This is a genomic window from uncultured Ralstonia sp. (genome assembly GCA_913056305.1).
Taxonomy (GTDB): Bacteria; Pseudomonadota; Gammaproteobacteria; order Burkholderiales; family Burkholderiaceae; genus Ralstonia.
Window position 1 is genome coordinate 1 of record CAJXMR010000017.1, and the last position, 45,223, is coordinate 45,223.

Genomic DNA, 45,223 nt, shown 5'->3' on the forward strand with positions numbered 1-45,223 from the left:
GGCGGTCATGTCCGCCGGCTTCTGGCTGTCGTTCGGCGCGGTGGCGATCATCTTCCTGGCCGCGCAGATGGCGGCCGATGCACGCCACGATCGCGAGCGGCCAAGCGTGCTCGCGCGGGTGCAGCGCGGTCTGCGTGGTGCCACGCGCATTCAACTGGCGGTCACCTTCGGCCTGCTGCCGCTGACGCTGATCCTGTTCCAGCAAACGTCGGTGGTGTCGGCGGCGGCGAACGGGCTGGCGATTCCCGTGGTCAGCTTCGTCACCACGCCGCTGGCGCTGATCGGCGCGGCGCTGCCCGATCTGTTTGCGCAACCGGTGCTGGCGCTGTCCGAGGCGAGCTTTGGCTGGCTGGCGGTGTGGCTGGAGTGGGTGGGGCGGCCGAGTTGGTCGGTGTGGGTGGCGCCGTCGGCGCCGGTGTGGGCGTTGCTACTGGCCGTCGGCGGGGTCGTGCTGATGCTGGTGCCGGGCGGCCATCGCGCGTGGGCGTGGCGCGCGCAGGGGGCCATCCTGCTGCTGCCCATGCTGCTCGCGCGCGTGCTGGTGCCGCAGCCGGGCGAGTTCCGCGTGGTGGCCTTCGACATCGGCCAGGGCGCCGCCGCGCTGGTCGAGACCACCCACCACCGCCTGCTGTTCGATACCGGCCCACGTTATGGCGACCACGCCGACGCTGCCGCTCGCGTGATCGTGCCGTACCTGCGCGGCCATGAGGCGCAAGCGCTGGATGCGCTCATCGTCAGCCACGAAGACAGCGACCATGCTGGCGCCACCGAAACGGTGATGGCTGCGGTGCCGGTGCGCACCATGTTGGCGTCCTTGCCGCCCGACCATGCATTGCGGGAGATTGCCCAGGCATACGACGTCGACGCCGCTGGCTGTGTCGCCGGCCAACGCTGGACGTGGGACGGGGTGGACTTCGAGATCCTCCATCCGGTGCAGGCGCCCGCCGGTGGTGCGCGGGTGTCGAGCAACGCGCGCAGCTGCGTGCTGCGCGTCGGCAACGCGCGCCATGCCGCTTTGCTGACCGGCGATATCGAAGTCGCCTAGGAGGCCGCGCTGATCGCCACCGAGTCTCCCGAGCGGCTCATGGCAGACATCTTGCTAGTTCCCCATCACGGCAGCAAGACGAGCTCCAGCGGGGCGTTTTTGGACGTGGTGTCCCCGCAGGTGGCGATTTTCCAGGTCGGCTACCGCAACCGGTACGGTCATCCGCATCCGCAGGTATGGCAGCGCTATGTGGCGCGCGACATCAAGCGGCTGCGCACCGACCAGGCCGGTGCCGTCGTCATCGAGACGCACGGCGATGCGCTGGACGTGCAGACGGCGCGGTCGATGCGGCCGCGCTACTGGTCGTCGGCGCGCGAGGTTGAGACCTTGGCGAACGAGACGGAGCCGGCAGAAACGCTGCCGTAAAACTTGGTGGCACGGTGGTTTCGCCCCATTGTGGGTGTCAAAACCGCTGTGCTATAAAAACCACATGCCGTGCAGCCGCACGGCATGGCAGTCCGTCAGGGGAGGAAAGCATGACAGCCCGGTTCTATGATGAGATGCTCAACTGGCATGGCGAACGCAGCCCCCATGCCGCCGAACCGGCCCCGGCAGCGCTCGTCCAGCAAGGCGAGGTGCGCAGCCACTATGGTCGCTTCGCCGAATGGCTGGGCGCCCAGTCCGCCACCACGCTGCAGAACAAGCGTGCCGAGGCCGACCTGATCTTCCGCCGCGTCGGTATCACCTTCGCCGTGTATGGCGACAAGGACGAGTCCAACAGCGGCACCGAACGCACGATCCCGTTCGACATCATCCCGCGCATCTTCCCGGCCAGCGAGTGGGCCACGCTCGAGCGCGGCCTGCGCCAGCGCGTGGATGCGCTCAACCGCTTCCTGCACGACATCTACCACGAGCAGAACATTCTGCGCGCGGGGGTGATCCCGCCCGACCAGATCTACAACAACGCCCAGTACCGCCCCGACATGCTGGGCGTGAACGTGCCGCGCGACATCTACGCGCACGTGGCCGGTATCGATATCGTGCGCGCCGGCGAGGGCGAGTTCTATGTGCTGGAAGACAACCTGCGCGTGCCCTCGGGCGTGTCGTACATGCTGGAAAACCGCAAGATGATGATGCGGCTGTTTCCAGAGCTGTTCGCGCGCAATCGTGTGGCGCCGGTCGCGCATTACCCTGACTTGCTGCTCGACATGCTGCGCAGCGTGTCGCCGCAGAACATCTCCGACCCGACCGTGGTGGTGCTCACGCCCGGCATGTACAACTCGGCGTATTTCGAGCACGCGTTCCTCGCACAGCAGATGGGCATCGAGCTGGTCGAAGGCCATGACCTGTTCGTGCAGGACGACCACCTCTACATGCGCACTACGCAGGGCCCGCAGCGCATCGACGTGATCTACCGCCGCGTCGACGACGACTTCCTCGACCCGCTGGTGTTCCGCCCGGATTCCTCGCTGGGTGCGGCGGGGCTGCTATCGGTCTACCGCGCCGGCAACGTCACCATCTGCAATGCCATCGGCACCGGCGTGGCGGACGACAAGTCGATCTACCCGTACGTACCGGACATGATCCGCTTCTACCTGGGCGAGGAACCGATCCTGAACAACGTGCCGACGTATATGTGCCGCAAGCCGGACGACCTGCAATACGTGCTCGACCACATGGGCGAGCTGGTGGTCAAGGAGACGCACGGCGCGGGCGGTTACGGCATGTTGGTCGGCCCGGCGGCCACCAAGGACGAGATCGCCGCGTTCCGCGAGGTGGTCAAGGCACGCCCCGACCAATACATCGCCCAGCCGACGCTGGCGCTGTCCACCTGCCCGACCTACGTGGAAGCCGGCATCGCGCCACGTCACATCGATTTGCGGCCCTTCGTGCTGTCGGGCAAGGACGTGCGCATGGTGCCGGGCGGCCTCACGCGCGTGGCGCTGCGGGCGGGCTCGCTGGTGGTCAACTCGTCGCAGGGCGGTGGGACGAAGGACACGTGGGTGCTGGAGCGCTGAAGGCTCGCTCGCGCATTGACGCAACCTCGAAACCTTGCAATCGACATAACCGAACACGACAGGGAACGCCATGCTCAGCCGCACCGCAGACCACCTCTTCTGGATGGCGCGCTACACCGAACGGGCCGAGAACACCGCCCGCATGCTCGACGTCAACTACCAGACCTCGCTGATGCCGCAATCGGCGGAAATGGCGGAGCAGGGCTGGTGGGCGATGCTCGACATCTCCGAACTCACGCGGGTTTTTGATGAACGCTACGGCCTGCTCTCGCGTGACGACGTGATCGACTTCATGGTCCGCGACATGACCAACCCGTCGTCGATCATGAGCTGCCTGCGCGGCGCGCGCGAGAACGCCCGCGCGGTGCGCGGTTCCCTCACGACCGAGGTGTGGGAGACCATCAACACCACCTGGCTGGAGGTGCAGCGCCTGATTGCCGAAGGCATGCTGCGCGATGACCCGTCGCAGTTCTTCGAGTGGGTCAAGTTCCGCTCGCACCTGTCGCGCGGCGTGCAGCTCGGCACCATGCTCAAGGACGACGCGTTCTACTTCATGCGCCTGGGCACCTTCCTGGAACGCGCCGACAACACCGCGCGTATCCTCGACGTGAAGTTCCAGTCCACGCCCACGCGCGACGAGACCGCCGCCGAGCACGCGGATTTTTATCACTGGGCGGCCATCCTGCGCTCGGTCTCGGGCTTCGAGGTCTACCGCAAGATCTACCGCAACGTGATCACGCCGACGCGGGTGGCGGAGCTGCTGATCCTGCGCGGCGACATGCCGCGCTCGCTGCTGGCCAGCATGGACGAGGTGGTGGCGATCCTCTCCACGGTGCGCAACAGCCAGTCGTCGGAGACCGAGCGTCGCGCTGGTAAACTGCATGCCGACCTGCGGTACGCCCGCATCGAGGATATTTTCGCGGTCGGCCTGCATCCGTGGCTGACCAACTTCCTGGAGCGCATTGGCGATCTGGGCAACGGCATCAGCCAGGATTTCCTGGTGCCGCTCGATGCGGTGTGACACCCGGGGCACTTTGTATACATCGGGGCGTCGCATGTGTGCGGCGCCCGCGCCATCGTGAAATACCAAATTCGACATACCACGGTCTACCGTTATGCCGAGCCGCTGCGCCACAGCGTGCACGAGCTGCGGTTGACCCCCCGCAGCGGCCCGCTGCAGCAAGTGGACAGCTGGCAGATCCACGCCCCCGGCAACCTGACGCGCGCCACCGACGGCTTCGGCAACGTGGTGCACCACTTCACCCTGGGCAATCGCGCTGACGACGTCACCATCGACGCCCGCGGCATCGTCGAGGCCTTCCCGTCCGGCGCGCCCGGCAGCCACGGTTTTGCCGACGCCCCCGGGGACGGGCGCTACCGCGTCTCGCCGCTGTACTTCCTGAGCACCACGCCGCTGACCTCCGCGCCGCCCGAGCTGGCCGCATTCGCACGCGAACATGCGCTGGTCCAGGGCGATGCCGAGTCGGCGTTGAGCCTCGCCCGGGCCATCGCCACGCGCGTGCGCTACAAGCCGAACGCCACCGACGTCGGCACCACGGCTGCCGAGGCCTTCAACCTGAGCGCCGGCGTCTGCCAGGACCAGGCGCAGGTGATGGTGGCATGCTGCCGGGCGCTGGGCGTGCCGGCGCGCTATGTCAGCGGCTACTTCCACGCGGTCGGCGAGGAAGACCTCGCCAGTCACGCGTGGGCCGACATCTGCCTCGACGCCGAGTCACACACGTGGTGCAGCATCGATGTCACGCACCAATGCTTTACCGACGGGCGCCACATCCGCCTGGCCGTCGGCCGCGACTACCAGTCGGCGGCGCCCATCCGCGGCATCCGCCAGGGTGGCGGAGCCGAGACGCTGGACGTGAGCATCTCGATTGAGCCGTTGCCCGCCGAGGCTGCCTGAGTGAACTGAACACCGCTTCTAAGCGCGACGTTGCGTTGCAATTGACACGCTAGAATGCTTCCAACCCAACGATTTCGTTTGTCGCTTCGCCCATGACTTATTGCGTCGCCATGCGCCTGGACGCTGGCCTGGTCTTCCTGTCGGACTCCCGCACCAATGCGGGCGTCGACGCCATCTCCACCTTCCGCAAGATGACCGTCTTCGAGCGCGAAGGCGATCGCGTCATGGTGCTGCTGACCGCCGGCAACCTCGCCATCAGCCAGGCCGTGCGCCAGGTGCTGACCGAGGCGCGCGACAAGCCGCGCTCGCTGTGGACGGCGCGGGACATGTTCGAGGCTGCCACCATCGTCGGCGAGGCCGTGCGCGAGGTCTACGACCGCGACGCCGCGGCGCTGGCCAAGGCCAAGATCGATTTCAACGTCAGCATCATCTTCGGCGGGCAGATCGGCGCCGAGCGGCCGCGCTTGTTCAACGTCTACGCCGCCGGCAACTTCATCGAAGCCACGCCCGAGAACTGCTACTTCCAGATCGGCGAGGCCAAGTACGGCAAGCCCATCATCGACCGCGTGATCCGTCCGGCGCTGCCGCTGGACGAAGCCGCCAAATGCGCGCTGATCTCGATGGATTCGACGCTGAAGTCGAATATCTCGGTGGGCCTGCCACTCGATCTGCTGGTCTACGAGACCAACTCGCTGCGCGTGACGCGCTTCGTCGCCATTGACGAGGAAAACCCGTATTTCGCGATGATCCGTGGCACCTGGGGCAAGCGCCTGCGCCAGGTGTTTGCCGAGATCGAAGATCCGGATTGGGAGACCGACACCACGCCGGCGCACCCGCTGCGCCGCGAAGGGCACCCGTCGGTCGAGGTGGAGCCGGTGCGTATTGCGCCCCCTGCGCCGCCTGCCGCCGATGCCCCGGCCAAGCCGCAACGTGCGCCTGGTCCTGCGTTCGAGCAGGTCGCGACGCTGCAGCGCGTGGCCGGCAGCGGCAAGCCAGAGTCGCACTGAACGCCAGCACAGGAGCCGGTTCGATGCGCGATGTGATGCTCTTTTCGCATGCCAATGGCTTTCCGGTCGGCACGTATCGGAAGATGCTGGGCGTGCTGGGTGACGAGTTCGACATCCGCGCGGTCGAGCGCTTCGGGCACGACCCGCGCTTCCCCGTCACGCGGTCCTGGCCAGGGCTGGTGAAGGAGTTGCTGGCGGAAATCGACGCGCAGCCCGAGCCGGTCTGGCTGGTCGGCCATTCGCTGGGCGGCTTCCTGAGCCTGATGGCGGCGCTGCGCCGTCCCGAGCGCGTACGCGGCGTGCTGATGCTGGATTCGCCGGTCATTGCGGGCTGGCGCGCCAAGCTGGTGCGCGTGGCGCAATGGCTCAACATTGACGAGAGCCAATCCCCGGCGGCCGTCACCAAGAACCGGCGCAATCTCTGGCCCGATCTCGATGCGGTCTGGAGTCACTTCAAGGCCAAGCGCAAGTTCGACCGCTGGGATGAAGACGTCCTGCGCGATTACGTCGAGCGTGGCACCGAGCCGACCGGCCGCGAGGCCGAGCGCACATTGCGTTTTTCGCGCGAGGTCGAATACCAGATTTACCGCACCTTGCCGACCAATCTTGGTCGTCGCGTGTCCGGCGGCACGCCGTTCCCGGTCAGCTTCGTGGCGGGCACGCGCTCGCGCGAGGTCCGCCAGATCGGCCTGGGTGCGACCCGCCGCCTGGTCGGCAGCCGCCTGGGCTGGATCGAGGGCAGCCACCTGTATCCGATGGAAAAGCCGCTGGAAACGGCTGACCTGATCCGCCGGTTGATCAACGAAATGCGCGCCGACGCAGGCGCCATGCGGCACGCCGCCTGAACAGGCAAATTCCGCCGTTCTGTCACGAATCGCAAGGGGCACCTTTGGTATAATCCGGCTTTCCCCGGCAAGCTAGGTTATGACCAAGTTCGTATTCGTCACCGGTGGCGTTGTGTCCTCACTCGGCAAGGGCATCGCCGCCGCCTCGCTCGCGGCCATTCTTGAGTCGCGCGGCCTCAAAGTCACCCTCCTCAAACTCGATCCCTACATCAACGTCGACCCGGGCACCATGAGCCCGCTCCAGCACGGCGAGGTGTTTGTGACGGAGGACGGCGCAGAAACCGACCTCGATCTTGGCCACTACGAGCGCTTCGTCTCGGCCAAGATGCGCAAGTCGAACAACTTCACCACCGGCCAGGTCTATGAATCCGTGATCCGCAAGGAGCGTCGCGGCGAGTATCTGGGCAAGACGGTGCAAGTGATTCCGCACATCACCAACGAGATCCAGGCCTTCATCGAGCGCGGCGCCAAGGCGTCGCACGACGGCCGCGCCGATGTGGCGATCGTGGAAATCGGCGGCACGGTGGGCGACATCGAATCACTGCCGTTCCTGGAAGCCGCGCGCCAGATGAGCCTGCGCCTGGGCCGCAACCAGGCCGCGTTCATCCACCTGACGCTGGTGCCGTTCATCGCCAGCGCCGGCGAGCTGAAGACCAAGCCGACCCAGCACTCGGTGCAGAAGCTGCGCGAAATCGGCGTGCAGCCGACCGCGCTGCTGTGCCGCGCCGACCGCCCGATCCCCGATGACGAGCGCGCGAAGATTTCGCTGTTCGCCAACATGCCGCAGGACGCGGTCATCTCGGTGTGGGACGTCGACACCATCTACAAGATCCCGCAGATGCTCAACGAGCAGGGGCTGGATCGCATCATCTGCGAAGAGCTGCGCATCGACGCGCCGCCGGCGGATCTGTCGGTGTGGGCCCACATGGTGCACACGCAAGAGAACCCGCAGCACGAGATCACCATCGGCATGGTCGGCAAGTATGTCGACCTGACCGAGTCGTACAAGTCGCTCATTGAAGCGCTGCGCCACGCCGGTCTGCACACCTCGACGCGCGTCAACATCGAATACATCGATTCCGAAGAGCTGGAGTCGGGCCATACGCAGGTGCTGGACTCGCTCGATGCAGTCCTGGTGCCGGGCGGCTTTGGCAAGCGCGGCACGGAAGGCAAGATCCGCGCGATCCAGTACGCCCGTGAGAAGGGTGTGCCGTACCTGGGCATCTGCCTGGGGATGCAGCTCGCCGTGATCGAATTCGCCCGCCACCTGGCCGGCATGAAGGACGCCAACAGCACGGAATTCAACGACGAGACCCAGCACCCGGTGGTGGCCCTCATCACCGAGTGGCTGGACCGCGACGGTGCCGTGGAAAAGCGTTCGGCCGACTCCGACCTGGGCGGCACGATGCGCCTGGGCTCGCAGCGCGTGCCGGTGCAATCGGGCACCAAGGCGGCGACGATCTACGGCGCGGAAGTCAACGAGCGCCATCGCCACCGCTACGAGGTGAACAACCACTACGTGCCGCAGCTCGAAAAGGCCGGGATGATCATCTCGGCGCGCACGCCGTCGGAAAACCTGCCGGAAATGATGGAACTGCCGACGTCGATGCACCCGTGGTTCGTCGGCGTGCAGTTCCACCCGGAATTCACCTCGACGCCGCGTGACGGCCATCCGCTGTTCAAGGCCTACGTGGAAGCCGCGCTGGCGCATCACCAGCAGAACACGCAACGCGCTGTCGCTTGAGCGGCAGCGCACAGGAAACACGATGAAACTCTGCGATTTCGAGGTCGGTCTCGACCATCCGTTCTTCCTGATTGCCGGCACCTGCGTGATCGAGTCCGAGCAGATGGCGATCGACACCGCCGGCACGCTCAAGGAGATCACGGGCGCGTTGGGCATTCCGTTCATCTACAAGTCGTCGTTCGACAAGGCGAACCGCTCGTCGGACGCGTCGTTCCGCGGGTTGGGGCTAGAAGAGGGCCTGCGCATCCTGGCGGAAGTCCGCCGGCAGGTGGGTGTGCCGGTGCTGACCGACATCCACGAGATCGACGAGATCAAGCCGGTGGCAGCGGTGGTGGACGTGCTGCAGACGCCGGCCTTCCTGTGCCGCCAGACGGATTTCATCCGCGCCTGCGCGCAGAGCGGCAAGCCGGTCAACATCAAGAAGGGCCAGTTCCTCGCGCCGCATGACATGAAGAACGTCATCGACAAGGCGCGCCATGCGGCCCGCGATGCCGGCCTGCCGGAAGACAACTTCATGGCCTGCGAACGCGGCGCCTCGTTCGGCTACAACAACCTCGTGTCGGACATGCGCTCGCTGGCGATCATGCGCGAGACGGGCGCGCCGGTGGTGTTCGATGCCACGCACTCGGTGCAACTGCCGGGCGGCCAGGGCACCAGCTCGGGCGGCCAGCGCGAGTTCGTGCCGGTGCTGGCCCGCGCGGCCATCGCCACGGGCGTGGCGGGTGTCTTCATGGAAACCCACCCCGATCCCGCATGCGCAAAATCAGACGGCCCGAATGCCGTGCCGCTGCGCCGCATGAAAGACTTGCTGTCGGTACTGAAAGAACTGGATGTGCTCACCAAGCGCAGCGGTTTCCTGGAAAATCAGTTCGACTGATCCCACCTGACCGGCGGCTCCCCCAGCCGCTGACGTCGCCATCGATTCAGCATCCGGAGAGAGACACATGGCCGCTGGCTACATCCTCGCGTACGTGGACGTGACCGACCCCGTGCAATACGAGCAATACAAAGTGCTGTCGACCAAAGCCTTTCAGGTTCACGGCGCCGAGCCGCTGGTGCGTGGTGGCAAGACCGAGTCGTTGGAAGGCGAGTGGAACCCTACCCGGGTTGTGGTGCTCAAGTTTCCGAGCTATGACGCCGCCAAGGCGTTCTACGACAGCGAGGAATACCACGCTGCCCGTGACGCGCGCGCCAAGGCCGCGCACATGAACATGATCGTGGTCGAAGGCGTCTGAGCCTGTCGATTGCGTCGCATTACCTGCTTTAAGAGACCAAGAGGGAATTCATGAGTGCCATCGTAGATATCATCGGTCGCGAAGTGCTGGACTCGCGCGGCAACCCCACCGTCGAATGCGACGTGCTGCTGGAATCGGGCGTGATGGGCCGCGCCGCCGTGCCGTCGGGCGCCTCCACCGGCTCGCGTGAAGCCATCGAACTGCGTGACGGCGACAAGTCGCGCTACCTGGGCAAGGGCGTGCTGAAGGCCGTCGAGCACATCAACACCGAGATCTCCGAGGCCATCATGGGCCTGGACGCGTCGGAACAGGCCTTCCTGGATCGCACCCTGATCGACCTGGACGGCACCGAGAACAAGAGCCGCCTGGGCGCCAACGCCATGCTGGCCGTGTCGATGGCCGTGGCCAAGGCCGCTGCGGAAGAAGCCGGCCTGCCGCTGTACCGTTACTTCGGCGGTTCGGGCGCCATGCAGATGCCGGTGCCGATGATGAACATCGTCAACGGCGGCGCGCACGCCAACAACAGCCTGGACATCCAGGAATTCATGGTGATGCCGGTCGGCCAGTCGAGCTTCCGTGAAGCCCTGCGCTGCGGCGCCGAGATCTTCCACGCGCTGAAGAAGATCCTCGCCGACAAGGGCATGAGCACGGCCGTGGGCGACGAAGGCGGTTTCGCACCGAACTTCGCCAGCAACGAAGAGTGCCTGAACACCATCCTGTCGGCCATCGAGCAGGCTGGCTACAAGGCCGGTGAAGACGTGCTGCTGGCGCTGGATTGCGCCGCCTCCGAGTTCTACAAGGACGGCAAATACCACCTGGAAGGCGAAGGCCTGCAACTGTCGTCGGTGGACTTCGCGAACTACCTGGCCAACCTGGCCGACAAGTTCCCGATCGTCTCGATCGAAGACGGCATGCACGAAAGCGACTGGGACGGCTGGAAGGTCCTGACCGAGAAGCTCGGCAACAAGGTCCAGCTGGTGGGCGACGATCTGTTCGTCACCAACACCAAGATCCTGAAGGAAGGCATCGAAAAGGGCATCGCCAACTCGATCCTCATCAAGATCAACCAGATCGGTACGCTGACCGAGACGTTCGCCGCCATCGAGATGGCCAAGCGCGCCGGCTACACCGCCGTGATCTCGCACCGCTCGGGCGAGACCGAAGACAGCACCATCGCCGACATCGCCGTCGGCACGAACGCTGGCCAGATCAAGACCGGCTCGCTGTCGCGCTCGGACCGCATGGCCAAGTACAACCAGCTGCTGCGCATCGAGGAAGACCTGGGCGATATCGCCACCTACCCGGGCAAGTCGGCGTTCTATAACCTGCGATAATCCTTCGCAGTTTCGCTCCGGATCACCGTGCGACCGCCGCTTGGCGGTCGCGTGGTATCCGGGGTGGCTGATTGCCCACGCCTGACCGTATGCGCCTGATCACGCTGTTCCTGATGCTGTTGCTGCTTGCCATCCAGTACCCGCTCTGGCTGGGCAAGGGCGGCTGGCTGCGCGTGTGGGATATGCAAAAGCAGGTGAGCGCGCAGAACCAGCGCAACGCTGAGCTCAAGCAGCGCAACACCAAGCTCGAAGGCGAAGTGAAGGACCTGAAGGAAGGCACGGGCGCCGTCGAAGAGCGCGCGCGCTATGAGCTGGGGATGGTCAAGGACGACGAAGGCTTCGTCCAGTTCGTCGCACCGGCCCCCAAGACCAGCGAAACCCCACCGCTGCCGCCGCCCCCGACCGGGCAGCAGAACCGGCACTGAGCGTGCCGGGCGAACGCGTGACCAGCAGGGTCGACGCGATCGCCTCCTGAAAATTCCTCTGGCCTACCAGTAGTACGGATAGCCCCACACGGGCGCGCCGTAGCTGAATCCCCAGCCGCCATGGTGGCGCCAGCCGCTGCCGTAGAACACCGAATAGCTGCCGTAGGCCGGATAGGGCGCGTAATAGGGCGTCGCCACGTATTCGCGCATGCGCGCTTCGCGCTCGGCCGCCTGGTCGGATTCACGCAGGGCCTTGGCGTTCAGGTCGTCGAGCTTCTTGCGTTCTTCCGGTGTGAGCGGAGCGGGCGCGGAAGCTTGGGTATCGGCGGGCATGCGCGCCGTGTAGGGGGTGCCGCCTGGTCCGCGCGGGACGTAGACGCAGGCGGATGCCAGCGCTGCCGCCAGCGCAGGCAGGGCCAGCCGGGCAACGTTGGACAGGGTGGTCGGTGACGTGGTTGAAGAGGGCATGGTGCGCTCCGCGATCAGGAACAGGCTTCGCGTTTAGAGCGTCAGCGGCACCCGGAAGTGCCGCCGCTGACGCATCTTCATACTATGTCGCCGGAATCAGTGGTGCTGCCCGGGGGTGCCCTGGCTGCTCTCGACCACCGTGCCCTGCGCGAACAGCTGCGCACAATCGACCGAGTCGAAGGCGTAGTGCTGGCCGCAGAACTCGCAGTCGATCTCCACCTTGCCGCGCTCCTGCAGGATGTCGTCGATCTCTTCCTGGCCGAGCGTGCGCAGCATCGCCCCCACGCGCGCCCGCGAGCACGAGCAGCGGAAGCGCGGCAGCAGCGGCTCGAACATGCGGATGCCGGCGTGCTCCATTTCTTCCCAGTAGAGCCGCTTGATGAGCGTGTCGATGGGCTGCTCCAGCAGTTCGTCCCGGCGCAGCGTCGTGCCGAGTTGGCAGACGCGCTCCCAGGTGTCGAGGTCTTGGCTGTGCACGTCTTCGTGCAGCGGCTGGCCGGTCTCGCCCACCTGCGCGGGCTCGTTGCCGGGCCGGCCTTCCATCGCGCCGCCATAGGACGGCAGGCGCTGCAGCAGCATGCCGGAAGCGATCTTGTCGTCCGCCGCCAGCCACAGGCGCGTGTCGAGCTGTTCCGAGGTCTGCATGTAATGCTCCAGCACCTCGGTCATGCTGCTCAGGGGCCCGGTCGTGTCGGCCAGCGGCACGATGCCCTGGTACGGCTGCTGGCCCGGCAGCTTGTCTTGCGGATCGAGCGTGATGGCGAAACGGCCGTGGCCGTGCGCATTGACCATCGAGGCCAGCGTGGCATCGTCGGCAATCTCGGCGCCGTCGGCCAGCTTGGCGGTGGCGCGCATCGACAGGTCGGAATTGCACTCCACCACCAGCATGCGCACCGGGCCGTCGCCGTGCAGCTGCATGATCAGCGCGCCGTTGAACTTGAGGTTGGCCGACAGCAGCGCGGCAGCGGCCATCATCTCGCCCAGCAGCGTGCGCACCGGGGCGGGGTAGTTGCGGCGGCGCACGACCTCTTGCCAGGTCCCTTCCAGGCGCACCAGTTCACCGCGCACCGGCGCGGCGTCGAATACGAATTTCTTCAGTTCGTCAGTCATCCATCGATCCGTTTCAGTTGCTGCTTGTACATCGCCTGGCGCACGGCATAAGTCTCGGTATTCATGCGCATCTTGGCGACGTCTTCGTCTGTCAGTGTCCGCACCGCCTTGGCCGGGGCGCCCAGGATCAGCGAGCGATCCGGGAAGACCTTGCCTTCCGTGATGATCGCGCCTGCGCCCACCAGGCATTCCTTGCCGATCACCGCCCGGTTGAGCACCACTGCCTGGATGCCGATCAGCGAGCCCTCGCCGATGGTGCAGCCGTGCAGCATGGCCTGGTGGCCGATCGTCACGTTGTCGCCGATGTCGAGCGGGCAACCCGGGTCGGTGTGCAGCACGGCGCCTTCCTGCACGTTGCTGGCCGTGCCCACCACGATCGGCTCGTTGTCGCCGCGGATGACCGCGCCGGGCCAGACGCTGGCGCGTGCCTTGAGCTCCACGCGGCCGATCACGGTGGCTTCTGCCGCCACGTAGGCGTCGTCGTCAATGGTCGGGGCAACGTCGCCGAGTTGGTAGAGGGCCATGCGTTCGTCTCCAGAATCTGTCTAAATGGGGGAAAGGTGCGCGCCTTCAAGCCCGCGCCTCGTCCAGAGGGCGGGCAGGCCGTCGAATAGAATGCCGGAAAGCCCAAATTGTACGCCGATGACCTCAATCCAGACGCCTGCCACGTCTTTGCGCCACGACGCGCTGGCCGCCCTGTGCCTCACCGATCCAACCAGCAAAGTCGACGCCACCCTGCGCCTGGGCGAGCGCGCGCGTGACGCCAGCGACACAGCTTGGGGCGCGGATGAGGCGGTCTTCGCGCCCGCCGCCGGCATCCCCGGCCGGCCCGATACGCCGCTGCTGGTGCCACCCGCCGAGGTGCCGCGCCGCCGCGCGATCGACCGGCCGCATGGCCGCGCCGTGCTGCTGCACGCGCTGGCGCATATCGAATTCAACGCCATCAACCTCGCGCTCGATGCCGTGTGGCGCTTTGCCGGCATGCCGGTCGCCTTCTATCGGGACTGGATGCGCGTGGCGGCGGAGGAGGCGACGCATTTCTCGTTGCTGACCGCGCACCTGGCCACGCTCGATTGCCGCTACGGTGACCACCCCGCCCACGATGGCCTGTGGCAGATGACCGAGAAGACCGCCGCCGACCCGCTCGCCCGCATGGCGCTGGTGCCGCGCACGCTGGAGGCGCGCGGGCTGGACGCCTCGCCGCCGATCCGCGCCAAGCTGGCGGCGGCGGGCGATCTGACCGCGGCCGGCATCCTCGACATCATCCTGCGCGACGAGATTGGCCACGTGGCCGTGGGCAACCGCTGGTACCGCTGGCTGTGCGACCGCGCCGGGCTGGACCCGCTGCCGACCTATCGTGCGCTGGCCGAACAATACGGAGCACCCCGCCTGCGCGGGCCGTTCAACCTTGACGCCCGTCGCCAGGCCGGTTTCGACGACGACGAGATCGCCGCGCTGGAAGCGTCGTTCTAAGCGGCACGTGGTTGGTCATCCATCGCTATAATCATCAGAAAAAGAACGATCGTTCGATTCTCTTCGGTGACGGAAACCATGGACTCCACCACGCTGCCGGCCACGCGCCACGCCTCCCGCTCCACCTATTTGCCCGTGCGCGGCTTGCGCTACCACATCCGCGAATGGGGCGAGCCGGGCGCGCCCATCCTGTTCCTGTTCCACGGCTGGATGGATGTGTCGGCGTCGTTCCAGTTCCTGGTCGATGCGCTGCGCGAGCGCTGGCACATCGTCGCGCCGGACTGGCGCGGCTATGGCCTGACCGCCGCGCCGACCGGTGCGCCTGGCGTGGACTGCTACTGGTTCGCCGATTACCTGGCCGACCTGGAGGCGATCATTGATCACTATCAGCCGGAGGGGCAGGTCACGCTGGTCGGCCACAGCCTGGGCGCCAATGTGGTGTGCCTGTACGCGGGCATCCGGCCCGAGCGCGTGCGTCGCGTGGTCGATCTGGAGGGCTTCGGCATGCCGGCCTCCAAGGCATCGCAGGCGCCGCGCCGTTACGCGCGCTGGCTCGATGAGCTGAAGGACAAGCCGCGCCTGAACACCTACGCCACCGTCGACGACGTGGCCGCCCGCCTGCAGAAGACCAACCCGCGCCTGCCTGCCGACAAGGCCGCCTTCCTCGCCCAGCACTGGTCGCGCCAGAACGCCGACGGCCGCTGGGAAATCCTCGGCGATCCGGCCCACAAGATTGTCAACCCGCAGCTCTATCGGCTGGACGAGGTGATGGAGGTCTGGCGCCGCGTGACAGCGCCGGTGCTGCACGTCGAGGCGGTCGACTCCCCCACGCTGAAAGCGCTGGCTGGCGAGGTGCCGCTGCCGGAGTTCAAGTCGCGCTTTACCGCGTTCCAGGATTTCCGCGAGGTGCTGATCGCCGATGCGGCTCACATGCTGCACCACGACCAGCCCGAGCAGGTGGCGGCGTTGATCGAGGGATTCTGCCGCGAGGCCTGAGCGTCCGCCTCAGTCGACAGGGTGCTGGGCCTGCACCGTGGTCAGGTCCAGATAGCCGCGATACGCCGCCACCACGCCCAGCAGCGGCACGCTGGCACGCACGTTGAAGTGCAGGCGGTCGCCGTGGCCGGTTTCCTCGGCCACCACCGCCGGCCGCAGCCAGGCGGGGCAGGGGATGCCGAGAAAGTGCACGCCCTGCAGGTGCATCCGCAGCGTGCCGGCCTCCGCTTCCAACACGAAGAACAAGCGCGTCGCGCCGAGCTTCTCCATGATGCGGCCCCGATGCAGCGACAGCGTGGAGCGCATCGTGTGGCGCGGGAAATGGCGTGTCCAGGTTTCTTCGGTGGGCGTGGCGTGGAGCGCGAAGCGGATCGGCCCGCGCGTTGGCGTGCGCGGCGTGCGGATGCACCACGCGAGCCAGCGCGCGGAGCGCGATGCGGGCGGCTCGGTTTCGACTTCGCCGTGCAGGGTCACGTGGCCGGCGAGCCGGTGGAACGCCTGTACCGCCGGCGCCAACTGCGCATAGTGTGTGCCGAGCACGATTTCGTAGAGCGAGGCGGTCATGCAGACGCTTCCTGCATCGTGATCGCCAGGCCGTCGATCTCGCGTGCGAAATCCGCCAGGGTCAGCAGGCCGACGCACGGCATCGCCCCGCGTTGCGGCAGCGTGCCTTCAAAAAAACGGCGGACCAGCGCCGCCGCGGCCAGGGTCGGCACGTACGGGCCGTCGCCGTGGGTGGCCAGCAGATGCCAGAGGCGGCTGCACGCGCGGCCGTCGGCGTCGCGTCCATCAACGCGGATGTGCATGCCGCCCACGTCCGAGCCCCAATGTAGAAACCAATCCGAGGCGGCCTTCAGCCAGCGGGTGTGGCGCGACCAGTCCTTCACCAGCCCGGCCCGCGCCAGTGCAGCCATCGTGTTCATGCCGCGATGGAGGAAGCGCAACTCCAGCCCCGCGCCAAAGCGCACGTGCGGCGTGCCCGGATAGCGCGGCGGAAACAGCGCCAGGTCCGGCACGTCGCACGGCGACATCAACCGCTCGCCGACCGGAGCGGGATAGCGGTGCCGCCACGTGCCGCTCCAGCCATACACGGGTGCGCGCGAGGAGGGCAGCGCCTTGCCGCAATAGCTCAGGATCGCCTGGATGGTCGACAGGCCGCGCTCGGTGCGGTTGCCGGGGCTGATGCCGATGTCGATGGTGTCGACGGTTGCCATGTCGCGCGTCAGTTCATCGATGGCTGCGCCGGAGAGCGCCGGCACCGAGCTGGCGCCACTCACGACCAGCGTGCCGGCCCGCGCGGCGGCGTCGTTCAGCGCAGAGATGCCCTGCACGAAGGCGCGGCCATCCGCGAGGTCGATGTAGTGCACACCGGTCTCGATGCAGGCATACGCGACGCGGTAGTCCTGCCCCTGGAACGGCCCGCCGGTATGGATCAGCACGTCGGGCGCCAGCGCCTGCAACTGCCGGGTGAAATCGGCTGCGTGGATGTCGAGGGCAACGGCCCGCAACGCAGCGCGCGCCTTGGGCTGTAGCGCGTTCGCCAGCGCAGTGGCTTGCGCCAGCGAGCGCCCCGCAATCGTGATCGTCAGCGTGGCATGCGCCGACAGCCGTTCAACCAGCCGCCTGCCGAAGAAACCATAGCCGCCGATGACGACGACGTGTCCGCTGCGCATCGGCTTTCAGCCCGCCGTCACGTGCAGCTTGGACTGCAGGCCCGCATCGTTGCTGGTATGCATGTGGACCAGCGTCTTGTCGGGATTCACATAGCGGTACGCGCGCCGCAGCGCCATCGCCACCTCGTGGAAGCCCGACAGGATCAGCTTCTGCTTGTTCGGGTACAGCGCGATATCGCCGGCGGCAAACACGCCGGGGCGTGAGCTTTCATACGCGGTGGTCTCCACCACGATGCGCCCTGCGCGCATCTCGACGCCCCAGTTGGCGATCGGGCCGGGCTCGGAGACCAGCCCATACAGCGCGATCAGTTCATCGCAGGGGAGCACGGCTTCGCCTTCGCGCTGGCGGATGGCGGCGCCGGTGAGGGTGCCGTCGGGCGTGCTGTCCAGCCGGCTGATCATGCCGACGATGAAGTCCATCTCGCCGGCCGCCACCGATGCACGCATCTCGGCCACCGACGCATCGGCCGCGCGGAAGCCCTCGCGCCGGTGCACCAGCGTCACGCGCGCGGCGATCTTGCGCAGCGCCAGCGCCCAGTCCAGCGCCGAATCGCCGCCGCCGGCCACCACCACTTGCTTGCCCGCGAAGCGCGCGGTGTCGCGCACGGCGTAGTGCAGGTGGCGGTCTTCCAGCGCGGCGGCTTCGGGCAGGGCGACGCGCTGCGGCGCGAAGGCGCCGTTGCCGGCGGTGACGAGCACGGCGGCGCAATCGAACACATCGCCGGCACTGGTGGTGACGCGGAAGCGCTCGCCATGCGCGGCGGGGATCGTCTCCACCGTCTCCGCGCGGCGGCTGCACAGGATTGGGTAGCCGAACGGCGCGCACTGCGCCATCAACCGGTCGACCAGCTCCTGTGCCGTGCACGAGACCAGCGCGGGAATGTCGTAGATCGGCTTCTCCGGATACAGCTCGGTGCACTGGCCGCCGGGGCGGTCCAACGCATCCACCAGCACGCACGACAGCCCCAGCACGCCCGCCTCGAACGCGGCGAACAGGCCGACCGGCCCGGCGCCCACGATGAGCACGTCGATGCGCTGATCGACCGGCTGGATGGCATCGGCGGGGAGGGTGGTCTGGGCAGTCATGGCAAGGAGAAGTGGACGAAACAATGGAGCCACTATAGCGCGCTGCAACACCCGTGCCGCCAACGCCAGCACGGCCAGTCGGGTCTTCCGGGGCATTCGGCGGATATTCCGCGCGCCGCGCGCCGGCCACCCGATACCGCGTCGCAGCAGTAAAATGGATGGATGCTGAATTTATCTGCCGCTTCCCCCATCAACGCCGACCTGCACTGCCACTCCACGGTGTCGGACGGCCTGCTTGCGCCGCAAGAGGTGGCCGCCCGCGCCGCCGCCCACGGCGTGACGCTGTGGGCGCTGACCGACCACGACGAGGTGGGCGGACAGGCTGCCGCGCGCGCGGCCGCGCAGTCACTGGGCATGGACTACTTGCCGGGCGTGGAGATTTCCGTCACCTGGGCGGGGCGCACGCTGCATATCGTCGGGCTGGGCATCGATCCGGAGAACGCCGCACTGGTGCAGGGGCTGGAACGCACCCGCTCGGGCCGCTGCGCACGCGCCGAGGACATCAGCGCGGCGCTGGCCAAGCTTGGCATTGCCGACGCCTATGAGGGCGCGCTGGCCTACGCCGGCAACCCCGACATGGTCTCGCGCACGCACTTCGCGCGCTTTCTGGTCGAGCACGGCCATTGCGCGAACATCTCCGAGGTGTTCGACCGCTACCTGGGCGACGGCAAGCCGGGTTACGTACCGCACCGCTGGGCGCGCCTGGCCGATGCCATTGGCTGGATCCACGGCGCGGGCGGCGTCGCGGTGATGGCGCATCCGGGCCGCTATACGCTGTCGCTGATCGAGCACAGCGCGCTGTTCGACGAATTCAAGGACCTTGGCGGCGAGGCCGTCGAGGTGGTCACCGGCAGCCACACGCCCGACCAGTACGCCTATTACGCCGACGTGGCGCGCCGCTATGGCCTGATGGCCTCGCGTGGCTCGGATTTCCACGGCCCCGGCGAAGGGCGTGTGGAGTTGGGCGAACTGCCGCCATTGCCCGCCAACCTGACGCCGGTGTGGAGCCGGTGGATGTCGTAGCACCCACCCGATCCATTTCCCCACCGGCCCCGCATGTCCCAGTTCTTCCAGATTCATCCGACCACGCCGCAAGGGCGCCTGATCCGCCAGGCGGCCGAGATCATCCGCGCTGGCGGCCTGCTCGCGTTGCCGACCGATTCCTGCTACGCGCTCGCTTGCCACCTGGATGACAAGGCGGCCGTCGAACGCCTGCGCCGCGTGCGCGGCATCGACGAAAAGCACCACCTGACGCTGATGTGCCGTGACCTGTCGGAGCTGGCCACCTTCGCCCGCGTTGACAACAAGCAGTACCGCGCCGTGAAGACTGCCACGCCAGGCCCGTTCGTGTTCCTGCTGGAAGCCACCAAGGAGGTGCCGCGCCGGCTGTCGCACCCGTCGCGCAAGACCATCGGCCTGCGCGTGCCCGACCACGCGATCCCGCTGGCGCTGATGGCCGAGCTGGGCGAGCCGCTGCTCTCCGCTACGCTGCAGCTGCCTGGTGATGACGAGCCGCTCAATGAGGCGGAAGCGATCCGCGCCCGCCTGGAGAAGCAGCTGGACTTGGTGATCGACGGCGGCCCGGCCCCGGCTGAGCCCACCACCGTCATCGACCTGACCGGCGGCGAGCCCGAACTGGTGCGCAAGGGGCGGGGCGATCCGGCCCGCGTCGGCCTGTAAACGTGTGGTGCGCAAGGCTCATGTGCCGCCGCACGCGCTTGCTACAATAGCCCGCTTATGGACCCCACCCTGATCCAGAACATCGCGGTCTACGCGATCCCCGTTTTGTTTGCCATCACGCTGCATGAGGCGGCGCATGGCTATGTCGCCAAGCATTTTGGTGACGATACCGCCTATGTGATGGGGCGGATCAGCATCAATCCGCTGCGGCATATCGATCCGATCGGCACGATTGCGATGCCGCTGCTGCTGTATTTCGCCACCCACGGCGCCTTCGTGTTTGGCTACGCCAAGCCGGTGCCGGTGCGTTTCGACCGGCTGCGCGACCCGCGCTGGCACGGCATGTGGGTCGCGCTGGCCGGGCCCGCCACCAACTTTGTGCAGGCGATTGCCTGGGGGGTGTTCGCCATCCTGCTGGCAGTGGGCGGCGTGAACGAGGCCTTCCTGATCGGCATGGCGCGCGCCGGCATCCTGGTCAATATGGTGATGGCAGCGTTCAACATGTTTCCGCTGCCGCCGCTCGACGGCGGGCGCGTGCTGGCCGCGCTGTTGCCCCCGCGCGCAGCGCTGGGCCTGGCGCGCATTGAGCCGTTCGGCTTCTTTATCGTGATGGCGCTGATCATTTCCAACGTCATCACCAATGTCTGGATGCGCCCGATCATGGCGCTGCTGTTTCAATTGCTGCAGTGGATACTGAGTCCGCTGCAGGCGCTGTTCTCCTGAGTTCCTACCTTTATCTCCCACATGTTTCCTGACCGCGTACTTTCCGGCATGCGTCCGACCGGTGCCCTGCACCTGGGGCACTACCACGGCGTCCTGAAAAACTGGGTCCGGCTGCAGGCCGAATACCCGTGCTTCTTCTTTGTCGCCGACTGGCATGCGCTGACCACGCACTACGAAACGCCCGAGGTGATCGAGGAATCGGTGTGGGAGATGCTGATCGACTGGCTGGCCGCCGGCGTCGATCCGTCGCAGGCCACGCTGTTCATCCAGAGCCGCGTGCCCGAGCATGCCGAGCTGTTCCTGCTGCTGTCGATGGGCACGCCGCTGGGCTGGCTCGAACGCGTGCCGACCTACAAGGACCAGATCGAGAAGCTCAAGGAGAAGGACCTCTCCACCTACGGTTTCCTCGGCTATCCGCTGCTGCAGGCCGCCGACATCCTGATCTACCGTGCCGGCTTCGTGCCGGTGGGCGAAGACCAGGTGCCGCACGTCGAGATGACGCGCGAGGTGGCCCGCCGCTTCAACTACCTGTACGGCCGCGAGCCCGGCTTCGAAGAGAAGGCGCTGGAAGCCGCCAAGAAGCTCGGCGGCAAGCGCGCCAAGCTGTATCTGGAGCTGCGCACCGCCTACCAGGAGCGCGGCGAAGACGAGGCGCTGGAGCAGGCCCGCGCGCTGCTGGCCGAATCGCAGAGTCTCTCCATGGGCGACCGCGAGCGCCTGTTCGGCTACCTGGAAGGCGCCCGCAAGATCATCCTGCCCGAGCCGCAGGTGCTGCTGACCGAAGCGTCGCGCATGCCCGGCCTGGACGGCCAGAAGATGTCCAAGTCGTACGGCAATACCATCCGCATGCGTGAGGACAAGGAGACCGTCGAGAAGAAGGTCCGCACCATGCCGACCGATCCGGCCCGCGTGCGCCGCAACGACCCGGGCGACCCGGACAAGTGCCCGGTCTGGCAACTGCACCTGGTCTATTCCGACGACGACACCAAGCAATGGGTGCAGAAGGGCTGCCGCAGCGCCGGCATCGGCTGCCTGGAGTGCAAGCAGCCCGTGATCGAAGGTATCCTGCGCGAGCAGCAGCCGATGCTCGAACGCGCCCAGAAGTACATGGACGATCCATCCCTGCTGCGCGCCATCATCGCCGACGGTTGCGACAACGCGCGCAAGGTCACGCAAGAGACCATGCGCGAGGTGCGCGAGGCGATGGGCCTGGCCTACAGCTGATGCGCCGTTGATGACTGCTGCCATGTTTGACCCGCATGCGCTCGTGGCGCCTTCGCCGTGGGTGGAGCGCTGGGCGGCCGAGCTGCCGGCCGGCGCCCGCGTGCTGGATGTCGCCTGCGGCAGCGGCCGGCATGCGCGTTGGCTCGCCGCTCGCGGCCTGCGTGTGACCGGCATTGATCGGGATGCAGGGGCGCTGGAAGGACTTCTCGGAATTGCAGAAACCGTCGCCGCCGACATTGAGGGTGGTCCGTGGCCGTTGCCTGCCGGGGCGACTTTCGATGCCGTGATTGTCACCAACTACCTGCATCGCCCGCTGTGGCCGCGGTTGCTGGCCTGCGTCGCGCCGGGTGGGCGGCTGATTTACGAAACCTTCGCGCTCGGAAACGAAACCGTCGGCAAGCCGTCCAACCCTGCGTTCCTGCTGATGCCAGGCGAATTGCTGGGGGCAGTGGGCGGCCACCTGCGCGTGATCGGCTATGAAGACGGCTTCGTCACATCGCCCCGAGACGCTTATGTGCAGCGGGTTTGCGCGGTACGCGAGCTGCCCGGCGTGACGGCGCCGCGCTACGCACTTTGAACTTGCTTAAAGCGAGGGGCTTACCCGTCGCCCGGCGGGTATTGTGTGTGGCGAATTCGCTTTGACGTTCCGGTACAATCCGACTGTTTACGTTTACGCTTTTGTCTGCTTTCGAAACCATGATCCAGATTTCCGGCAGTCTCGTCGCCATCGTCACGCCCATGCACGAAGACGGCAGCCTTGATTTCCCGTCGCTGCGCAAGCTGATCGACTGGCACATCGCCGAGGGCACCGACGGTATCGTCATCGTCGGCACCAGTGGCGAATCCCCGACGGTGTCGGTGGAAGAGCATCGGGAGCTGATCCGCGTCGCGGTCGAGCAGGCCAACAAGCGCATCCCCATCATCGCCGGCACCGGCGGCAACTCCACCACCGAAGCGGTCGAACTGACGGCCTACGCCAAGCAGGTGGGCGCCGATGCCTCGCTGCAGGTCGTGCCGTACTACAACAAGCCGACCCAGGAAGGCATGGTTTTGCACTTCCGCAAGGTGGCCGAGTCGGTGGACCTGCCGGTCATCCTGTACAACGTGCCGGGCCGCACCGTGGCCGATATGACGGTCGAGACCATGCTGCGCCTGGCCGAGGTGCCGGGCGTGATCGGCGTGAAGGAGGCCACTGGCAACATCGACCGCGCCGCGCAGCTGATCAAGGGCGCGCCGGCCTCGTTCAAGATCTACAGCGGGGACGACCCGACCGCCATCGCGCTGATGCTGCTGGGCGGTCATGGCAACATCTCCGTCACGGCCAACGTGGCGCCGCGCGCCATGCACGAGCTGTGCGCTGCCGCCATGCGCGGCGACGTGGAGACGGCCCGCCGCATCCACATGCAGCTGCTGTCGGTGCACAAAAACCTGTTCGTCGAATCGAACCCGATTCCCGTCAAGTGGGCCCTGCAAGCCATGGGCAAGATGGAAGGCGGTATCCGCCTGCCGTTGACGCCGCTGGCGCCTCAGTATCACGAGGTGGTGCGCGCATCCTTGCTGGATGCCGGACTGCTCTCCTGATGTTCAACGGCTTCCAAGCCATCGTTCTCATCCGAAGGATCGCAAGTCAATGAAACTGCACCAAACCCGTCGCGGGGCTGTGGCGACGTCTGCTCAATTGCTGCTGGCCGTGCTGTCGGTTGCCCTGATCTCCGGTTGCGATACCGTCAATGAGGTGATGCAGCCGGACAAGATCGACTACAAGTCGCAGGCCAAGAAGGGCCCGACGCTTGAAGTCCCGCCCGACCTGACCGGCGTCCAGGCCGATCGCCGCTATGCCGCGCCGGATTCCGGCACGACCACGCTGTCGGCCTACACCTCGACGGCACCGAAGGTCACCACGCCCGGCTCGGGCACCGACACCGTGCTGCCCAACGTGTCCGACATGCGCATCGAGCGCGACGGCAACCAGCGCTGGCTGGTCGTGAAGACCACGCCGGACGCCGTGTGGCCGCAGCTGCGCACGTTCTGGCAAGAGCTGGGCTTCCTGCTGGTGATCGATTCGCCCGAGACCGGCATCATGGAAACCGACTGGGCCGAGAACCGCGCGAAGATCCCGCAGGACATCCTCCGCCGCACCATCGGCAAGGTGTTCGACGGCCTGTATTCGACCTCCGAGCGCGACAAGTTCCGCACCCGTATCGAGAAGGGCCCGAACGGCACGGTCGAGGTCTACATCTCGCATCGCGGCGCGCAGGAGCAACTGGTCGGCTCGTCCAAGGACCAGACCGTGTGGACGCCGCGCCCGGCCGATCCGGAGCTGGAAGCCGAATTCCTCTCGCGCCTGATGCAACGCCTGGGCGCCAGCAAGGAAGCCGCACAGCAGAAGCTCACGCAGACGCAGGCTGTGCACCCGGTGGAAGACGGCACCAAGGCGGAGCCGAGCCCGCATACCGGCCCGTCGCTGATTTCGCAAGCGAATGGCCAGCCGGTGCTGAACGTGCCGGAGCCCTTCGATCGCGCCTGGCGCACCGTGGGCCTGGCACTGGATCGCGTGAACTTCACCGTGGATGACCGCGATCGCTCGCAAGGCGTGTATTTCGTCCGCTACGCTGACACCCGCGCTGAGGCGAACGCGCCGGGCTTCTTCTCGCGCCTGTTCTCGGGCACGAAGATCGAAGACCTCAAGCGCGCCAAGCGCTACCGCGTGGTGGTCAAGGACAGCGGCACCTCGTCGACCGTGCTGGTGCAGAACGACGACGGCTCGGCCCAGACCGGCGACATCGGCAAGCGCATCCTGTCGCTGCTCGACGAGCAACTGCGGTAATCGGCACCATGCAACAACGCTGTCCGGGCTGGCGATGGCAGTGAGATTCGCCAGCCTCGGCAGCGGCAGTGAAGGGAATGCGCTGCTCGTCGAATCCGCAAGCGGAACGACGTGCACGCGCATCCTGCTCGATTGCGGATTCGGCATCCGCGAAACCGTGCGCCGGCTCGAACGCCTGGGCTGCACGCCGGAATCCCTCAACGCCATCCTCGTCACACACGAGCATGGTGATCACGTCGGCAGCGCCTATGCGTTCGCCGCCAAATACAACATCCCCGTCTGGACCAGTCACGGCACCTATCGCGCTACGGCCAGCCTGCGCGGTGCCGATCGTGCAGCTGTGCGCTTTTGCCGTGCCGATGACGTCTTCAGCGTCGGCGATCTGCAAATCCTGCCATACACCGTCCCGCATGACGCGCGCGAGCCGCTGCAGTTCGTTTTCAACGACGGCGCGCGGCGCTTGGGCGTGCTGACGGATGCGGGCATGTTGACCGAATACCTGTGCGCGCATCTGCAAGACCTGCATGCACTGGTGCTGGAGTGCAATCACGATCGCGAGATGCTGGCGAACTCGGCGTATCCGTGGTCACTGAAGCAGCGTATCGGCGGGGATTTCGGTCACTTGGCCAACGACATCGCTGGAATGATCCTCGCGCGTGTGCGGCACGACGCGTTGCATACGGTCGTGGCGGCGCATCTCTCCAAGCAGAACAACACGCCCGCGTTGGCGGCGACGGCAATTGCTTCGGTATTGGGCGTGCCGATCAGCGAGGTGCCGATCGCAGATCAGGAGGAGGGGCTGGCCTGGCGCATCATCTAGGGGGCGCGTCGGGCTGCTTGTAAGATTCAGATACAACTTGAGGTGGGGGGTGGCGGCTGCGTAGATCGAGAACATCGTCTATACCGCGCGCCAATGAAAAAAGCCGACCCAAGGGTCGGCTTTTTCGTCTCGCGAGAAACGCGATTATTGCTTGGCAGCCGGAGCCGAAGCAGCAGCGTCCGAAGCTGCGGCAGCAGCCGGAGCCGAAGCAGCAGCGTCCGAAGCGGCAGCAGCAGCCGGAGCGGCAGCTTCCGAAGCAGCAGCCGGAGCCGAAGCAGCAGCGGCCGGAGCCGAAGCTTCCGGAGCAGCAGCCGGAGCAGCAGCTTCTTCCTTCTTACCGCAAGCGGCCAGAGCCACAGCAGCCAGCAGCGAGGCGATCAGGAGAGACTTTTTCATTTTTTCAATCCTTAACTGAATATGGAAAGCGAAACAACGACAGAAAGGGCGATCAATAATTACCGGTAATTATCGCTCTACAACTACAACTTCTTCTGTGCCTGCAGCCAAGTCGCATAGCAACAGCTGCTCGCGCCGCAAGCTAGCGTCGGATTATAGCGACGTTTACACACCCTGTGTAGCGGACTCAGGCCTACGGCAGGCGCGATTCATGTGCTTTTGTAACGATCTGTTTCAGCGCGAACCGGGCCCAGCAAGTCTTAGCCAGCCCTCTTCATACCACGCATGCAGTGTGTCCATCAGGTCTGGCAGGTCGGCCACGGCTTCGACGGCCGCGGCGCTAGCGTTGCGCTGATCGGACAAGGCCGACAGCCACGCAAGCAGCGTACCCGGGGGCTCGAACGTATCGCCGTTGATCCAGAAACGCTGCCCGTCATACAACGCCTGGGTGCGCGCATCGAGCACGATGCCTTCCTTGCGTGCGCGGGCGGCGAAACGTGCCAGCGGCAGGCGCGGCTGCGTGATGAAATCGATGTGGTCCTTCGGCTCGGTGAGGTACGCGCCGAGGAATTCGCCGACGAGTTCCGGCGTCCAGCGCAGCGCGTTCAGCTTCTGCGCGAGCGCCTTGACCATGGCGGCGGGCAGTTCGCCGGGGCGCTCGGTAGGCTTCTGCTCGGGGTCGGCGTAGCGGCCTTCGAAGTCAGGATCGTCTTCCAGCGTCTGCGACAGGAAGCCGAGGAAGTGGCCGGCCAGCTCGCGGTATGACGGCGAGCGGAAGCCGATCGAGTAGGTCATGCAGTCGCCCTCGGCCACGCCGTCGTGCGCGTAGTGCGGCGGCAGATAGAGCATGTCGCCGGGCTCGAGCACGAACTCCTCTTCGGGCGTGAAGTTGGCGAGGATCTTCAGCGGCAGGTCGGGCACCAGCGTCAGGTCGTCCTGCGCGGAGATTCGCCAGCGCCGCTTGCCATGCGCCTGCAGCAGGAACACGTCGTACGAATCGAAGTGTGGGCCGACGCCGCCGCCATCGGTGGCGAAGCTGATCATCACGTCGTCCAGGCGCGCGTCGGGGATGAAGCGGAAGCGCTGCATCAGCGCTTCGACGGCAGGCTCGACCAGGTTCGCGCCTTGCACCAGCAGCGTCCAGTTGCGCGTCTTGCGCGCGGGCAACGGGCGTTCGTTGAACGGGCCGTGGTTGAACGACCAGCGCCCGCGTGTCTGCGCAATCAGGCGCGACTCAACGTCTTCGCGTTTGGCCAGGCTGATCAACTGTTCGGCCGAGAGGGGAAAGTGCAGCGCGCGCATCTCTTCCGGCGATAATGCTTGCCGGATCAGGAGCGGCTTCTTCTGCCAGTGCGTGCGCATGAAATCGCGCGGGGACAGGCCGCCGAGCAACTGCGCAGGGCGACCCGCTGCAAGGCCGGGTTGGACGCCGTGGGTGGCGGCGTATAATGGAATTTCGTTCATGGAGTGCGCAATTGAAAATCGCGAAGAATACGGTGGTGTCGGTGGCTTACAAACTGTCCGACGCGCAGGGCAATGTCATCGAGGAGTCCGATGAGCCGATGGTGTATTTGCACGGCGGCTATGATGGCACGTTCCCCAAGATCGAGGAAGCACTGGACGGCCATGAGCAAGGCTTCGAGACGAAGCTGCAGCTGGAGCCGGACGATGCCTTCGGCGACTACGATCAGGAGCTGATCAAGATCGAGCCGCGTGACCGCTTTCCGGAGCCGCTCGAAGTCGGCATGCAGTTCGAGGGCGTGCCGGAAGACGGCGACGAGGAAGACGCCATCGTCTACACGGTCACCGACGTGGCGGAAGACAAGGTCGTGCTGGACGGCAATCATCCGCTGGCCGGCATGGCGCTGCGCTTCGAGTTGAAGGTGACGGATGTGCGCGAAGCCACCGCCGAGGAAATCGAGCACGGCCACGTGCACGGCGAGAACGGCCTCGAAGTGGTCGACGAAGACGACGACGAGGAACCGCCGCGTACGCTGCATTGATCGGCCGCAACGGCACAAGACAAACGGGAGCTTCGGCTCCCGTTTTTCATTGCGTCGGCGCGGGTGTTGAGGCCGGCGTGGTGGCCGGCGCGGAGGCGGGTGGCGGTTCGTTCACCATGCGTCGGCCGCGCACGTGGAAGAGCGGCGTGCTGCCCGGTGTGACCGACACCTCCAGCCATTGGTCGAGCGTCGGCGCGCCGTAGGTGCGGGCGCGCATGACGTGCGGGTCGGGGCGGCCGTCTTCGTCCTTGAGCGGGCGGTCGAGCAGGAAGCTCTGGCTGGCGCCGTGGATCAGCAGCACGGCGCCATCGTAGTCGCGTGTCAGTGCCCGCAGCTGGCGCTTGAGTGTGAGATAGCCGTCGTGCTGGCGGCGGCGCAGCAGGCCGTCGAGCAAGGTGGGCGCGCGGCGGCGTTCCCAGCCGTCTTCGAACAGCGGATCGGCCTGCATCATGATCACCATGCCCGGCAGCTTGCGCTGGCGCGCGATGGCGAAGGCACGCGTGAGCCATTGGCGGTTGGCTTCGAGGCGGTCTTCGTACTCGCCGTTGCGCCCGCCGGCGGTCTTGTAATTGTTGTTGTCGCCGGGCACGTTGAGGGTGACGAACAGTACGCCGTCCATTTCCCAGCGGGCATTCTCGCGGTAGCTGCGGAACTTGGCCTGGTCGGACTGGCGCATCACCGTCATGGCGCGCTGGCCGAGCGTGTTGTCGTCGGGGTAGAACAGCTCGCGCAGGCGCAGCAGGCGTTCGATCGGGTCGAAACGGCCGGCGGCGGCGCGCGCGCAGTCGCTCCAGTCGTGATCGCCGGGGATGTAGACCAGCGGCGCGGTCACGCTGTCGAGCAGGTCGTGACGCGCTTCCAGCAGTGTGTCCGCGCACGATTCGTCGCGGCCCTTGAGGTTGCCGAGGTGGACGACAAAGGCCGGGTGCTCGGCGTCGATGGCGTCGAGCAGGGCGTGGGCAGATGCCACGTCTTCCGGCCGCTCCGGCAGGCTGCCGATCACGGCGAAGGTGAAGCCGGCGCTGGCGCTTGTGTGTGGCGCCGGTGCGCTGCGGGCCTTGGTGGCAGCCGGCGCGGCCATCGCCGCCAGCATCGCAAGCGTAGCGACGATACCTTGCAGTGTGCGGGAGGCGGTGCCAGCGCGTGCCATCACACGGAGGCGTTCGACAGCGCCTTGAGCCGGTACAGCGCGTCGAGCGCTTCACGCGGCGTCATGTCGTCGGGGTCGATGCCGGCCAGCGCATCGGCCAGCGCGCTGTCGGGCGCCTCGGCCGGTGCGTCGTCTTCTTCGTCGACCGGTGCGTCAGCGGCCAGCGCGAACAGGTCGAGCTGCGGCGTGGCGCCGGTGTCGGCGGAATGCTGTTCCAGCCAGGCCAGCCGCTTGCGCGCCGCGCGGATGACCGGCTGTGGCACGCCCGCCAGTTGCGCGACCTGCAGGCCGTAGCTCTGGCTGGCCGGGCCTTCCTGCACGGCGTGCAGGAAGACGATGCCGTCGCCGTGCTCAACCGCCGAGAGGTGTACGTTGGCTGCCTGCGCGAACTCCTGCGGCAGTTGCGTCAGTTCGAAGTAGTGCGTGGCGAACAGCGTGTGGCTGCGGTTGTGCGAGAGCAGGTGGCGCGCGATCGCCCACGCCAGCGCGAGGCCGTCGAACGTGCTGGTGCCACGCCCGATCTCATCCATCAGCACCAGGCTGTTGGGCGTGGCGCGGTGCAGGATGGCGGCCGCTTCAGTCATCTCCACCATGAAGGTCGAGCGCCCACCCGCGAGGTCATCCGCTGCGCCGATGCGCGTGAAGATGCGGTCGATCGGGCCAATGGTGGCGGCCTCGGCCGGCACGAACGCACCCACGTAGGCGAGCAGCACGACCAGCGCGGTCTGGCGCATGAAGGTCGATTTACCGCCCATGTTCGGGCCGGTAATCAGCAGCAGCTTGCGCGCGTCCTGCAATACGCAGTCGTTGGCGACGAACTGTTCGACCTGCTGTTCGACCACCGGGTGGCGGGCACGCGTCAGTTCGATGCCGGGTGCGTCGGTGAGGGTCGGGCGCGACCATGAGAGCGCGTGCGCACGCTCGGTCAGCGTTGCCAGCACGTCGGCCTGCGCCAGCGCGGCGGCGATGCGCTTGAACTCGGCCAGGTGCGGCAGCAGCTTTTGCAGCAGTTCTTCGTAGAGCAGTTTTTCACGCGACAGGGCGCGGTCCTGCGCCGACAGCGCCTTGTCTTCGAAGGCCTTCAACTCCGGCGTGATGTAGCGCTCGGCATTCTTGAGCGTCTGGCGGCGACGGTAATCGTCAGGCACCTTGGCGGCCTGGCCGTTGGTAACCTCGATGTAGAAGCCGTGCACGCGGTTGTATTCGACGCGCAGGTTGGCGATGCCGGTGCGCTCGCGCTCGCGCGCTTCGAGGTCGACGAGGAACTGGCCGCAGTTCTCGGAGATGTCGCGCAGCTCGTCCAGGTCGGCATCGTAGCCGCGGGCGATGACGCCGCCGTCGCGCACCATGGCGGCCGGCTCGGCCGTCACCGCGCGCTGGAGCAGGGCGTGGGCGTCTGCGGGCAGCGTGAGCGCGGCGTACAGCTCGGCCAGCAGCGGGGCGGCGTCGCTCGCATTGTCATCTTTGGGCAGTTCTTCGCGGATCTCGGGCAGGCGTGCGAGCGTGTCGCGCAGCGAAGAAAGATCACGCGGACGGGCAGACAGCAGCGCCAGCCGCCCGGTGATGCGCTCCACATCCGACAGCGTGCGCAGCGTGGCACGCAGCGTCTGCCAGTCGCTGCCGAGCAGCACCTCGATGGCCTGCTGGCGTGCCTGCGGCACCGCGCGATCACGCAGCGGGTGGTGCAGCCAGTGGCGCAGCAGGCGGCTGCCCATGCTGGTCGCACACGTGTCCAGCAGCGAGAACAGCGTCGGCGATTCCTGTCCGCGCAGCGTCTCGGTCAGTTCCAGGTTGCGGCGCGTGGCGGTGTCCAGGCCGATGAATTCGCTCTCATGCTCGACCGTCAGGTCGATCACGTGGCGCAGCGATTGGCTTTGCGTGGCGGCGGCGTAGTTCAGCAACGCGCCGGCGGCGGCCAGGGCGGCAGTCAGCGTTTCAGCACCGAACGCCACCAGGCTCGCGACGCCGAGCTGTTCGCGCAGGCGGCGTGCACCGGCTTCCACGTCGAAATGCCAGTCGGGCAGGCGCGTGCGCGCGACGTCAAGGGTGATGGCGTTGAGCGTCGCGTCATCGGCCAGCACTTCGGCGGGGCGGATGCGCTCCAGCTCGCGGTCGAGCTGGTCGGGGCTGCATTCCATCACACGCAGTTCGCCGCCGACGAGGTTGAGCCACGCCAGGCCGATCAGCGGCGCGGCGCCGCGTTTTCCCGGCAGGTGCGCGATCGCCAGCAGGTGGTTGTTGACCTTGTCGGAGAGGAGCGCCGCATCCGTCAGCGTGCCGGGCGTGACCACGCGCACGACCTTGCGCTCGACCGGGCCCTTGGTGGTGGCCGGATCACCGATCTGCTCGCAGATGGCCACCGACTCGCCCAGCTTGACCAGCTTGGCGAGGTATTGCTCGGCGGCGTGGAACGGTATGCCCGCCATGCGGATCGGATGTCCGTTGGAGCTGCCGCGCGCGGTGAGCGTGATGTCGAGCAGGCGCGAGGCCTTCTCGGCGTCCTCGAAGAAGAGCTCGTAGAAATCGCCCATGCGGTAGAAGACCAGCGTGTGCGGATGGCCCGCTTTCAGACGCAGGTACTGCTGCATCATCGGCGTGTGCTTGTCGAAGGGGCCGTATTTCGGGTCGATCTCCAGAGCCGGAGCGGAGTGTTCAGCCATGCGGTGTCAAATGCGCGGCGCGCGATCGATCGGTCGCGCGCGGAAGGTGTTCAATCGCGCAATTGTTGCACAGCCGCGATGCGGTTTCACATCACATCGTCTGCGCGAGGCGCGCCTCCAGGAAATCGAGGAAGCACGCGATGCGCGAGGCCAGCTGCGTGTTGCGGTAATACACCGCGTGGATCGGCTGCAGGACTTCGACCGTGGCGTCGGGCAGCACCTGCACGAGATCGCCGCGGCGGCGGTCCTCGGCGGTCATGAAATCGGCCAGGCAGACGATGCCGGCGCCTTGCAGGGCGAGTTGGCGCAGGGTTTCGCCGCTTGAGGCCTTGAGGGCCGGCGCGATGCGCAGGTGGTCGCCGTGTGGGCCGCGCAGGGGCCAGTGGTTCAGCGATTCGGGTTGCACGAAGCCGAGCAGGGCGTGGTGCTGCAGATCGTCGACCGAGCGCAGCCGCCCTTGTGCCCTTAGATAGGCGGGGCTGGCCAGCACCCGCAGCCGTCGCGTGCCGAGCAGCCGCGCCCGCAGCGTCGAATCGCGCAGCGTGCCGATGCGGATGGCGACATCGGTGTCCTCTTCCAGCAGGTCGATGATCAGGTCGTTGGTGTTCAGCTCCAGCTCGATCTGCGGATACTGCGTGCGGAAGTCGGGCACCAGCGGCGCGATCACGTGCAGCATGAACGGCATCGCGGCGTTCACGCGCAGGCGCCCAGCGGGCTGTTGGCGGCGCAGGGCGATCTGCTCCTCGGCCTCGTCCACGGCGGAGAGGATGCTGCGCGCCTGGGCGAGGAACACGGCGCCCTCGTCGGTGAGCGCCAGGCGGCGCGTGGTGCGTGAGAGCAGCGTGGTTTCCAGCTTCTCCTCCAGCCGGCGCAGCGCGCGACTCACGCCCGAAACGGTCTGGCCGAGCTGCTCGGCGGCGGCCGTAACCGAGCCCGTGTCGACCACGGTGCGGAAGGCGAGCAATTCTTCGAGCGTCGTTTTCATCGGCGATTATCAATTCCCAGTCAAAAGTATTCTGCACAACACGGGGTTTTTTGCAAAGGCGGGCGCCCCGACACTCCGTCCATTGCACAACGGAGGGCACCATGCCTATCGCTCTATTTGCGCTCACGCTGAGCGCCTTTGCCATCGGGACGACCGAGTTCGTCATCGTTGGCTTGATCCCCACGGTGGCGGCCGACCTGGGCATCACGCTGCCCTCCGCCGGGCTGCTGGTCAGCCTGTATGCGCTGGGCGTGGCCGTCGGCGCGCCGGTGTTGACGGCGCTGACCGGGCGGCTGCCGCGCAAGACGCTGTTGCTCTCGCTGATGGCGCTGTTCACGCTGGGCAACCTGCTGGCGTGGCGTGCGCCGACGTATGAGTCCCTCGTGCTGGCGCGCGTGCTGACGGGGCTGGCGCACGGCGTGTTCTTCTCGATCGGCTCGACCATCGCCACCAGCCTGGTGCCCAAGGAAAAGGCAGCCAGCGCCATCGCCATCATGTTCACGGGCCTGACCGTGGCGCTGGTGACGGGTGTGCCGCTGGGCACCTTCATCGGCCAGCATTTCGGCTGGCGCGAGACCTTCCTGGCGGTGTCGGCCTTGGGCGTGATTGCCTTCATCGGCAGTGCGCTGTTCGTGCCGCGCAACCTCGCGCACACGCCGCCCGCATCGCTTGCGCAGCAGGCCAGGGTGCTGGCCCAGCCGCGCCTGCTGATGGTCTACGCCAAGACGGCCATCGGCTATGGCGGCTCGTTCATCCCGTTCACCTTCCTCGCGCCGATCCTGCAGGACGTGGCCGGTTTCAGCGCCGGGGCGGTGGGCTGGGTGATGCTGGTCTATGGCGTGTCGGTGGCGGTCGGGAACCTGTGGGGTGGCCGTCTGGCCGATCGCAAGGGGCCGATCGCGGCGCTGCAGATCATCTTCGCGCTGCTGGCGGTGGTGCTGTTGGTGTTCACATTCACGGCGCATCACCCGTGGACGGCCGTGGCGACGGTGCTGCTGTGGGGCGCGGTGGCGTTCGGCAACGTGCCGGGGCTGCAGGTGTACGTGGTCAAGCAGGCCGAGCGCTTCACGCCGCAGGCCGTGGACGTGGCCTCGGGCCTGAACATTGCGGCGTTCAACCTGGGCATTGCCGGCGCGGCGTGGGCCGGTGGGCTGATCGTCACGCATCTGGGCCTGATGCATACGCCCTGGATCGGCGCGCTGGTGGTGCTGGTGTCGCTGGGGCTGACCTCGTGGAGCGGCGTGCTGGACCGCCGCAGCGGCATCGGCCCGCGCTTCGATGGCCCGATGCCGGCCGGTCACTGATTCAACCCAAGCTCAACTCGACAAGGAAACGCAATGAACGACGCATTCAAGATGCCCGCCTTCGGCCTGGGGACCTTCCGCCTCAAGGGCCAGACCGTGATCGACTCGGTCCGCAACGCGCTGGAACTCGGCTATCGCGCCATCGACACGGCGCAAATCTATGAGAACGAGGCTGAAGTCGGCCAGGCCATCGCCGAGTCCGGCGTGGCGCGCAAGGACCTCTTCCTCACCACCAAGATCTGGGTCAGCAACTTTGCCGCCGACAAGCTCATCCCGAGCCTGAAGGACAGCCTCGCCAAACTGCGCACCGAGCAGGTGGACCTCACGCTGATCCACTGGCCGTCGCCCAAGGGTGAGGTGCCGATGGCGGAAACCCTCGGCGCGTTGGCCGAGGCCAGGCAGCAGGGGCTGACGTGCGCGCTGGGCGTGTCGAACTTCACCGTGCCGCTGCTTGAGGAAGCCATCGGGATCGTCGGCGCGCAGAACCTTGCCACCAACCAGATCGAGCTGCATCCGTATCTGCAGAACCGCAAGGTGGCGGCATTTGCGCAAAGCGAGGGCGTGCACGTCACGTCGTACATGACGCTGGGTGTGGGCAAGGTGCTGGCCGATCCCGTCATTGCCGACATTGCCCAGGCGCATGGGGCGACGCCGGCCCAGGTGGCGCTGGCGTGGGCGCTGCAACAGGGCTATTCGGTCATCCCGTCGTCCACGCGCCGGGCCAACCTGGAGAGCAACCTGGCTGCCCGCACCCTGCACCTGACCGACGACGACATGGCTCGCATCACCACGCTGGACCGTGGCGAGCGCCTCGCCAACCCGGCCGGCATCGCCCCCGCGTGGGATTGATGGGCTGGCGGAGGCCGACGACTCAAGATTGGTGAACATGTTGCCGATAGACCATCCGGAACCCTAAAACCATGGGGGAGGCGCTTTGCGCAAATCGCGCGAGTGGCTTCCCGTCCGGAGACTCTGGAATGAGCAAGCTCAGCTTCCGTCAAAAGCTTTGGCTGCCGCTGATCATCAGCCTGGTCGCACTGACCCTGATCTCGGTGTTCAACGCCTACCAGGCGCGTGAAATCCGCATCGAGGAGCGCAAGAACAACCTCGTCAGCGTGAGCACCATGGCCGTCAACCTGGCCAAGCAATACGATGACCTGGCCAAGAGCGGCGCCCTGACCAAGGAAGAGGCGCAGAAGCAGGCGGTAGACCGCTTCCGCGCGCTGCGCTACGACAAGGATGGCTACTTCACCATCACCAACTCCAGCAATGTGGTGGTGTTGCACCCGATCAAATCGGAGTTCATCGGCAAGGACCAGTCCGGCTTCAAGGATGCGCAGGGCAACGCCGTGTACGTTGGCCTGACCAACGCGGCCCGCGACCCGAAGGGCGGCTTCACCAACTATGTGTGGCCGCACGTCGGCGGCACCGAACAGGTGCCCAAGATGGCCTACGCCCTGCGCTATGAGCCGTGGGACTGGGTGTTCTCGACCGGCGCCTACATGGATGACATCAACGCGGCGTTCATGACTTCGCTGTACCAGACCGGCGGTCTGCTGCTGGCGGTGGGCGCGCTGCTGGTGGTGCTGGGAACCTTCGCCAACCGGGGCTTGCTGCGCACGCTGGGCGGCGACCCGGCCTATGCGGCGGACGTCGCCAACCGCATCGCCGGTGGCGACCTGACCATCGAGATCTCCACCAAGCCGGAGGATCGCGACAGCCTGCTCTACGCGATGGGCCGCATGCGCGGTGCGCTGGTGCAGACCATCGGCCGCATCAAGGGTGCGTCGGAAACCATCGGTACCGCCACGCGTGAGATCGCCAGCGGCAACCTCGATCTGTCCTCGCGCACCGAGCAGCAGGCCAGCTCGCTGGAAGAGACCGCGTCGGCCATGGAAGAGCTGATGTCGACCGTCACGCAAAACGCTGACAACGCCCACCAGGCCAACCAGCTGGCCGCGTCCGCCTCCGACGTGGCGGTGCGTGGCGGCGATGTGGTGTCGCGCGTGGTCGACACAATGGGCTCGATCAATGCGTCGTCACGCAAGATCGTCGACATCATCGGCGTGATCGACGGCATTGCGTTCCAGACCAACATCCTGGCGCTGAACGCCGCGGTGGAAGCCGCGCGCGCGGGCGAGCAGGGCCGTGGCTTCGCGGTCGTGGCGGGCGAAGTGCGCAGCCTCGCGCAGCGCAGCGCGGCGGCGGCCAAGGAGATCAAGGCGCTGATCGACGATTCCGTAGTCAACGTGGATACCGGCAGCGCACTGGTGGAAGAGGCCGGCACCACCATGCGCGAGATCGTCGCCAGCGTGAAACGCGTGACCGACATCGTCGGCGAGATCACGGCGGCCAGCCAGGAGCAGCGCTCGGGCATTGAAGAGGTGAGCCGCGCCGTCACGCAGTTGGACGACGCCACGCAACAGAACGCCGCGCTGGTGGAGCAGGCCGCTGCCGCCGCGCAATCGCTGGAAGAGCAGGCCGTGAGTTTGACGCAGGTCGTGGCGCAGTTCCGCCTGGATGGCAGCATGCCGGCGGCGCAGCGCGCGCTCGCCCGGGCTGAGCCCGTCATGGTGGCGGCGAGCGCCGCGCCAGTTGCCCCCCTGGCCCCCGCACCCAAGGCCGTCGATCCGGCGCCTGCACGCCGCGCCCCGGCCAAGCCCAGCCCCGAAGCCGCCAAGCCGAAGCTGCAACCGCGCAAGCGTCCGGTGCTGAGCAAGCCGGCGGTCAAGGCGGTGCCAGCTGCTGCAGCCGCATCCAGCAGCCCGGCCAAACCACAACCGCTGGTCGCCGCTGGCGCCGAGTCCAACGGCGACTGGGAAACCTTCTGATCAACCAGCGTGGTAACGCGCCTCGCATGAACCTGGCCCGCGCAGTCCGGCGCGGGCTGGCATCCACCGCTTTCCGGAGATGACTGTGGACCGCATCATGAAAAACACCAGCGTGCGCACCGGCCTGCTGGCGATTCTCGTCACATTTGCGTTGATGATCGTGGTGGGGGCGGCGGTTGGCGTACTCTCGCTGCGCACCAACAATGAATCGACCGGGCGCGTGCATATCATCTCGGACCGCAGCATGCTGCTCAACGATGCCTACAAGGACATGCAGCGCTGCCGTACCGGGATGGCGCGCGTCTATGGCGCGCTGCGCGAAAACCTGGACGAGGGCTCCAAGGCCAGCGCCCTTGAAAGCTCAGCAAAGGGCTTGCAGAAATCGATCGCGCAAGTGGACGCGTTCAAGAGCGCACCGCCCATTGAGGGCGTCGACGAGTCGCTGCGGCAATCGATCGTACAGGCCGCGCAGACGCACATCGACGCGGTGCAGCGCGCCATGGCCGCCTTGCATGCGGGCGACGTAGCCGGCTATACCGCCATCAACTACAAGGACGTGACGGCAACGGGCGCGGCCTGGTCGACGGAAATCGAGCGCTTCCAGCAGCTCGTCAAGCGTCTGGCGCAGGAAGAGGACGATGCCAGCCGCACGCGTTATGGCGCGATCGTCAAGTTCGTGGTGCTGGGCAATGTATTGGCACTGGCGTTGATCGCCGCGGTGTTCTTTGGGCTCAAGGCGTTCGTGATCACGCCGCTCAACGAAGCCGTGGGCGTGCTGATGCGCGTGGCCGAGGGCGACCTGGCGGTGCAGGTGACGACGGGCGGGCGCAATGAACTGGGCCGACTGCTGTCGGCGGTGGCGCGCATGCGTGAGAGCCTGGTGCAGACCGTGCGCCAGGTCCGCAGCAGTTCGGATTCCGTCAACACCGGCGCGCACGAGATCGCCAGCGGCAACCTCGATCTGTCCTCGCGCACCGAGCAGCAATCGGCGTCGTTGGAGAAGACCGCGGCGAGCATGGAGCAGATGACGTCCACCGTCACCAACAACTCCGAGAACGCCCGCCAGGCCAGCGCGCTGGCCAGCAGCGCGGCGGACCTCGCCACGCGCGGCGGCGAGGTCGTGCGCGGCGTGGTCTCGACCATGGACGAGATCAGCGAAGGCTCGCGCAAGATGGCCGACATCATCGGCGTGATCGACGGTATTGCGTTCCAGACCAACATCCTGGCGCTGAACGCAGCGGTGGAAGCCGCCCGCGCCGGCGAGCAGGGCCGCGGCTTTGCCGTGGTGGCGGGCGAGGTGCGGGCGCTGGCCCAGCGCAGCGCGGCCGCCGCCAAGGAGATCAAGGCGCTGATCGACGATTCGGTGGCACGCGTGCAGTCGGGCAACACGCTGGTCGCGCAGGCGGGCTCCACCATGAACGAGACGGTGGAGGCGGTGCGCCGCGTCGCCCACATCGTCGAGGATATCGCCTCCGCTTCGGCGGAGCAGACGCAGGGCATCCTGCAGATCGGCCAGGCGGTGTCGGAGATGGAGCAGGTGACGCAGCAGAACGCCGCGCTGGTGGAGCAGGCTGCGGCCGCCGCGCAGTCGCTGGAGGAGCAGGCGCAAAACCTGACGCAGGTGGTGTCGCAGTTCCGCCTGGATGTGGCCGACGCCGCTGCCGTTGCCGTTGCGCCCAAGGTGGTGAAGGCCGCGCCTGTGGTGGTCGCGAAACCGGCGGCGAAAGTGGCTGCCAAGCCGTCGCGTCCGGTGGTGGTGCGTAAGCGCGAGCCCAAGATCACAGCTTCGGCCGCGCCGGCCAAGGCCCAGCCGCTGGCGGCAGCCGGTGCGGGCGCCGGCTCGGATGCCGATTGGGAAACCTTCTGATCAAGCGTCCGGCGTGCCGGCGGTTGTGTCGCGCGCCGGGCCTTCGATCCGCTTGTCCCAGCTTTCCACCTCACCTCGGGCCAGGCGGCCTTCCACCAGCTTGCGCCATGACGGCGTGAGCGGCAGTGCCAGCATCTCCGCCAGCGCGTCGCCGTTCAGCATGTTGCGATAGAGCACGTCAAGCACGCGCACCAGCGGCCATTGCGGGCAGGGGCGCTCGAGCCATTCCAGCGTGTCGCCCGCGCGCAGCGTGCCGCCTTCGAGCACGCGGTAGTACCAGCCGGTGCGGCCGGTGTGCTGCACGCGGCGGGCCATGTCGCGCGTGTTGAAGCGGTCGTTGAGCTTCCAGCACGGTTGGCGCAGTTGCGAGACTTCCAACACCACGTTGCCCACGCGCAGGCGGTCGCCTACGCAGATGTCGGCTTCCGTCACACCCGTCGTGCTCAGGTTCTCGCCGAATGCGCCGGGCTGCACGAGCAGCGGGTGCTCGCCGAGGTCCGCGCACCATGCGGCGTAATGGTCGAACGGGTAGTGGTGGATCGCCTTGTCGGGGCCGCCGTGTACGCGCAGGTCGCCCTGTTCATCGCCCACGATGCCGTTGATGCCGACATGGACGACGTCGGCCACCGGCCGCTTGTCGATGGCGCTGCGCGAGCCGGGGCGGAAGTAGTCAGCCGCACGGCCGGTGAGGACAGCATCAACGCGGATCGGGCGCGGCAGGGTCATGCGGGCATCCCGGCGGCGTGGGCTTCGGCGCGGTCCAGCCAGGCCGTGAAGACATCGTGGGCACGCTGCGCCAGCGGTGCCGCAAGGGCAGGAGCGGCAGCGCGCAGCGTGCGCGGGTCGATGCCGGCCGCCCCCAACTCCGCGGCATGCCCGATCAGCCACGCTTCGATTTCACGCAGGTCCGCTTCCAGGTGGAATTGCAGGCCGAGCGCGTAGTCGCCCAGGGCGAACGCCTGCTCCGCGCAGATCGCCGTGGAGGCCAGCCGATGGGCTCCCGGCGGAAGTTCATACCGGTCACCGTGCCAGTGCAGCACCGGCGTGCCGTCAGCCAGCGGCGCCAGCGGCGAGGTCGCGCCCTCGGGCGTCAACGTCACGGGCGCAAAGCCGATCTCCTTCACGCCCATCGGCTTGACCGATGCCCCCAGTGCACGGGCCATCAGCTGCGCCCCCAGGCAGATGCCGAGCAGCGGCTTGCGCGCCGCCAGCCGCAGCGCAATGGCGTCGGCCTCCACGCGCAGGAAGGGGTAGAGCGCGTCATCGAACGCGCCGATCGGGCCGCCGAGCACGACCACCAGATCGGCGACATTCAGCGCGTCAGTCGGCAGCGGTTGGACACCCACATTGAGATAGCGGACGGTGTAGCCACGCCCATGTAGCAACGGCTCCAGCACGCCAAGATGTTCAAACGGGACATGACGCAGGACGAGAGCGGTTTTCATGGCGGCAGGTCGGGAAACGGGAGTTGCATTGTATGACACGAAGTGTCTTATGTGACAATCGTGGCGATAACCATGACACCTTCGTTTCCATGACCGTTCGCCTCAAACCGCTGCGCAGGAACCACGGCTGGACACTGGAGGTGCTGGCTGAGCGCACTGGCCTGACCAAGAGCTACCTGTCCAAGGTCGAGCGCGGTCTGTCGGTGCCGTCGATTGCGGTGGCGATGAAGCTGGCGCAGGCGCTCGGCGTGTCCACTGAAGACCTGTTCAGCGAGCCGGCGGGTGCGGGGGGTATCACCGTTGTGCGCGCGGGGGAGCGCACCGCCGCCGGCGCGCCCGGCACGCAACCGCGCTATGAGGGCATCGCCACCCAGCGCAGCGGCAAGGCGCTGCTGCCGTTCATGATCTACCCGCCGGCGGATTTCAGCACCTCACCGTTCAAGGAGCACGACGGCGAGGAGCTGCTGTTCGTGCATTGCGGCGAGATCGAGGTCGCCTTTGCGGGCCAGACTGTGCGGCTGGCGGTGGGGGATTCGGTGGTGTTCGATGCGCGCATTCCGCATCGGACCCGGTCGGTGGGGGCGGAGCCGGCGCAGGCGCTGGTGGTGGTGAGTGCGGATCGGGACACTGCCAAGCCGGTGTGACTGGCGCTCTCACGGAATCACACCGATATCGACCATGGGCGCCTGCGGGATGCTCAGGGTCTAGAACACGTAACGCGCCAACTTGACCTTTCTGGCGCCATATGACGCGGCCAGGCATATCAGGAAGGTCACGCCGGTCACCGTGGGGATCACGATCCAGGAAGAGGCGATGTGGTGCTTCAATCTGCTGAGGACTTCGGTCATCACCAGCACGTGCAAGCAGTAGATCCCAAGCGAGCATTCCGAGATGACCTCGACCAGCTTTTCGATGCGCGGATGTTTTTGCGTTTGAATGCCAAGGAAGAACAGAAAAACGCAGACTGAGTAGGCGATCGTGAAAATCGACTGGGGCGTTCGGAAGGCTTCAGCGACGAAGCGCGGCGGAAGCGAGTCGGCCGTGCGAAACGTGTACAGCTTTGTCAGCACAAGAATCACAGCCAGACACCACAGCGACGCCAGGAAGGCGATGCGCGCGTTCGGCTGATGTTTGCCGTTGGCTGCTGCGTCACGGAGCATGGCGCCAAGGACCAGCCAGCCGATCGGTTCGGCAAACATGCCAAGCGAGTAGGTGCCCACCAAGGTAGAGGGCAGTTTGTAGAGGTCCGTGGCAACCGGGAGCGCCCCATAGCAGATTGCCCACAAGGCGACGAAGAACGTTTTCTCTTTCTCGCTGGAGTGGTTGTAGAAAGGGATGATGACGATGAGTGCCAGGTAAGTGCCGACAAGCGCGTACAAATACCACAATGGGTAATAGATCGGTCCTTCCACTGACGCGACGAAGAAATCAGGGATGGACCCCGAGCCATGGGTCAGCCACGCGTAGTAGACCGCATCCCAAAAAATGATGGCCGGTACGATGCGCAGCAGTCTGCGCTTCACAAAGCCGTCGAATCGGTAGCGCTCGTTGATCAGAAGACAGCCAGAAATCATGAAGAACATCGGTACGGCAAACCGTGCAATGCCGCCAAAGATGTTTGAAGACCACCAGCTCGGGTTGACCAGGTTGTCGATGATGGCCGAATGCAGCGAGATGACCCCGACGCATCCGATTGCGCGCATCCAATGAATCTTGTTAGAGATGGACTCGTTCATGGATCTGGATAGGGTAGGGTCGTTCGGTTACGCGACCATTTAGCGCCGGCCGGGCGGGCGGTGTTTCGGCGATGAGCACCATACTGGCGACGACGTTCCTGCTGAAGACTCCAGGTCTAGTCGGGCGGCGCAGAAAGACGCCATGGTTACGCCTTCGCGCAGTCTCATTTCGGGGCAAAAAAAAAGCCCGCAATGAAGCAGGCTTTTCGTTCCGAAGACACGCCAATCAGGCCTCAGCCTTCGACCGCGAAAACGGCGACGTCAGCTTGATCATCTGCACGAACGCCTTCGGGTTGCCGGCCAGGACTTCACCCTGGTCCAGGTAACCGGCTTCGCCGCAGTAGTTGCCCACCAGGCCGCCCGCTTCGGAGATCAGCAGCGAGCCCGCAGCCATGTCCCACGCGTTCAGGCCCTGCTCGAAGAAGCCGTCAAGGCGGCCGCAGGCCACATAGGCCAGGTCCAGCGCGGCGGCACCCGGGCGGCGCAGGCCGGCGCAGTTCTCGGTCATGGTGGCGAACAGCCGGGTGTAGTCGTACAGGCCTTCCATGTCGCGGTAGGGGAAGCCGGTGCCGATCAGGCAGTCGGCCAGCTTGTCGCGGCGCGTGACGCGGATGCGGCGGTTGTTCAGGAAGGCGCCTGCGCCCTTGGACGCGGTGAAGAGTTCGTCGCGGGTCGGGTCGTACACCACGGCCTGCGTGACGACGTTGCGCTGCATCAGCGCGATCGACACCGCATACTGCGGGAAGCCGTGGATGAAGTTGGTGGTGCCGTCCAGCGGGTCGATGACCCAGACGTTTTCGCTGGCGGTTTCGCCGTCGGCCCAGGATTGGCCGGACTCTTCCGCTAGAATCGCGTGATCCGGATAGGCCGTCTTGATGATGTCGATGATCGTGGCTTCGGCCGCGCGATCGACTTCGGTGACGAAATCGTTGTGTTGTTTGCGCTCGATCTGACGGGAGTCGCCCTGAAGCGTGGCGCGATTGATGACAGTCCCGGCCTTGCGGGCGGCCTTGACGGCGATATTGAGCATCGGATGCATGACGGATCTCCGCGCCCGGCACGGATCACGCGTCAGGCGAAACAACACAGCGAATTGTGGAAGAACGAACGGCGGGCTGGTTCCCGCCGTCAAAATGAGTGGCCGTATTGTATATGAACCCCGCCTCCAGCGCCTCGGAAACTGCCGGGCCCACTGACCCTGACGCCTTGCGACAACGCGCCGCGCGCTGCCGTTTTGTGCTGGTCGAGACCAGCCATCCGGGCAATGTCGGCTCCACGGCACGCGCGCTCAAGACCATGGGGTTTGGCGAGGGCGGCAGCTTCGTGCTCGTGCGTCCGCGCGAGGCGGACGCGCAAACGCACGCCGACGCCATTGCCATGGCAAGCGGCGCCGACGACGTGCTCGCTGGCGCCCGCGTGGTCGGCGACATTGGCGAGGCGCTGGCCGGGGCCTCGCTCACCATCGCGCTGACAGCGCGCCCGCGCGAGTTCGGCCCGCGCCGCATCGGCCCGCGCGCGGCGGCGGATGAGGTGGCTGCCGTGCTGGCCACGCCTGACACCACCGTCGCTTTCGTCTTCGGCAATGAGCGCTTCGGCCTGCCCAACGAGGTGGTGGAGCGCTGCCACGTCGTCACGCACATTCCCGCCAACCCGGCCTATGCCTCGCTCAACCTGTCACAGGCGGTGCAGTTGATCGCGTATGAAGTGCGCATGGCGCTGCTGGCCGATACCGGCACCAGCGATACGCGCATGGATGGCGTCGGCTTTGTCGGCGAGCCGGCGACTGCCGAGCAGATCGACGGCATGTTCGAGCACCTGGAGCGGGGTCTCATGGAGATCGGCTTTCTCGACCCGGCCCAGCCGAAGAAGCTGATGTCGCGCCTGCGGCGTCTGTTCGCCCGCACGCGATTGGAGACCGAGGAGGTCAACATCCTGCGCGGGATCGCCAAGCGCATGCTTGGCCGCCGCGCCGAGGCGGAACCCCACGCCACGCCGCCCACCGGCGCAGCCGACGACTGTCGCTGACCCTCTCGAAAGCCGCCTGTGAGGCGGCATCCCAACGCTTGTCGGGCTAAAACCCTTGCCGTAGAAGGTCAAGGGAATGCCTTACACTGCCCTCAGCGCACATCGATGCGCAGCAGTTTCATAACGATCCACACACATCAAGATGTTCACACGCATTCGCGAAGATATCCGCGCCATCATGGAGCGAGACCCAGCCGCGCGCAGCCGCTGGGAAGTGCTGACCTGCTATCCGGGTCTGCACGCCATCATCGTCCATCGGGTCGCGCATGCGTGTTGGCACGGCGGCTTCAAGCTGCTCGGGCGCTGGTTCTCGCATCTCGGGCGCTTCCTCACCGGCATCGAGATCCACCCGGGCGCGACGGTGGGTCGGCGCGTGTTCATCGATCACGGCATGGGCGTGGTGATCGGCGAGACCGCCGAGATCGGTGACGATTGCACGATCTACCAGGGCGTGACGCTGGGCGGTACGTCGCTCTACAAGGGCACCAAGCGGCATCCGACGCTTGGCAAGGGTGTGGTGGTGAGCGCGGGCGCCAAGGTGCTCGGTGGCTTCGTCATCGGCGACAACGCGCGCGTGGGTTCCAACGCGGTGGTGCTCAAACCGGTGCCGCCGGGCGCGACGGCGGTCGGCATTCCGGCGCGTATCGTCGAGCGCGATGTGCCGGTCGAAGCCCAGCCGGCACTCAAGCAGGAGTTCTCGGCCTACGGCATCACGCCGGACGCGGACGACCCGGTGTCGCTGGCACTGAAGCGGCTGATCGACCATAGCGCGCTCCAGCAGGACCGCATCGAGGCAATCCTCACGGCGCTCGATCGCCTGGGCGCACATCTGGAGAACTCGCCGAACGATCCGTTCGATGCGAGCGAGCTCAAGCGGATGCTGAAGTAAGGGCGGGGCGGTGGCGGCAGTCTAGGCCGTCACCGGCTCGACCGTCAGCGCGCCGTCCTGCAGCTTGAGGAAGCTGCCGCGCGGCTGCGTGTGATCGAAATCCCAGTCGGAGAGGACCCAGCGCTCGCCGCGTGGCTCGTGGTGTAGTTGCGGACGGTGCGTGTGACCGTGGATGAGCGTGGGCGTGCCGGCGGACTTGAACAGCGCGTCCACCGCCTCGGGCGCGACGTCGCCCATCATTGCCGCCGCGCGCGGCTCACCCGCTACGTTGGCGGACATGGCGCGGCCGGCTTCGCTTTCTGCGCGCATCTTCTGCGCGATCTTCAGCCGCCAGCGCAGCGGCA

General features: G+C 66.5%; 43 protein-coding genes and 2 pseudogenes. 29 read left to right on the plus strand and 16 right to left on the minus strand.

Annotated features, from left to right (window positions below; genetic code table 11):
* From QZ609_RS04960 to ftsB, 11 genes and pseudogenes are all read left to right on the plus strand, one after another.
* Positions 1–1,411, plus strand: a pseudogene (locus tag QZ609_RS04960) (DNA internalization-related competence protein ComEC/Rec2); the annotation flags it as partial.
* Between the two features lie 110 nt (positions 1,412–1,521).
* A complete protein-coding gene (locus QZ609_RS04965; protein ID WP_295491844.1) occupies positions 1,522–3,003 on the plus strand; it encodes a circularly permuted type 2 ATP-grasp protein in 1,482 nt (493 codons plus the stop codon).
* 70 nt (positions 3,004–3,073) lie between these two features.
* Positions 3,074–4,024 carry an alpha-E domain-containing protein gene (locus QZ609_RS04970; protein WP_295491846.1) on the plus strand — a complete coding sequence of 317 codons (951 nt, stop codon included), beginning with the start codon at positions 3,074–3,076 and terminating at the stop codon, positions 4,022–4,024.
* Between the two features lie 57 nt (positions 4,025–4,081).
* Positions 4,082–4,918 carry a transglutaminase family protein gene (locus tag QZ609_RS04975; protein ID WP_295491848.1) on the plus strand — a complete coding sequence of 279 codons (837 nt, stop codon included), beginning with the start codon at positions 4,082–4,084 and terminating at the stop codon, positions 4,916–4,918.
* Between the two features lie 92 nt (positions 4,919–5,010).
* A complete protein-coding gene (locus tag QZ609_RS04980) occupies positions 5,011–5,925 on the plus strand; it encodes a peptidase (RefSeq protein WP_295491850.1) in 915 nt (304 codons plus the stop codon).
* 23 nt (positions 5,926–5,948) lie between these two features.
* On the plus strand, positions 5,949–6,770 hold the full coding sequence (locus QZ609_RS04985; protein ID WP_295491852.1) for an alpha/beta hydrolase: 822 nt from the start codon (positions 5,949–5,951) through the stop codon (positions 6,768–6,770).
* A 79-nt stretch (positions 6,771–6,849) separates the two neighbouring features.
* Complete coding sequence (locus QZ609_RS04990) at positions 6,850–8,514, plus strand: CTP synthase (RefSeq protein WP_295491854.1); 1,665 nt, start codon at positions 6,850–6,852, stop codon at positions 8,512–8,514.
* Positions 8,515–8,536: 22 nt separating this feature from the next.
* Positions 8,537–9,391: a 3-deoxy-8-phosphooctulonate synthase gene (gene kdsA, locus QZ609_RS04995; RefSeq protein WP_295491856.1), complete on the plus strand. Its 855-nt coding sequence runs from the start codon at positions 8,537–8,539 to the stop codon at positions 9,389–9,391.
* 67 nt (positions 9,392–9,458) lie between these two features.
* A complete protein-coding gene (locus QZ609_RS05000; RefSeq protein ID WP_295491858.1) occupies positions 9,459–9,749 on the plus strand; it encodes a DUF1330 domain-containing protein in 291 nt (96 codons plus the stop codon).
* Between the two features lie 50 nt (positions 9,750–9,799).
* A complete protein-coding gene (gene eno / locus QZ609_RS05005; RefSeq protein ID WP_295491860.1) occupies positions 9,800–11,083 on the plus strand; it encodes a phosphopyruvate hydratase in 1,284 nt (427 codons plus the stop codon).
* Between the two features lie 89 nt (positions 11,084–11,172).
* Positions 11,173–11,508 carry a cell division protein FtsB gene (gene ftsB / locus QZ609_RS05010; protein ID WP_295491863.1) on the plus strand — a complete coding sequence of 112 codons (336 nt, stop codon included), beginning with the start codon at positions 11,173–11,175 and terminating at the stop codon, positions 11,506–11,508.
* A gap of 63 nt (positions 11,509–11,571) precedes the next feature.
* Here the strand turns inward: ftsB and QZ609_RS05015 are convergent, their stop codons facing one another.
* The 3 genes from QZ609_RS05015 to QZ609_RS05025 form a co-directional block, all read right to left on the minus strand.
* Entirely contained in the window at positions 11,572–11,976 is a 405-nt protein-coding gene (locus QZ609_RS05015; protein ID WP_295491865.1) for a hypothetical protein, read from the minus strand.
* Between the two features lie 96 nt (positions 11,977–12,072).
* Positions 12,073–13,086 (minus strand): Hsp33 family molecular chaperone HslO, encoded by a 1,014-nt coding sequence (locus QZ609_RS05020; protein ID WP_295491867.1) that lies wholly within the window; start codon positions 13,084–13,086, stop codon positions 12,073–12,075.
* On the minus strand, positions 13,083–13,610 hold the full coding sequence (locus QZ609_RS05025; protein WP_295491869.1) for a gamma carbonic anhydrase family protein: 528 nt from the start codon (positions 13,608–13,610) through the stop codon (positions 13,083–13,085). Before QZ609_RS05025 ends, QZ609_RS05020 begins: the two co-directional genes overlap by 4 nt.
* Positions 13,611–13,728: 118 nt before the next feature.
* Between QZ609_RS05025 and QZ609_RS05030 the strand changes: the two genes are divergently transcribed.
* Together QZ609_RS05030 and QZ609_RS05035 are read left to right on the plus strand one after the other, a co-directional pair.
* Positions 13,729–14,559: a ferritin-like domain-containing protein gene (locus QZ609_RS05030; protein WP_295491871.1), complete on the plus strand. Its 831-nt coding sequence runs from the start codon at positions 13,729–13,731 to the stop codon at positions 14,557–14,559.
* 78 nt (positions 14,560–14,637) lie between these two features.
* Positions 14,638–15,555 (plus strand): alpha/beta hydrolase, encoded by a 918-nt coding sequence (locus tag QZ609_RS05035; RefSeq protein WP_295491873.1) that lies wholly within the window; start codon positions 14,638–14,640, stop codon positions 15,553–15,555.
* Between the two features lie 9 nt (positions 15,556–15,564).
* Here the strand turns inward: QZ609_RS05035 and QZ609_RS05040 are convergent, their stop codons facing one another.
* The 3 genes from QZ609_RS05040 to QZ609_RS05050 are packed head-to-tail and all read right to left on the minus strand — an operon-like array spanning position 15,565 to position 18,314.
* Positions 15,565–16,119, minus strand: coding sequence for a DUF4166 domain-containing protein (locus QZ609_RS05040; protein ID WP_295491875.1), 555 nt, complete (start codon positions 16,117–16,119; stop codon positions 15,565–15,567).
* Positions 16,116–17,228 (minus strand): saccharopine dehydrogenase NADP-binding domain-containing protein, encoded by a 1,113-nt coding sequence (locus QZ609_RS05045; RefSeq protein WP_295491877.1) that lies wholly within the window; start codon positions 17,226–17,228, stop codon positions 16,116–16,118. The genes QZ609_RS05040 and QZ609_RS05045 overlap by 4 nt, the downstream gene beginning before the upstream one ends.
* 6 nt (positions 17,229–17,234) lie before the next feature.
* A complete protein-coding gene (locus tag QZ609_RS05050; protein ID WP_295491879.1) occupies positions 17,235–18,314 on the minus strand; it encodes an NAD(P)/FAD-dependent oxidoreductase in 1,080 nt (359 codons plus the stop codon).
* A gap of 162 nt (positions 18,315–18,476) precedes the next feature.
* On the opposite strand from QZ609_RS05050, the gene QZ609_RS05055 reads away from it, so the two are divergent.
* From QZ609_RS05055 to QZ609_RS05090, 8 genes are all read left to right on the plus strand, one after another.
* A complete protein-coding gene (locus QZ609_RS05055; protein ID WP_295491881.1) occupies positions 18,477–19,337 on the plus strand; it encodes a 3',5'-nucleoside bisphosphate phosphatase in 861 nt (286 codons plus the stop codon).
* 33 nt (positions 19,338–19,370) lie between these two features.
* Positions 19,371–19,994 carry an L-threonylcarbamoyladenylate synthase gene (locus QZ609_RS05060; RefSeq protein ID WP_295491883.1) on the plus strand — a complete coding sequence of 208 codons (624 nt, stop codon included), beginning with the start codon at positions 19,371–19,373 and terminating at the stop codon, positions 19,992–19,994.
* A 57-nt stretch (positions 19,995–20,051) separates the two neighbouring features.
* Positions 20,052–20,717 (plus strand): site-2 protease family protein, encoded by a 666-nt coding sequence (locus QZ609_RS05065; RefSeq protein WP_295491885.1) that lies wholly within the window; start codon positions 20,052–20,054, stop codon positions 20,715–20,717.
* A 21-nt stretch (positions 20,718–20,738) separates the two neighbouring features.
* Positions 20,739–21,941: a tryptophan--tRNA ligase gene (locus QZ609_RS05070; protein ID WP_295491888.1), complete on the plus strand. Its 1,203-nt coding sequence runs from the start codon at positions 20,739–20,741 to the stop codon at positions 21,939–21,941.
* Between the two features lie 10 nt (positions 21,942–21,951).
* Entirely contained in the window at positions 21,952–22,518 is a 567-nt protein-coding gene (locus tag QZ609_RS05075; RefSeq protein WP_295491890.1) for a class I SAM-dependent methyltransferase, read from the plus strand.
* Positions 22,519–22,637: 119 nt separating this feature from the next.
* On the plus strand, positions 22,638–23,522 hold the full coding sequence (gene dapA, locus QZ609_RS05080) for a 4-hydroxy-tetrahydrodipicolinate synthase (RefSeq protein WP_295491892.1): 885 nt from the start codon (positions 22,638–22,640) through the stop codon (positions 23,520–23,522).
* A gap of 49 nt (positions 23,523–23,571) precedes the next feature.
* On the plus strand, positions 23,572–24,768 hold the full coding sequence (gene bamC, locus QZ609_RS05085; protein ID WP_295491894.1) for an outer membrane protein assembly factor BamC: 1,197 nt from the start codon (positions 23,572–23,574) through the stop codon (positions 24,766–24,768).
* A 34-nt stretch (positions 24,769–24,802) separates the two neighbouring features.
* Complete coding sequence (locus QZ609_RS05090) at positions 24,803–25,588, plus strand: MBL fold metallo-hydrolase (protein WP_295491896.1); 786 nt, start codon at positions 24,803–24,805, stop codon at positions 25,586–25,588.
* A gap of 144 nt (positions 25,589–25,732) precedes the next feature.
* On the opposite strand, the gene QZ609_RS05095 is transcribed toward QZ609_RS05090, so the two are convergent.
* Positions 25,733–25,984, minus strand: a complete 252-nt coding sequence (locus tag QZ609_RS05095) for a hypothetical protein (RefSeq protein ID WP_295491898.1) — start codon at positions 25,982–25,984, stop codon at positions 25,733–25,735.
* 234 nt (positions 25,985–26,218) lie between these two features.
* Positions 26,219–27,448, minus strand: coding sequence for a cupin domain-containing protein (locus QZ609_RS05100; protein ID WP_295491900.1), 1,230 nt, complete (start codon positions 27,446–27,448; stop codon positions 26,219–26,221).
* 11 nt (positions 27,449–27,459) lie between these two features.
* Between QZ609_RS05100 and QZ609_RS05105 the strand changes: the two genes are divergently transcribed.
* Positions 27,460–27,987: a peptidylprolyl isomerase gene (locus QZ609_RS05105; protein ID WP_295491902.1), complete on the plus strand. Its 528-nt coding sequence runs from the start codon at positions 27,460–27,462 to the stop codon at positions 27,985–27,987.
* A 46-nt stretch (positions 27,988–28,033) separates the two neighbouring features.
* Here the strand turns inward: QZ609_RS05105 and QZ609_RS05110 are convergent, their stop codons facing one another.
* The 3 genes from QZ609_RS05110 to QZ609_RS05120 form a co-directional block, all read right to left on the minus strand.
* Positions 28,034–29,137: a hypothetical protein gene (locus tag QZ609_RS05110; RefSeq protein ID WP_295491904.1), complete on the minus strand. Its 1,104-nt coding sequence runs from the start codon at positions 29,135–29,137 to the stop codon at positions 28,034–28,036.
* The gene (gene mutS, locus QZ609_RS05115) at positions 29,137–31,797 is read right to left on the minus strand and encodes a DNA mismatch repair protein MutS (protein WP_295491906.1); all 2,661 of its coding nucleotides are present in this window, start codon (positions 31,795–31,797) and stop codon (positions 29,137–29,139) included. Before mutS ends, QZ609_RS05110 begins: the two co-directional genes overlap by 1 nt.
* A 91-nt stretch (positions 31,798–31,888) precedes the next feature.
* Entirely contained in the window at positions 31,889–32,782 is an 894-nt protein-coding gene (locus QZ609_RS05120) for a LysR family transcriptional regulator (protein WP_295491907.1), read from the minus strand.
* 101 nt (positions 32,783–32,883) lie between these two features.
* Here QZ609_RS05120 and QZ609_RS05125 point away from each other — a divergent pair, with 101 nt between their 5' ends.
* From QZ609_RS05125 to QZ609_RS05140, 4 genes are all read left to right on the plus strand, one after another.
* The gene (locus QZ609_RS05125) at positions 32,884–34,086 is read left to right on the plus strand and encodes an MFS transporter (protein ID WP_295491909.1); all 1,203 of its coding nucleotides are present in this window, start codon (positions 32,884–32,886) and stop codon (positions 34,084–34,086) included.
* A gap of 33 nt (positions 34,087–34,119) precedes the next feature.
* Complete coding sequence (dkgB, locus tag QZ609_RS05130) at positions 34,120–34,935, plus strand: 2,5-didehydrogluconate reductase DkgB (RefSeq protein ID WP_295491911.1); 816 nt, start codon at positions 34,120–34,122, stop codon at positions 34,933–34,935.
* A gap of 128 nt (positions 34,936–35,063) precedes the next feature.
* Positions 35,064–36,917, plus strand: a complete 1,854-nt coding sequence (locus QZ609_RS05135; protein ID WP_295491913.1) for a methyl-accepting chemotaxis protein — start codon at positions 35,064–35,066, stop codon at positions 36,915–36,917.
* 85 nt (positions 36,918–37,002) lie between these two features.
* Positions 37,003–38,784 carry a methyl-accepting chemotaxis protein gene (locus tag QZ609_RS05140; protein ID WP_295491915.1) on the plus strand — a complete coding sequence of 594 codons (1,782 nt, stop codon included), beginning with the start codon at positions 37,003–37,005 and terminating at the stop codon, positions 38,782–38,784.
* Here QZ609_RS05140 and QZ609_RS05145 read toward each other — a convergent pair whose 3' ends face one another.
* Together QZ609_RS05145 and QZ609_RS05150 are read right to left on the minus strand one after the other, a co-directional pair.
* Positions 38,785–39,510, minus strand: coding sequence for an MOSC domain-containing protein (locus QZ609_RS05145; protein WP_295491917.1), 726 nt, complete (start codon positions 39,508–39,510; stop codon positions 38,785–38,787).
* Positions 39,507–40,229 carry a glutamine amidotransferase gene (locus QZ609_RS05150; RefSeq protein WP_295491919.1) on the minus strand — a complete coding sequence of 241 codons (723 nt, stop codon included), beginning with the start codon at positions 40,227–40,229 and terminating at the stop codon, positions 39,507–39,509. The genes QZ609_RS05145 and QZ609_RS05150 overlap by 4 nt, the downstream gene beginning before the upstream one ends.
* Before the next feature lie 89 nt (positions 40,230–40,318).
* Between QZ609_RS05150 and QZ609_RS05155 the strand changes: the two genes are divergently transcribed.
* A complete protein-coding gene (locus tag QZ609_RS05155) occupies positions 40,319–40,873 on the plus strand; it encodes an XRE family transcriptional regulator (RefSeq protein ID WP_295491921.1) in 555 nt (184 codons plus the stop codon).
* A gap of 60 nt (positions 40,874–40,933) precedes the next feature.
* Here QZ609_RS05155 and QZ609_RS05160 read toward each other — a convergent pair whose 3' ends face one another.
* Together QZ609_RS05160 and QZ609_RS05165 are read right to left on the minus strand one after the other, a co-directional pair.
* Positions 40,934–41,965 (minus strand): acyltransferase family protein, encoded by a 1,032-nt coding sequence (locus QZ609_RS05160; RefSeq protein WP_295491923.1) that lies wholly within the window; start codon positions 41,963–41,965, stop codon positions 40,934–40,936.
* Between the two features lie 226 nt (positions 41,966–42,191).
* Complete coding sequence (locus tag QZ609_RS05165; protein WP_295491925.1) at positions 42,192–43,004, minus strand: inositol monophosphatase family protein; 813 nt, start codon at positions 43,002–43,004, stop codon at positions 42,192–42,194.
* 113 nt (positions 43,005–43,117) lie between these two features.
* Between QZ609_RS05165 and QZ609_RS05170 the strand changes: the two genes are divergently transcribed.
* Positions 43,118–43,990 carry an RNA methyltransferase gene (locus QZ609_RS05170; protein WP_295491927.1) on the plus strand — a complete coding sequence of 291 codons (873 nt, stop codon included), beginning with the start codon at positions 43,118–43,120 and terminating at the stop codon, positions 43,988–43,990.
* 142 nt (positions 43,991–44,132) lie between these two features.
* A complete protein-coding gene (gene cysE / locus QZ609_RS05175) occupies positions 44,133–44,879 on the plus strand; it encodes a serine O-acetyltransferase (RefSeq protein ID WP_295491929.1) in 747 nt (248 codons plus the stop codon).
* Between the two features lie 21 nt (positions 44,880–44,900).
* On the opposite strand, the pseudogene QZ609_RS05180 reads toward cysE, so the two are convergent.
* A pseudogene (locus QZ609_RS05180) lies at positions 44,901–45,223 on the minus strand (UDP-2,3-diacylglucosamine diphosphatase); the annotation flags it as partial.

Excerpts from the sequence above, each read along its gene's own strand:
- QZ609_RS04965 (WP_295491844.1), top strand. The coding sequence starts at position 1,522 with ATGACAGCCCGGTTCTATGATGAGATGCTCAACTGGCATGGCGAACGC.
- QZ609_RS04970 (WP_295491846.1), top strand. The coding sequence starts at position 3,074 with ATGCTCAGCCGCACCGCAGACCACCTCTTCTGGATGGCGCGCTACACC.
- QZ609_RS04980 (WP_295491850.1), top strand. The coding sequence starts at position 5,011 with ATGACTTATTGCGTCGCCATGCGCCTGGACGCTGGCCTGGTCTTCCTG.
- QZ609_RS04985 (WP_295491852.1), top strand. The coding sequence starts at position 5,949 with ATGCGCGATGTGATGCTCTTTTCGCATGCCAATGGCTTTCCGGTCGGC.
- QZ609_RS04990 (WP_295491854.1), top strand. The coding sequence starts at position 6,850 with ATGACCAAGTTCGTATTCGTCACCGGTGGCGTTGTGTCCTCACTCGGC.
- kdsA (WP_295491856.1), top strand. The coding sequence starts at position 8,537 with ATGAAACTCTGCGATTTCGAGGTCGGTCTCGACCATCCGTTCTTCCTG.
- QZ609_RS05000 (WP_295491858.1), top strand. The coding sequence starts at position 9,459 with ATGGCCGCTGGCTACATCCTCGCGTACGTGGACGTGACCGACCCCGTG.
- eno (WP_295491860.1), top strand. The coding sequence starts at position 9,800 with ATGAGTGCCATCGTAGATATCATCGGTCGCGAAGTGCTGGACTCGCGC.
- ftsB (WP_295491863.1), top strand. The coding sequence starts at position 11,173 with ATGCGCCTGATCACGCTGTTCCTGATGCTGTTGCTGCTTGCCATCCAG.
- QZ609_RS05015 (WP_295491865.1), bottom strand. The coding sequence starts at position 11,976 with ATGCCCTCTTCAACCACGTCACCGACCACCCTGTCCAACGTTGCCCGG.
- QZ609_RS05020 (WP_295491867.1), bottom strand. The coding sequence starts at position 13,086 with ATGACTGACGAACTGAAGAAATTCGTATTCGACGCCGCGCCGGTGCGC.
- QZ609_RS05025 (WP_295491869.1), bottom strand. The coding sequence starts at position 13,610 with ATGGCCCTCTACCAACTCGGCGACGTTGCCCCGACCATTGACGACGAC.
- QZ609_RS05030 (WP_295491871.1), top strand. The coding sequence starts at position 13,729 with ATGACCTCAATCCAGACGCCTGCCACGTCTTTGCGCCACGACGCGCTG.
- QZ609_RS05035 (WP_295491873.1), top strand. The coding sequence starts at position 14,638 with ATGGACTCCACCACGCTGCCGGCCACGCGCCACGCCTCCCGCTCCACC.
- QZ609_RS05040 (WP_295491875.1), bottom strand. The coding sequence starts at position 16,119 with ATGACCGCCTCGCTCTACGAAATCGTGCTCGGCACACACTATGCGCAG.
- QZ609_RS05045 (WP_295491877.1), bottom strand. The coding sequence starts at position 17,228 with ATGCGCAGCGGACACGTCGTCGTCATCGGCGGCTATGGTTTCTTCGGC.
- QZ609_RS05050 (WP_295491879.1), bottom strand. The coding sequence starts at position 18,314 with ATGACTGCCCAGACCACCCTCCCCGCCGATGCCATCCAGCCGGTCGAT.
- QZ609_RS05055 (WP_295491881.1), top strand. The coding sequence starts at position 18,477 with ATGCTGAATTTATCTGCCGCTTCCCCCATCAACGCCGACCTGCACTGC.
- QZ609_RS05060 (WP_295491883.1), top strand. The coding sequence starts at position 19,371 with ATGTCCCAGTTCTTCCAGATTCATCCGACCACGCCGCAAGGGCGCCTG.
- QZ609_RS05065 (WP_295491885.1), top strand. The coding sequence starts at position 20,052 with ATGGACCCCACCCTGATCCAGAACATCGCGGTCTACGCGATCCCCGTT.
- QZ609_RS05070 (WP_295491888.1), top strand. The coding sequence starts at position 20,739 with ATGTTTCCTGACCGCGTACTTTCCGGCATGCGTCCGACCGGTGCCCTG.
- QZ609_RS05075 (WP_295491890.1), top strand. The coding sequence starts at position 21,952 with ATGACTGCTGCCATGTTTGACCCGCATGCGCTCGTGGCGCCTTCGCCG.
- dapA (WP_295491892.1), top strand. The coding sequence starts at position 22,638 with ATGATCCAGATTTCCGGCAGTCTCGTCGCCATCGTCACGCCCATGCAC.
- bamC (WP_295491894.1), top strand. The coding sequence starts at position 23,572 with ATGAAACTGCACCAAACCCGTCGCGGGGCTGTGGCGACGTCTGCTCAA.
- QZ609_RS05090 (WP_295491896.1), top strand. The coding sequence starts at position 24,803 with ATGGCAGTGAGATTCGCCAGCCTCGGCAGCGGCAGTGAAGGGAATGCG.
- QZ609_RS05095 (WP_295491898.1), bottom strand. The coding sequence starts at position 25,984 with ATGAAAAAGTCTCTCCTGATCGCCTCGCTGCTGGCTGCTGTGGCTCTG.
- QZ609_RS05100 (WP_295491900.1), bottom strand. The coding sequence starts at position 27,448 with ATGAACGAAATTCCATTATACGCCGCCACCCACGGCGTCCAACCCGGC.
- QZ609_RS05110 (WP_295491904.1), bottom strand. The coding sequence starts at position 29,137 with ATGGCACGCGCTGGCACCGCCTCCCGCACACTGCAAGGTATCGTCGCT.
- mutS (WP_295491906.1), bottom strand. The coding sequence starts at position 31,797 with ATGGCTGAACACTCCGCTCCGGCTCTGGAGATCGACCCGAAATACGGC.
- QZ609_RS05120 (WP_295491907.1), bottom strand. The coding sequence starts at position 32,782 with ATGAAAACGACGCTCGAAGAATTGCTCGCCTTCCGCACCGTGGTCGAC.
- QZ609_RS05125 (WP_295491909.1), top strand. The coding sequence starts at position 32,884 with ATGCCTATCGCTCTATTTGCGCTCACGCTGAGCGCCTTTGCCATCGGG.
- dkgB (WP_295491911.1), top strand. The coding sequence starts at position 34,120 with ATGAACGACGCATTCAAGATGCCCGCCTTCGGCCTGGGGACCTTCCGC.
- QZ609_RS05135 (WP_295491913.1), top strand. The coding sequence starts at position 35,064 with ATGAGCAAGCTCAGCTTCCGTCAAAAGCTTTGGCTGCCGCTGATCATC.
- QZ609_RS05145 (WP_295491917.1), bottom strand. The coding sequence starts at position 39,510 with ATGACCCTGCCGCGCCCGATCCGCGTTGATGCTGTCCTCACCGGCCGT.
- QZ609_RS05150 (WP_295491919.1), bottom strand. The coding sequence starts at position 40,229 with ATGAAAACCGCTCTCGTCCTGCGTCATGTCCCGTTTGAACATCTTGGC.
- QZ609_RS05155 (WP_295491921.1), top strand. The coding sequence starts at position 40,319 with ATGACCGTTCGCCTCAAACCGCTGCGCAGGAACCACGGCTGGACACTG.
- QZ609_RS05160 (WP_295491923.1), bottom strand. The coding sequence starts at position 41,965 with ATGAACGAGTCCATCTCTAACAAGATTCATTGGATGCGCGCAATCGGA.
- QZ609_RS05165 (WP_295491925.1), bottom strand. The coding sequence starts at position 43,004 with ATGCATCCGATGCTCAATATCGCCGTCAAGGCCGCCCGCAAGGCCGGG.
- QZ609_RS05170 (WP_295491927.1), top strand. The coding sequence starts at position 43,118 with ATGAACCCCGCCTCCAGCGCCTCGGAAACTGCCGGGCCCACTGACCCT.
- cysE (WP_295491929.1), top strand. The coding sequence starts at position 44,133 with ATGTTCACACGCATTCGCGAAGATATCCGCGCCATCATGGAGCGAGAC.